The sequence below is a fragment of the Pseudomonas sp. B40(2017) genome, assembly GCF_002112855.1.
In the GTDB taxonomy this organism is placed as follows: Bacteria; Pseudomonadota; Gammaproteobacteria; order Pseudomonadales; family Pseudomonadaceae; genus Aquipseudomonas; species Aquipseudomonas pharyngis.
Genome location: NZ_NEIT01000004.1, coordinates 282,997 through 339,612 on the forward strand (window position 1 = coordinate 282,997; position 56,616 = coordinate 339,612).

General features: G+C 59.4%; 49 protein-coding genes, 5 tRNA genes, 2 pseudogenes and 1 riboswitch (1 of these 57 only partly in view). Of the genes and pseudogenes, 33 read left to right on the plus strand and 23 right to left on the minus strand.

Translation table 11 applies throughout. The features are described 5' to 3' along the window. Positions 1–422 precede the first annotated feature (422 nt). Both CAF76_RS29035 and CAF76_RS12025 read left to right on the plus strand, forming a co-directional pair. A complete protein-coding gene (locus CAF76_RS29035; protein WP_371857930.1) occupies positions 423–1,031 on the plus strand; it encodes a methyl-accepting chemotaxis protein in 609 nt (202 codons plus the stop codon). 112 nt (positions 1,032–1,143) lie between these two features. Next, positions 1,144–1,587, plus strand: a complete 444-nt coding sequence (locus CAF76_RS12025; RefSeq protein ID WP_085647341.1) for a hypothetical protein — start codon at positions 1,144–1,146, stop codon at positions 1,585–1,587. 278 nt (positions 1,588–1,865) lie between these two features. Here CAF76_RS12025 and CAF76_RS12030 read toward each other — a convergent pair whose 3' ends face one another. Both CAF76_RS12030 and CAF76_RS12035 read right to left on the minus strand, forming a co-directional pair. After that, on the minus strand, positions 1,866–2,171 hold the full coding sequence (locus tag CAF76_RS12030) for a PepSY domain-containing protein (protein ID WP_007963131.1): 306 nt from the start codon (positions 2,169–2,171) through the stop codon (positions 1,866–1,868). A 138-nt stretch (positions 2,172–2,309) separates the two neighbouring features. Beyond that, on the minus strand, positions 2,310–3,437 hold the full coding sequence (locus CAF76_RS12035) for a glycerophosphodiester phosphodiesterase (RefSeq protein ID WP_085647342.1): 1,128 nt from the start codon (positions 3,435–3,437) through the stop codon (positions 2,310–2,312). A 218-nt stretch (positions 3,438–3,655) separates the two neighbouring features. Between CAF76_RS12035 and CAF76_RS12040 the strand changes: the two genes are divergently transcribed. Further along, entirely contained in the window at positions 3,656–3,982 is a 327-nt protein-coding gene (locus CAF76_RS12040; protein WP_007951085.1) for a DUF2025 family protein, read from the plus strand. 127 nt (positions 3,983–4,109) lie between these two features. Here CAF76_RS12040 and CAF76_RS12045 read toward each other — a convergent pair whose 3' ends face one another. Together CAF76_RS12045 and CAF76_RS12050 are read right to left on the minus strand one after the other, a co-directional pair. Then, positions 4,110–4,424: an antibiotic biosynthesis monooxygenase gene (locus CAF76_RS12045; protein ID WP_085647343.1), complete on the minus strand. Its 315-nt coding sequence runs from the start codon at positions 4,422–4,424 to the stop codon at positions 4,110–4,112. After that, positions 4,421–5,128, minus strand: a complete 708-nt coding sequence (locus CAF76_RS12050) for a CTP synthase (protein WP_085647344.1) — start codon at positions 5,126–5,128, stop codon at positions 4,421–4,423. The genes CAF76_RS12045 and CAF76_RS12050 overlap by 4 nt, the downstream gene beginning before the upstream one ends. A 93-nt stretch (positions 5,129–5,221) precedes the next feature. On the opposite strand from CAF76_RS12050, the gene CAF76_RS12055 reads away from it, so the two are divergent. Further along, positions 5,222–6,085 (plus strand): LysR family transcriptional regulator, encoded by an 864-nt coding sequence (locus CAF76_RS12055; protein ID WP_256579607.1) that lies wholly within the window; start codon positions 5,222–5,224, stop codon positions 6,083–6,085. Between the two features lie 6 nt (positions 6,086–6,091). On the opposite strand, the gene CAF76_RS29040 is transcribed toward CAF76_RS12055, so the two are convergent. The 4 genes and pseudogenes from CAF76_RS29040 to CAF76_RS12070 form a co-directional block, all read right to left on the minus strand. Then, complete coding sequence (locus CAF76_RS29040; protein WP_371857932.1) at positions 6,092–6,652, minus strand: methyl-accepting chemotaxis protein; 561 nt, start codon at positions 6,650–6,652, stop codon at positions 6,092–6,094. After that, positions 6,638–7,417 (minus strand): annotated as a pseudogene (locus tag CAF76_RS29045) (PAS domain-containing protein); the annotation flags it as partial. The gene CAF76_RS29040 and the pseudogene CAF76_RS29045, both read right to left, overlap by 15 nt. Before the next feature lie 170 nt (positions 7,418–7,587). Beyond that, positions 7,588–8,640: pseudogene (locus CAF76_RS12065) on the minus strand (diguanylate cyclase). Positions 8,641–8,786: 146 nt separating this feature from the next. Next, positions 8,787–9,395 carry a TetR/AcrR family transcriptional regulator gene (locus tag CAF76_RS12070; protein ID WP_085647346.1) on the minus strand — a complete coding sequence of 203 codons (609 nt, stop codon included), beginning with the start codon at positions 9,393–9,395 and terminating at the stop codon, positions 8,787–8,789. A gap of 215 nt (positions 9,396–9,610) precedes the next feature. Between CAF76_RS12070 and CAF76_RS12075 the strand changes: the two genes are divergently transcribed. After that, positions 9,611–10,663 carry an MBL fold metallo-hydrolase gene (locus CAF76_RS12075; RefSeq protein WP_085647347.1) on the plus strand — a complete coding sequence of 351 codons (1,053 nt, stop codon included), beginning with the start codon at positions 9,611–9,613 and terminating at the stop codon, positions 10,661–10,663. 43 nt (positions 10,664–10,706) lie between these two features. Here the strand turns inward: CAF76_RS12075 and CAF76_RS12080 are convergent, their stop codons facing one another. From CAF76_RS12080 to CAF76_RS12090, 3 genes are all read right to left on the minus strand, one after another. After that, positions 10,707–10,967: an XRE family transcriptional regulator gene (locus CAF76_RS12080; RefSeq protein ID WP_085647348.1), complete on the minus strand. Its 261-nt coding sequence runs from the start codon at positions 10,965–10,967 to the stop codon at positions 10,707–10,709. Positions 10,968–10,978: 11 nt separating this feature from the next. Further along, a complete protein-coding gene (locus CAF76_RS12085) occupies positions 10,979–11,296 on the minus strand; it encodes a hypothetical protein (protein WP_085647349.1) in 318 nt (105 codons plus the stop codon). Positions 11,297–11,389: 93 nt separating this feature from the next. Then, positions 11,390–12,157 (minus strand): helix-turn-helix transcriptional regulator, encoded by a 768-nt coding sequence (locus CAF76_RS12090; protein ID WP_085647350.1) that lies wholly within the window; start codon positions 12,155–12,157, stop codon positions 11,390–11,392. Between the two features lie 112 nt (positions 12,158–12,269). Here CAF76_RS12090 and CAF76_RS12095 point away from each other — a divergent pair, with 112 nt between their 5' ends. The 3 genes from CAF76_RS12095 (at position 12,270) to CAF76_RS12105 (ending at position 15,143) form a co-directional block, all read left to right on the plus strand. Continuing rightward, the gene (locus CAF76_RS12095; RefSeq protein ID WP_085647351.1) at positions 12,270–13,085 is read left to right on the plus strand and encodes a sulfite exporter TauE/SafE family protein; all 816 of its coding nucleotides are present in this window, start codon (positions 12,270–12,272) and stop codon (positions 13,083–13,085) included. Positions 13,086–13,140: 55 nt separating this feature from the next. Further along, positions 13,141–13,860, plus strand: coding sequence for a hypothetical protein (locus CAF76_RS12100; RefSeq protein ID WP_085647352.1), 720 nt, complete (start codon positions 13,141–13,143; stop codon positions 13,858–13,860). A gap of 86 nt (positions 13,861–13,946) precedes the next feature. Then, positions 13,947–15,143 (plus strand): hypothetical protein, encoded by a 1,197-nt coding sequence (locus CAF76_RS12105; RefSeq protein ID WP_085647353.1) that lies wholly within the window; start codon positions 13,947–13,949, stop codon positions 15,141–15,143. A 3-nt stretch (positions 15,144–15,146) separates the two neighbouring features. Here CAF76_RS12105 and CAF76_RS12110 read toward each other — a convergent pair whose 3' ends face one another. The 5 genes from CAF76_RS12110 to CAF76_RS12130 all read right to left on the minus strand — a co-directional run bounded on the left by CAF76_RS12110 (position 15,147) and on the right by CAF76_RS12130 (position 20,074). Beyond that, positions 15,147–16,133, minus strand: coding sequence for a hypothetical protein (locus CAF76_RS12110; RefSeq protein ID WP_085647354.1), 987 nt, complete (start codon positions 16,131–16,133; stop codon positions 15,147–15,149). 169 nt (positions 16,134–16,302) lie between these two features. Next, on the minus strand, positions 16,303–17,016 hold the full coding sequence (locus CAF76_RS12115; protein ID WP_085647355.1) for an HNH endonuclease signature motif containing protein: 714 nt from the start codon (positions 17,014–17,016) through the stop codon (positions 16,303–16,305). Between the two features lie 114 nt (positions 17,017–17,130). After that, positions 17,131–17,661 (minus strand): Bro-N domain-containing protein, encoded by a 531-nt coding sequence (locus CAF76_RS12120; RefSeq protein ID WP_085647616.1) that lies wholly within the window; start codon positions 17,659–17,661, stop codon positions 17,131–17,133. A 347-nt stretch (positions 17,662–18,008) separates the two neighbouring features. Beyond that, positions 18,009–19,259 carry a ribonucleotide-diphosphate reductase subunit beta gene (locus CAF76_RS12125; protein ID WP_007951068.1) on the minus strand — a complete coding sequence of 417 codons (1,251 nt, stop codon included), beginning with the start codon at positions 19,257–19,259 and terminating at the stop codon, positions 18,009–18,011. 554 nt (positions 19,260–19,813) lie between these two features. After that, entirely contained in the window at positions 19,814–20,074 is a 261-nt protein-coding gene (locus tag CAF76_RS12130; protein ID WP_011335542.1) for a DUF2790 domain-containing protein, read from the minus strand. A gap of 453 nt (positions 20,075–20,527) precedes the next feature. On the opposite strand from CAF76_RS12130, the gene acs reads away from it, so the two are divergent. The 7 genes from acs (at position 20,528) to argR (ending at position 28,470) form a co-directional block, all read left to right on the plus strand. Continuing rightward, positions 20,528–22,483, plus strand: a complete 1,956-nt coding sequence (gene acs, locus CAF76_RS12135; RefSeq protein WP_007951065.1) for an acetate--CoA ligase — start codon at positions 20,528–20,530, stop codon at positions 22,481–22,483. A gap of 743 nt (positions 22,484–23,226) precedes the next feature. Next, positions 23,227–24,000, plus strand: a complete 774-nt coding sequence (locus CAF76_RS12140) for an ABC transporter substrate-binding protein (RefSeq protein ID WP_007951064.1) — start codon at positions 23,227–23,229, stop codon at positions 23,998–24,000. Between the two features lie 91 nt (positions 24,001–24,091). Continuing rightward, positions 24,092–24,781, plus strand: a complete 690-nt coding sequence (locus tag CAF76_RS12145) for an ABC transporter permease (RefSeq protein WP_007951063.1) — start codon at positions 24,092–24,094, stop codon at positions 24,779–24,781. Then, positions 24,778–25,476 carry an ABC transporter permease gene (locus CAF76_RS12150; RefSeq protein WP_007951062.1) on the plus strand — a complete coding sequence of 233 codons (699 nt, stop codon included), beginning with the start codon at positions 24,778–24,780 and terminating at the stop codon, positions 25,474–25,476. The genes CAF76_RS12145 and CAF76_RS12150 overlap by 4 nt, the downstream gene beginning before the upstream one ends. A gap of 1 nt (position 25,477) precedes the next feature. Continuing rightward, a complete protein-coding gene (locus CAF76_RS12155; RefSeq protein WP_085647356.1) occupies positions 25,478–26,590 on the plus strand; it encodes a succinylglutamate desuccinylase/aspartoacylase family protein in 1,113 nt (370 codons plus the stop codon). Between the two features lie 23 nt (positions 26,591–26,613). Beyond that, positions 26,614–27,378: an ABC transporter ATP-binding protein gene (locus CAF76_RS12160; protein ID WP_003227281.1), complete on the plus strand. Its 765-nt coding sequence runs from the start codon at positions 26,614–26,616 to the stop codon at positions 27,376–27,378. 111 nt (positions 27,379–27,489) lie between these two features. Beyond that, a complete protein-coding gene (argR, locus tag CAF76_RS12165) occupies positions 27,490–28,470 on the plus strand; it encodes a transcriptional regulator ArgR (RefSeq protein WP_085647357.1) in 981 nt (326 codons plus the stop codon). Positions 28,471–28,515: 45 nt separating this feature from the next. On the opposite strand, the gene CAF76_RS12170 is transcribed toward argR, so the two are convergent. Continuing rightward, positions 28,516–36,024 carry a dermonecrotic toxin domain-containing protein gene (locus CAF76_RS12170; RefSeq protein ID WP_256579608.1) on the minus strand — a complete coding sequence of 2,503 codons (7,509 nt, stop codon included), beginning with the start codon at positions 36,022–36,024 and terminating at the stop codon, positions 28,516–28,518. A 537-nt stretch (positions 36,025–36,561) separates the two neighbouring features. On the opposite strand from CAF76_RS12170, the gene CAF76_RS12175 reads away from it, so the two are divergent. From CAF76_RS12175 to astE, 7 genes are all read left to right on the plus strand, one after another. Next, on the plus strand, positions 36,562–37,782 hold the full coding sequence (locus CAF76_RS12175; RefSeq protein ID WP_064598809.1) for an aspartate aminotransferase family protein: 1,221 nt from the start codon (positions 36,562–36,564) through the stop codon (positions 37,780–37,782). Between the two features lie 131 nt (positions 37,783–37,913). Next, the gene (aruF, locus tag CAF76_RS12180; protein ID WP_064598807.1) at positions 37,914–38,933 is read left to right on the plus strand and encodes an arginine/ornithine succinyltransferase subunit alpha; all 1,020 of its coding nucleotides are present in this window, start codon (positions 37,914–37,916) and stop codon (positions 38,931–38,933) included. A gap of 51 nt (positions 38,934–38,984) precedes the next feature. Then, positions 38,985–40,010 carry an arginine N-succinyltransferase gene (gene astA / locus CAF76_RS12185; RefSeq protein WP_064598805.1) on the plus strand — a complete coding sequence of 342 codons (1,026 nt, stop codon included), beginning with the start codon at positions 38,985–38,987 and terminating at the stop codon, positions 40,008–40,010. Continuing rightward, positions 40,007–41,476 (plus strand): succinylglutamate-semialdehyde dehydrogenase, encoded by a 1,470-nt coding sequence (gene astD, locus CAF76_RS12190; RefSeq protein WP_178076176.1) that lies wholly within the window; start codon positions 40,007–40,009, stop codon positions 41,474–41,476. The genes astA and astD overlap by 4 nt, the downstream gene beginning before the upstream one ends. 137 nt (positions 41,477–41,613) lie before the next feature. Then, the gene (gene astB / locus CAF76_RS12195) at positions 41,614–42,960 is read left to right on the plus strand and encodes an N-succinylarginine dihydrolase (protein ID WP_064598800.1); all 1,347 of its coding nucleotides are present in this window, start codon (positions 41,614–41,616) and stop codon (positions 42,958–42,960) included. A 63-nt stretch (positions 42,961–43,023) separates the two neighbouring features. Further along, entirely contained in the window at positions 43,024–43,314 is a 291-nt protein-coding gene (locus CAF76_RS12200; protein ID WP_064598799.1) for a hypothetical protein, read from the plus strand. A 12-nt stretch (positions 43,315–43,326) separates the two neighbouring features. Further along, entirely contained in the window at positions 43,327–44,337 is a 1,011-nt protein-coding gene (gene astE / locus CAF76_RS12205) for a succinylglutamate desuccinylase (protein WP_007951052.1), read from the plus strand. A gap of 45 nt (positions 44,338–44,382) precedes the next feature. Here astE and CAF76_RS12210 read toward each other — a convergent pair whose 3' ends face one another. Further along, positions 44,383–44,892 (minus strand): 6,7-dimethyl-8-ribityllumazine synthase, encoded by a 510-nt coding sequence (locus CAF76_RS12210; protein WP_011335530.1) that lies wholly within the window; start codon positions 44,890–44,892, stop codon positions 44,383–44,385. A gap of 102 nt (positions 44,893–44,994) precedes the next feature. Beyond that, positions 44,995–45,166, minus strand: a riboswitch (FMN riboswitch). 197 nt (positions 45,167–45,363) lie between these two features. Here CAF76_RS12210 and ltaE point away from each other — a divergent pair. From ltaE to CAF76_RS12250, 8 genes are all read left to right on the plus strand, one after another. Further along, entirely contained in the window at positions 45,364–46,368 is a 1,005-nt protein-coding gene (ltaE, locus tag CAF76_RS12215) for a low-specificity L-threonine aldolase (RefSeq protein WP_085647360.1), read from the plus strand. A 146-nt stretch (positions 46,369–46,514) separates the two neighbouring features. After that, positions 46,515–49,139 carry an alanine--tRNA ligase gene (gene alaS / locus CAF76_RS12220; protein WP_085647361.1) on the plus strand — a complete coding sequence of 875 codons (2,625 nt, stop codon included), beginning with the start codon at positions 46,515–46,517 and terminating at the stop codon, positions 49,137–49,139. Between the two features lie 90 nt (positions 49,140–49,229). Further along, positions 49,230–50,471, plus strand: a complete 1,242-nt coding sequence (locus CAF76_RS12225; protein WP_007951048.1) for an aspartate kinase — start codon at positions 49,230–49,232, stop codon at positions 50,469–50,471. 187 nt (positions 50,472–50,658) lie between these two features. Beyond that, entirely contained in the window at positions 50,659–50,847 is a 189-nt protein-coding gene (gene csrA / locus CAF76_RS12230) for a carbon storage regulator CsrA (protein ID WP_002554426.1), read from the plus strand. Between the two features lie 62 nt (positions 50,848–50,909). Then, positions 50,910–51,000, plus strand: a tRNA-Ser gene (locus CAF76_RS12235). 107 nt (positions 51,001–51,107) lie between these two features. Beyond that, positions 51,108–51,184, plus strand: a tRNA-Arg gene (locus tag CAF76_RS12240). Between the two features lie 72 nt (positions 51,185–51,256). Further along, positions 51,257–51,333, plus strand: a tRNA-Arg gene (locus tag CAF76_RS12245). A gap of 72 nt (positions 51,334–51,405) precedes the next feature. Next, a tRNA-Arg gene (locus CAF76_RS12250) sits at positions 51,406–51,482 on the plus strand. Between the two features lie 19 nt (positions 51,483–51,501). On the opposite strand, the gene CAF76_RS12255 is transcribed toward CAF76_RS12250, so the two are convergent. Next, a complete protein-coding gene (locus tag CAF76_RS12255) occupies positions 51,502–52,020 on the minus strand; it encodes a cell envelope protein SmpA (RefSeq protein ID WP_085647362.1) in 519 nt (172 codons plus the stop codon). Between the two features lie 320 nt (positions 52,021–52,340). Between CAF76_RS12255 and mgtE the strand changes: the two genes are divergently transcribed. Then, positions 52,341–53,783, plus strand: coding sequence for a magnesium transporter (mgtE, locus tag CAF76_RS12260; RefSeq protein ID WP_007960287.1), 1,443 nt, complete (start codon positions 52,341–52,343; stop codon positions 53,781–53,783). A 116-nt stretch (positions 53,784–53,899) separates the two neighbouring features. Here the strand turns inward: mgtE and CAF76_RS12265 are convergent, their stop codons facing one another. Further along, on the minus strand, positions 53,900–54,226 hold the full coding sequence (locus CAF76_RS12265; RefSeq protein WP_003178899.1) for an Arc family DNA-binding protein: 327 nt from the start codon (positions 54,224–54,226) through the stop codon (positions 53,900–53,902). A 388-nt stretch (positions 54,227–54,614) separates the two neighbouring features. Between CAF76_RS12265 and phnN the strand changes: the two genes are divergently transcribed. After that, positions 54,615–55,184, plus strand: a complete 570-nt coding sequence (phnN, locus tag CAF76_RS12270) for a phosphonate metabolism protein/1,5-bisphosphokinase (PRPP-forming) PhnN (RefSeq protein WP_085647363.1) — start codon at positions 54,615–54,617, stop codon at positions 55,182–55,184. On the opposite strand, the gene CAF76_RS12275 is transcribed toward phnN, so the two are convergent. Then, entirely contained in the window at positions 55,159–55,338 is a 180-nt protein-coding gene (locus CAF76_RS12275; RefSeq protein ID WP_007960291.1) for a PA3371 family protein, read from the minus strand. The two genes, phnN and CAF76_RS12275, sit on opposite strands and share 26 nt — an antisense overlap. Positions 55,339–55,358: 20 nt before the next feature. Further along, a complete protein-coding gene (locus CAF76_RS12280) occupies positions 55,359–55,586 on the minus strand; it encodes a hypothetical protein (protein ID WP_064598789.1) in 228 nt (75 codons plus the stop codon). 284 nt (positions 55,587–55,870) lie between these two features. On the opposite strand from CAF76_RS12280, the gene CAF76_RS12285 reads away from it, so the two are divergent. Then, positions 55,871–55,947: transfer RNA gene (locus tag CAF76_RS12285), tRNA-Arg, on the plus strand. A gap of 55 nt (positions 55,948–56,002) precedes the next feature. On the opposite strand, the gene CAF76_RS12290 is transcribed toward CAF76_RS12285, so the two are convergent. Next, positions 56,003–56,616, minus strand: partial view of a methyl-accepting chemotaxis protein gene (locus CAF76_RS12290; RefSeq protein WP_085647364.1) — the final stretch only. The gene runs 1,027 nt beyond the window's last position; the window shows 614 of its 1,641 coding nt (coding positions 1,028–1,641); its start codon lies off the right edge, out of view — the gene reads right to left on this strand; its stop codon occupies positions 56,003–56,005.

The window sequence follows — 56,616 nt, forward strand, 5'->3', positions numbered from 1 at the left end:
GTTTGCTGATTGGTTTGCTGAGCCTGTGGCTGGTCAACCGCAACCTGGTCGAGCCGATCCGCAAGCTCATCGACTATGTCACCCAGTTGAGCAGGGGCCGTCTGGTCGAGCGCGTGGTCAGCGACCGTCAGGACGAACTGGGCAACTTGGCGGCTGCCGCCAACACCCTGCGCGATTTCCTCGCCGAAACCTTCAATCATCTGCAACGCAGCGCCAAGGATCTGGACAACGCCAGCGGCGAGTTGAATGCCATCGCCACGCTGATGGCCGGCGGCACCAACGAACAGTTCAACCGCACCGATCAGGTGGCCACCGCGATGAACGAAATGTCCGCCACTGCCCAGGAAGTCGCCCGTCATGCGGCCGACGCCGCTCGTGCTGCCGACGATGCCGACCAGTCCGCGCAACAGGGCGAGAAGGTCATGCAGAGCACCATCCACAGCATCACCCAGATGCGCGGCGAAATCGCCAACACCGCCACGGTCATCCGCCGTCTGGAAGCCGATAGCGGTCGCATCGGCAAGGTGCTGGAAGTGATCCGCGGAATCGCCGAGCAGACCAACCTGCTGGCGCTCAACGCCGCCATCGAAGCGGCCCGGGCCGGTGAAGCCGGGCGTGGTTTTGCGGTGGTCGCCGACGAGGTTCGCAACCTCGCGCAGCGTACGGCGGAGTCGATCATCGAGATCAACCAGATCATCCACAGCGTGCAGACCGGCGCGGTGGATGCGGCCCACGCCATCGACAGCGGCCAGACCCGCAGCGATGAAAGCGTCGAGCAAGTGACCCAGGCCGGCGCCATGCTCGAGCGCATCACCCACGCGGTGGAAGCAATCCGCGACATGAACCGTCAGATCGCCACGGCAGCCGAAGAGCAGACCTCGGTGGCCGAAGACATCTCGCGCAACCTGACCGAGATCACCTCGATCGCCAGCACCAACCTCGACAACGTGCAGCGCACCGAAAGCGCCAGCCAGAACCTGCATGGCCTGTCCGGCCAACTGAACGACGTCACCGCTCGCCTGAGCGTCTGACCGGCCAGGGACTGTGTACCGGTTCGGATACCGAGTCGGTACACAGTCGATCTCAATTCGTGCAGACCGCCGCCGATGCCCGGTTATCTATCACCGGCATTGGAGATTCCCCATGGTCAGCATCACGTCTGTTTCGATCAATCAGACCGTCACTACGTCTACCAGCAAAACCTCGATTGCCGACACGGGCGACGACACCTCGACCACTGCGGCGGCCAGCACTGGCGTGAAGGCAGACACCAGCAAAGTCGCAGCAGGCGGCGGTGCGGCGCCGGCGGGCGACAGCAGTTCCAGCAGCGATGAATCGGATACGGTGAAGGAACTGCGCAAGCAGATTGCCGAGCTGCAGAAGCAGTTGCAGGAAGAGCAGCAGGCGTTGCAAGCGGCTCAGGCCAAGCAGGAAAGTCAGGATGCGAAGGCTGCGGATGTGGCGGCTGCGCAATCGCAGATCGCGACGACGTCGGCTTCGTTGCAGACGGCGACGGCGGCGTTGTTGGCGGCGTTGCAGGATTCGGACAGCGGTACTTCCGGTTCGTTGGTCAGTACGACCGCGTGAAGCCTTTCCCCCTCACCCTAGCCCTCTCCCAAAGGGAGAGGGGACTGACGGATTTGAATGTTCGAGTTACGCCGACCTGACAGTTCTGAGTCGAACTCAGGTTTGAACAGCATGAAGATCGGCTCCCTTTCCCCCTCGCCCCCTTGGGGGCGGTCCGACGTTTCGGGAGGGCTGGGGTGAGGGGATGGTTCTCACAGGCGAAACCGGAGTTTCGTCAAACGCCAGACACAAAAAAGCCGCACAACCCAAAAGTCGTGCGGCTTTGTTTTATCAGCCAATCAAGTATCTTGCTTGTTGCTCAGCACCTTGCCGGTGGTGGCATCGAAGTCCACATCGAATTCTTTCCCATCGGCAGTTTTGAGTTCAACTTCGTACTCATAACCATTGAAGTGGTTATCCAGGTCAGTGTCAGTAATGGTCGCACCCGGATGCAGTTTCAGCGCTTCTGCGTTCATCGACTCCAGCGATTTGATCTTGCCTTCCTTGACCAGTTGCGGGATCTGGTCAACGCGAACGTCAGCCTGGGCCAGGCCAGCGGTGAGGGTCAGGGCGGCAGCGGTAAACAGGGCAGTCAAAGTTTTCATCGGTTATTCCTTTGGGTGATTCGTTTAAGTGAGTTCAGGTTAATCACCGCAACTTAATTCACCCTTAAAACGCAGCGAGCAGGCCGGACTCCCCGAGGGAGCGAGCCTGCTCGCGATACTGACGCCCGAATTTGCAGATCAGAAGCCGTTGTTCTTCAACACCTGATCCACACTGGCGGCGGCCGGGCGTTTGTAGAATTTCAGCAGTTCGCTGGCGCGGTTGGTGAAGATGCCGTCGACGCCGGCGGCCATGACTTTCTCGAAGTCCACCGGCTCATCCACGGTGTAGACGTGCACCAGCAGGCCCTGATCGTGGGTGTACTGGTTCATCCAGGGCTGCACCAGATCCGAATAGCTCTGATCGCCACCGTGGGTCAGCTTCGCCGAAGGGCCGGTGCCGATTGCACCCTGGGCCTTGGCGTAGTCGATCCACTGCTTGAACTCGGCTTCGGATTTCGGCTCCTGCTTGCCGTAGAACGCGTTCTTGTCCTTCTCGCCGGATTCGGCGAAGGTCACTTTGGATTTCGGCTCGATGCTGCCTTCGCCCACCCACAGCAACAGGATTTTCGGCACCTGCGGCATTTCCTTCTGCAGCATTTCCAGGCTGCTCTTCTCGAACGTCTGCAGGATCACCTTGCCTTTGCCCTGACCGACGCCGAGGGCGCTTTTCGCCAGTTTCGAACCGGCCGGACTCAACCAGCCGCGATCCTGGAGTTTTTCCTTCAGGTCATGCTCGATCCCCGGGAACAGCTTCGGCTCCTTGGTTTCGATGTACAGGCCGGGTTTGTGCTTTGGGTTGGCCTGGGCGATGTCGATGATTTCGTCGAGGGTCAGAATCTTCAGACCGACATAGGACGGGCGGGCGCGATCCGGGTACTTGGCGTTGTACCAGCTGCCGGCGTCGAGGGTTTTCAGTTCGGCCATGGTGAAGGCATTGGCCGGGCTGTCCTTGCGCTCCGGGAATTTGCTGGCGACATCGGTGGTGCGTTGCAGGTTGTCGTCGTGCAGGGCGAACAGCACGCCGTCCTTGCTGCGCTGCAAATCCATTTCCAGGTAATCGGCGCCCAGGTCGCGGGCCAGTTTGTAGGACGCAGCGGTGGATTCCGGGGCATCGAAGGAGGCGCCACGGTGGGCGATCACCGCCGGGTGCGGAATGCCTTGAGTGGCGGCCAGTGCGACGGGGCTCGACTGGTTGGCGGCGTGGGCCTGACCGAGGCCGAGCATCAGGCTCAGCAGCAGTGCGCTTTTGGTGAAAGTGGCGGGCATTATCGAGTTCCTTTCGCAGGCATTTTCAAAGATGTACCTTTTAGCAACTCAAACGAAAACCTGCTATCGCGAGACCGACATAAACGTACTGAAAGCGAAAATTTGCGCACTTTTGTGCGTTCGTTTGCAGTACGCTTGGCCACGGCAACCGCCCCGGCAGAGGGCGCGCCACCCATTGCCCTGCGTGTAAACCTTCGATCACTTTTGTGAGGTTTACCATGCGCATCACATCGCAACTCATCTGCCAGGCCGCCGACGACCTCAAGGGCTTTGTCGGCCTCAACCGCAAGACCGGTCAGTACATCGTGCGCTTCAGTGAGGATTCGTTCGGCATGGACGTGGCCGATGACGGCATCATTCCGTGCAGCGAATTCGTCTGGGCACCGACCACCGAACAGACCATGACTCTCAAGCGTGAGCTGATCCAGTTATTGCTGGATCAAAATATTGATGACCGGATCAACATTACCGAGCCGTTGCGCGTTTACATGAACAAGCGCGAGGTGCCGGAGATCGAGGCGGTGCGTAGTCTGGTGAAGGGCTGATCACCCGAATCGATTCATTTGCCACCATCGCCAGCAGGCTGGCTCCCACAATGGATCTATGGCGTCCACAAATCTCCCTGTGGGAGCGAGCCTGCTCGCGATGAGGCCAGTGAGCATACTCCGAGACTCACATCCCGAACCGATACTCCCGCTCCACCCGACACACCCGCGTATGAAACGCCGAATACCACTCGGCCCGTCCACGCGCCTGAATCACCCGGTGCTCCGGATGCTCGCGCCACGCCAGAATTGCCGCCTCACTCTCCCAGTACGAAACCGTAATCCCCAGCCCGTCTGCCCCCCGAATCGAATCGATGCCGAGAAAACCCGGTTGCTCGGCAACCAATTGCATCATGCGCTCGGAGGCCTCGGCATAGCCGTTATCGCCCTCGGTGCGGGTCGAAGTGAAGATCACGGCGAAACACGCAGTGTTCGGATTCATCGACAGTGCTCCGAGCAGGCTTCGACAAACGCCCGCACCAGCGGTGGCAAGTTCCCCTTTAGCGCTGCACGTTCCGGCTGGAACAGTGTGGCGACAAAGAACACATGGCTTTGCAGTTCGATGGCGCGCAGATCGCCTGCCGAATCGTGACCTACGGCGTGTAGTTCACGGGTCAGCAACTCCCGTTCGAACTGCGGATTCACACCGTAGCGGCAGCGATAGCCTTCGCGAATTTCCGACGTTTCGTACGCCCTGGCGATCAACGAACCGGGCACCAGATGAATGCTGTCCACTGCTTCCACCAGCGAGCAGGTCAGCGGTGTGAGCACTGCGCGGCTCGAGTCAGGCGAAGTTTCGCCATGTTCGGCGTCAGCCCAGCCCAGCACGTTGCGGGAAAACTCCAGCACCGCATGCTGAAAACCGCCGCAGGTGCCGAGGAACGGTCGCTGTTGCTCGCGGGCAAAACGGATGGCTTGCAGAGCACCCACTTCGCTTTTGTAGGGGCTGGCCGGCACACACCAGAAACCGTCGAATGGTTCCAGCGGCGTCTCGGGCAGGATTCGGTCGGTGGCCAACCATTGGAAATCGACCGGACGGCGAAGGTGTTCCGCCGCCAGTCCGAGGGCGACCGGGATGGCCTGATGGGCGGTGACTTGCGGATCGTAATCACCGATCAGGGCGATGCGCAGGGCTCTGGATTCCATGAGGACTCGCTGTGCTTGTTGAGGGACGAAGCTCACTATAGATTGGCGTTCACGCACTCGAAATTGGCGTTTGCCCAAGTGATCAATGCAGCCATGCAATACCAACTGGATTTCCCGGATCTGGCCCTGATTCTCGCCTTAGTGCGCGGCGGCTCTCTGGCCCGGGCCGCGCAGTTGTTGAAGGTCGATGTGTCGACGGTGTTTCGCGCCGTGCGCCGACTGGAAACGTCACTCGGCCAGCAATTGTTCGAAAAAAGCCGCGCCGGTTATTTGCCCACCAGCCTCGCGCAAACCCTGGCCGAGCAGGCCGAGCGTGCCGAGCAAGCACTGGAAGCGGCGCGAATCGGCGTCGAGCAGGGCGGGCAAGTAGTCAGCGGCACGGTGCGCCTGACCTGTACCGATTCGGTGTTGCAAGGTTTGCTGCTGCCGGCGCTGGCGCAGTTCATGCCGAACTATCCGGCACTGACCATCGAGCTGAGCACCTCCAACGATTTCGCCAACCTCAGCCGCCGCGATGCCGACATCGCCCTGCGCCTGACGCGTACACCGCCGGAGCATCTGGTCGGACGTGAGCTGGCGAAGATTTCCTACCGGGTCTGCGCCAGTCAGCGTTATCTACAAAAGGTTGAAGCGGCTGATCTGGCGGCGCTGACCTGGATCGCCCCGGACGATTTTCTGCCTGATCACCCGACCGTCACCTGGCGCCGTCAGCAGTTGCCCGGTGTGACGCCGAGCTATCGCTGCAACAGCATGTTGTCCGTGACAGAACTGGTACGCGCCGGACTGGGCGTGGCGGCGTTGCCGGACTTTCTGATCGGTGATGATCTGCAAGCGCTGAGCGAACCCTTGCACGGTTACGACACCGCGCTGTGGTTGCTCACCCGCCCGGACTGCCGCGCACTGCGCTCGGTGGTCACGCTGTTCGATGAACTGGGGCGGGCGCTGCGGTTGCCGTGATCGCGTTTAACCCGGCGCCCGGTCATTGGCGAACATGCTCACGGCTTCCACCGCTTCGCTGGCGCCGTCACGAATCTGCAAAATCACCGTACCGGCCTGATCCGCCAGTTCGACACCCTGCGCCGCGCGACCACGGGTGCCGTCCATGCTCTTGATCGCCTGACGGGTTTCGGTCTGGATCAGACCGATCATGTTGGAAATTTCCGCTGTCGAGCCGCTGGTGCGTGCCGCCAGTTGCCGAACTTCATCGGCTACAACGGCAAAGCCACGACCCTGCTCGCCGGCACGGGCGGCTTCGATGGCGGCGTTCAGAGCCAAAAGGTTGGTCTGATCGGCAATCGCGCGGATGGTGTTGACGATGGCGGTGATCTGCTCGGAGCGCTCGCCGAGCTGCGCGATCAAGGTTGAAGACTCGGCGATGTCGTCGGCAATTTCGCGCATTTCACTGGCCGCTTGCTGAATCACTTGCGTACCTTGCTCGGCGACTTTTCGGGTGGCCACCGAGATGTGATAGGCGGCGCTGGCACTGCGCGCATCCTGCTCGTGCTGCTCGACCCGGGCGGTCACGTCCGACGCGAACTTCACCACTTTGCACAAGCGGCCGGCGGCGTCGTAGACCGGGTTGTAATTGGCTTCAAGCCACACGGTCTGCCCGCGTTTGTCGACGCGTTCGAACTGGCCCTGAAACAGTTCGCCCTGATTCAGCCGGCGCCAGAAATCCTGGTAGGCGCTGCTGTTGACCAGCTGCGCGGGGCAGAACAAACGGTGATGTTTGCCTTTGAGTTCGGCGAGGGTGTAGCCCATGCGCGTCAGAAAATTCTGATTGGCGGTGAGGATATTGCCGTCGAGATCGAATTCGATCACCGCCATGGCGCGGTCGATCGCCTGCAATTTCGCATTGGCTTCGCTTTCCTGCTGCACTTTGGCGGTGACATCCATGGCGTACTTGACCACTTTCACCACGCGACCCGAGTCATCCTTGATCGGGTTATAGCTGGCTTCGAGCCAGATCGGTCGGCCCTGGCTGTCGATGCGTTCAAAGGTGCCGGACTGGAATTGGCCGCTTTTCAATCGCGACCACAACTCGCTGTACTGATTGCCACGGGCAAACTCGGGAGAACAGAAATGGCGATGGGGCTGGCCGACTACCTGTTCGCGGGTGTAACCCATGGTTTTCAGGAAGTTGTCGTTGGCGCGCAGAACCACACCGTCGACATCGAATTCGATCACTGCCATGGAGCGGTTGATCGCTTCCAACAGGCCGGCTTGTTGGTTGATGGTGTTTTGGAGATCGACGAGGGCAGTCTTGTGGCGGTTGAAAATCATGTTCATGGCACTCTGGAAATAGGACTGAAGGTGGGGTCCCTGTTTCCGCGTCAGCCAGCCAGATATATCGATGGCTGGAAGCAGTGTGCCAGCATCCCGGCTGGCGGATTAACTTATACAAAACTTTATAAACTTGTACAAGAAATCGATTTTTCTCAATTTTGTACAAGTTTTTTTCAGGCGGGTGATCGGCTCAACGCTACGCTGATTGTGTTACGTCCCGTGTGCTTGGCCGTGTACAGCGCCTTGTCGGAATCTTCGAACCACTCAAGGGCATCGGCGTACGAGGTTTGATAGCGAGCAAGCCCGATACTCAGGCTGACTCGCAGCTCGGGGACGTCGGGATGGCGGTAACGATCCATTCCCTGACGCAGTTGCTTCATCAGCGCTTCGGCCTTGCTCAGGGGCAGGTTAGGCAGGATCACGCAGAATTCGTCGCCGCCGTATCGTCCGGCCAGCTCGCTTCCGTCGAGCACGAACTTCAGCTCGTGACTCAATTGCCGCAGCACCGCATCGCCGACGATGTGTCCGTAACTGTCGTTGATCGACTTGAAATGATCGATGTCGATCAGCGCCAGAATCGCTTGGGAATCGTGCTGTCGGCACTGCTGAAACTTGAGATGCAGCAGGTCTTTCCAGGCGCCGTGGTTGAGCAGGCCGGTCAGGCTGTCGGTGCGGCTCAGGGCGCTTAGAGTGCGTTTGTGTTCGGCGAGTTTGATCGCCAACCGGTAGCAAACCATTCCCAAAGCCAGCGGATAAAGCGTCAGCATCGGCAGGCAGGCCCAGACTTGAGTCTGCGTGGCCGTCAGAGTGAACTTGACCCCGAACATTGACCAGCCCAGCAGCACGCCGATCACCTGGGCGAGCGCGCCGAGCCAGAACAGGCGCACGCCACCGGCGGCCACGTTGTTCATGGTCATCATCGACAGAATGGTCACGGTGGTCAGTGGGTTGAACTGGAAACAGGCGGTCCAGAAACCGCCGAACACCGAGTCATAGAGCAGGTTGCGGCGTTCGGCGCGATAGGGAAAGGCCGAGCGGGTCGACCATTGATAGGCCACATGCGGCCAGAGAAAACCGTTAAACAGCTACAAGGCCCAGACCCAGCCCGGCATGTTCAACGGATACATCGCGGCGCCCACGCTGAAGAAGCCGATGCCCAGCCCGATGGCTCGCGGCAGGTAAATGCGTCTGGCGAATGACAAGCCTTTGCCGCGTTGGTTTTCCATGGTGTTCTGCGCCAGATTCATTCTGAAACACTTTGCAGTGTAATTCTTCAGCGTGACCGTTCATCGGCCAATGGCAGGCATTGTCATTTATTCCAGCGGGAAAATTCAGTGTCCTTGTGAGCCATTTACTGTGGCGCAGGCCTGATCTAGAGCTGATAGCAGGCCAGGAACATGTCGATTGCAGAATCGACCACGGCATTTTGCATCGTGCTCTCGAGCGAGGGCTGGCCCAGGGAGATCTGCGGCCAGAAGGCAAAGGTTTTCAGCAGCCCCTGCACTTGATGGGCGGCGAACTCTGGATCGACCGGTTTCAATCGACCATCCGCCTGTGCGGCACGAATCCACACGGTCACGCTTTCCTCACGTTCGCCCATGCGCGCCACCATGTTCTGCGCGCGTTCCGGCGAGTGGATCGCAGCCGCGATGGCGACACGGGCCAGATTCATGAAGTTGTCGTCCGCCATCATTTGCAACTTGGCCAACAGCATCGTTCGCAACTGATCCCGCAAGGGCTGATCGGGCTGATACGACACGGCCTGCTCGGTGCTGATCCGTGCCCACAACTGATTGAGAATTTCGGCGAAAAGCTCTTCCTTGCTGGGGAAATGGTTGTACACCGTGCGCTTCGACACCCCGGCGCTCGCCGCGATTTTGTCCATGCTGGTGACCTCGAAACCGTTGGCCCGGAACTCGGCAATGGCCGCGAGGATGATGGCTTCGCGTTTGCGGTCGGTGAGGCGCGTTGGAGCTGTCATAAATTGGATTCGGCAGGAAAAAGGAGAGAATTACACTCGGCAGTTTACTTGGCATCCGGTTTGATGCAACCTAGAAACTACACCGATCAGTGTAATGTTGCCTTAATCGGTGCACCCTAAAACCAGATGTCCGGCTGATGCGTGCGTGCCTTGGCCCTCTATCGTCCCACCGTGGAAAACCGTGAATTGTGCGGTTTTCCTGGAGTCTTTCAGTCATGGCCAAATCAATTTCTTCCGCGGTTAGTCCAGCACCTGAAGCTTCGCGCCAGGCCGAAGGGACTTTCCGTAACCACGCGCCGGTGCAGCGCGAAGGTTTGCGCAAGATGCTGCGGATCATGTGGAACATGATCTTCCACAAACCACGCAACACCCGGCCGACGGCAGCCATCCCGGTGCAGCCACTGACCCGCGCCGACCTGATCGCCGCTCCCAACCAGAGTGTCTACCGCCTCGGTCACTCGACCTTGCTGTTGAAACTGCAAGACAAGTTCTGGATCACCGACCCGGTGTTTGCCGAGCGCGCCTCGCCTGTGCAATGGGCCGGGCCGAAACGTTTTCACCAGCCGCCGATCAGCATTGACGAGTTGCCGCCGATCGAAGCCGTGATCCTGTCGCACAACCATTACGACCACCTCGACTACGAGGCCGTATTGAAACTGGCGGACAAGGTCAACGTGTTCCTGACCCCGCTGGGCGTCGGTGACACCCTGATCAAATGGGGCATCGATGCCGGCAAGGTTCGCCAGTTCGACTGGTGGCAAGGCACCGAAGTCGCCGGCATCCGCTTCATCGCCACCCCGTCGCAGCATTTCTCCGGCCGTGGCCTGTTCGATGGCAACCAGACCCTGTGGGCTTCGTGGGTGATCATCGATGGCGACACGCGAATTTTCTTCAGCGGTGACAGCGGTTATTTCGACGGCTTTAAACGCATTGGGGAACAGTACGGCCCGTTCGACGTGACCCTGATGGAAACCGGTGCCTACAACGTCGAATGGCCCCACGTGCACATGCAGCCGGAAGAAACCCTGCAAGCCCACATTGATCTCAAGGGCCGCTGGCTGTTCCCGATCCACAACGGCACGTTCGACCTGGCGATGCATGCCTGGCATGAGCCGTTCGACCGCATTCTGGCGCTGGCCTGGGAACGCAGTGTGTCCATCACCACGCCGAAAATGGGCGAGGTGTTTAACCTGGCACAACCGCAACGGGGGAATGCGTGGTGGTTGGCGGTTGAAGGGGAGAGTGAGGCGGTGGTGCAAGGGGCCTGACGAGTTTCTCAGGTTCGCTCCCCCACGGGAGCGAACCGCTCTTTCAGGCTTCGTTTACCGATATCTGATTCATGTATTTTGAAATTGCGGCGGATGGAACGTCGCGGAACCGCCCACGGAGAATTTCCTCTAGTTTCTCCAGCGATATCTCAAGTTTGTCCGCCGCTTCACTTCCGCTCAACTGCGCAGTTTCCATCAGTGCAGCCAACTTCATCACCGCTTCAGATTTGGTCTGCATCTCGCATGCATCACCAACCCCTAGGTCTTGATAAACGTTACCTGTGCTTTCCTCAATTTCGATCAAGTCCTGAGTCCTCAGTCTGCCATCGCATAATTCCCACGTTCCACCGACTCGACCGTGGTCCCTTTGATGCTTGTCGAACGCCCCGGCGCAAACCCCGGAAAGAACACCAACCCCTGCGCCTCGAACCGATAGGTCAACGCCAGCCGCGCCGAATCCGCCACGTCCTGTTGCGCTTCGAACCGCTGAATGTCGTCTACTGAAACCTTGGCCTCTCGCGACAACTGTTCAATGCTCCAGCCCAACATCCCTCGGGCCTGGGCGCAATGCGTCGGGGTGAACTGGAAAAGGGCGATACGTTCGAGGATGAGGTTCATCGCTGAAGAGGCCATGGTGTGCTCCGGGCTCGAGAGTGCTGATGGAAAATGTACTGTGTTTTTGTACAGTTGTTTTCGGCCGGGATCAAACGCATTTTTTGATTTGCCCTAGTTCGCCGCCTCCAACCAGACGGACGGTGCCTGACCGAGGGTCCGGCGGAACATCGTCGAGAACGCCGCCGGGCTGTCATAACCGAAATCCAGGGCAATCCGCGTCACTGCTTCACCCGCCGCCAGCCGTGCCAGCGCCAGTACCACGCAGGCGCGCTGGCGCCATTGACTGAAACTCAGGCCGGTCTGCTGACGAAACAGTCTGTTGAAGGTGCGTAAGCTTACGTGCAGCTGATCGGCCCAATGCTGGGGTGATTGGTGGGCATTCGGCTGATGCAGAAAGGTCTTACACAGCTCGAGCAGTCGTCCGTCAGACGGCAGCGGGATATGCAACGGCAACGGTGCACTGCGCACCAATTCATGCAGCAACAAGTCGATCAGCACGCCGTCACGCCCGGTCAGGTCATACGTCAGCGGCAACTCCACGGCTTCCATCAGCAAGTGCCGCATCAATGGCGACACACTGATCACCTGACAACGCTCGCCCAGATCCACCGCCCCCGGCTCGATATACAAACTGCGCGTGCTGACCCCTAGCATCAACACCTCATGCGCCACCCCCGGCGGAATCCACACCGCCCGCTGCGGCGGCACCACCCAGTTGCCGTCATGCGTGCTGACCTGCATCACCCCGGTCGCGCCGTACAACAATTGCGCCCGCCGATGCGTATGACGTGGCAACAGATAGCCGTGGGAATAATCCGTACCGATCGCCACCACCGGGCGTGGCGTGTCATCCAGCAGATTGATCGAAACATTGCGCATCGAGCGGCACCCGGCAGTTGGCGTAAGCGCGAACATTATTGGCTGACTTGCTGAAGCAGGCCAAGCACCGACGCTCTATCGTCGACCGCTCCCCAACCACGGACGACGCGCCATGTTCTACCTCTTGCTGACACTCTTCGGCTGCCTGACCGGCGTCACCGCCGTGCTCTTCGGCTTCGGCGGCGGCTTCGTCGTCGTGCCGCTGCTGTACCGCATGCTCACCGCGAGCCACGGCGCCGACGACCCGATCAGCCAATCCGCCATGCACATCGCCGTCGCCACCTCGACCTGCGTCATGATCGTCAACGCCCTGGTCGCCACCGATAAACACCGCCGTGCCGGCAACCTCATCCGTGATTACCTGTGGCCCTTAGGCGGGTTCATCGGATTGGGCGCAGTCGTCGGCGCAATCGCCGCGGTGTGGGTCAGCGGCGAAATCATTCGTTATGCCTTCATAGCCTACCTCGGCGTGACGATTGTCGATTGCCTGCTGCGACGCGGATTTCTTACGCAGTCCGAAGGCGCCATCCCACGGCGATTGGGAACACTGGAAACGTCCGGCGGCAGTGTAGGCATTGGCGCCATCGCAACCTTTCTTGGTGTAGGAGGAAGCGTCATGACCGTGCCGTTATTGCGGCGTTGCGGGTTGAGCATGTCGCAGGCGACGTCGATGGCCAATCCGTTGAGCGTGCCAGTGGCGCTGGCGGGAACGCTGACGTACATGCTGTTGGCGGGGTTCAGCGAGACAGAACTAGGGCCATGGTTTATCGGGTATGTGGATCTGCTGGCGTTTGCGGTGCTGACGCTTGGCTCGATGTTGGGGATTCGACTGGCCACACGATGGATCGGGCGGATACCGGATCGGGTGCATGCTTGGGTTTATATTGGATTGTTGGTTATTGTGATGTTGGGAATGTCGGTGAAGTAGTCGTGAGTCGACAGTCCCATGTTTGATCCTCCCGATTATTTATTAGAGATCAAGGATGCTGATCTTCAATTGCACCGAAGCTGCCAGCAAGTTCTTCAGTCGTGTCCACCAGGGAAAAAAGATCACCCCGGTGGATTTCGCCCCGCCATCGTCAACTATCGAAGATGATGAGATGGACAGTGCTGTCGAGCAGTGGTTGGTGCATGCGATCACTGTGCAACGAAAGCATGTGCTGTTCGCCATGCACATCAAGACTCGCTATTGCATGGTTTTCGCCGACATGAAAAAGGCCGATCTGGATGCATTTGTGGGGCAACTCGCTGATCGCTGGTTCAACGGTGTCATGCTTCATGCAACCCATCACGGGCTCTCCGAGTGGATTGATATTGAACCGTTGATTGAGCGATTCCAGTGGATGTGTCGACCGCAGCAGTTCTATCGCCGCAGCCATCGCAGCGCACAAAAACACATCGATGAAATTGCCTGGGTCTTCCAGGACAAGGCCGCAGGGGCCGGTTGTTTACCGCCTGATGAAGTCGCAGCCATGGTGTTCGACGCGCAGATGAACGACACCCCGAGAAACAGCAAGGGCGCCAAGGGTTACTACTACCCGGATGAGGAGATGACCGTTCATTGGCTTCGTCGTTATTGCGCGCTGGATGAGGACGAAGTTCAAGCGGCAAAGACGCGCCGCATGCAAGTGTATCGGGAGATAGCAGCAGTCGAGCGCGAAGCCTGGCTGGAAGAGTACAACCGACAAAACTCGATTACTTAAGCCACCCCCGCCATAATCCGCCCCGCATTCACTAGCGCCGGCACTCACGTCCCGGCGCGACCTCCGACTCATTCAGGGATCGATCCATGCTCAAGGGACTGTTGCGCCTGGCGCCATATGCCGCCGCGTTGTTTTCACTGCTTTCCACCGCTCAGGCTGACGACGGCAGACGTGTGTTCACCGGCACGCTGGGCAAGACACCGATTGTGGTTGAGCTCAACACCCAGCAGCAGGATGAAGTGACCGGCCGTTACTTCTACGAGAAGTATCACCGCGATCTGCCTCTCAGTGGCGCGTTGCAGGACAGCACGCTGACGCTGGTCGAGGGCAATAATCGCTACGGCGACGACAAGCCGCTGCCAACCCTCAAGCTGGAAGAAACCGCCAACGGCTGGCAGGGCGAATGGCAAAGTCCTCAGGGCAAAAAGCTTACGGTGCAACTCTCTGAGGCCAAACTTGCGGCGCCGGCCTCCACCACTTTGCCCTTCATCGCCACGCTGCCCGCCAGCGAACCGTACGAATATCTGCGGCTACAGGGGCTCAAGCTCAAGGCCACGAAAAAAGAAGATTTCATGGGCTACACCCTGCAATGGTGGACGGAGCCCGAGTCGAAGATCGCGTTGTTTACCGTGGAATCCGGCCTGACGAAAGATGACCTGCAGCGGGTCAACCAACAGTTGCTCGGGCGCTTGTGGAGCAAAGTCATCAGCTATCACGGCTGCCAGTTGCAGGGCGGGGAAAACGTCGAGTTCATGCAGCAGGCACAACCGCAACTGATCTCGCCAGCCGTGGTCAGCCTGAATATCTCGACCAGCTATTACTGCGGCGGCGCGCATCCGGACTTCGGCGATTCGCCGCTCAACATCGACGTGAACACCGGCCATCCGTTGTCGCTGGAAGATGTGTTGTGGGTAGGCGAGGGCAAACCACTGCTGCACGCCGAGCGCGATAGTCTGGGCGATCAGCCGCTGAGCGAAAAAGAAAGTGCAGCGCGCTCGACTTACCAGCGCGAAGTGCTGGTGCCGTGGCTGATCAAACAACTCACCACGCTCTACCCCGAGGAAATGAAGAAACCGGCGGAGGGCGATGAGGACAGTTGCGACTACACCGATGAAAGCATCTGGGGTTATCCGTCCTGGCACTTCACCCCGAAAGGTCTGTACCTGGGCGCCTACTTCGCCCGCGTCGCCCGCGCCTGCGATGCGCCGGAGTGGTCGATCCTGCCGTACTCCCTCATCAAACAACACCCCGGCGCCGTCCAACTGCAACTGCCCAAGGGCTAACCATCACGCCAAACCCGGCGCTTCACGAATGATGAAGTGATCCAGGTTCTCGATATTGGCATTAAAGACCTCGAAAGGCTTTTCGGGGTTCTTCTTGCCCGGCACCTGCTTCAACTCCGGCGTCACACCATAAAAGAAGCAGAACAACTCCTTATCACTTTCGATCGCGTGCTTGATCTCTTCGAGAAACGCCTTGCGCTTGCGGTAGTTGTCGATCAGCTTTTTGTTGAGATAGACACTGACCGGATAAGGCTTCTTCTTGCTGTCATCCGGCTTCTTGAACCAGACCTTGTCCTCGAAATCGATCCGGAAACTGGCGCTGTGAAAGTCCTCGATCTTCTTGATCCGACCCCAATAAATCAGCCCCTTGTTGTCCATCAAGTACTCGATCTTCTTGAAGAACGAGCTGTACGGCGCCGTATGCTCGCCAATCTTCAACGGCATGCGCTTGAGCAAATCCTTGTCCGCGAAGTTCGACACAAAACACTCCACGGGGTGAGCGAAGACACTGGTCTTGTCCGGCGCCGTCTCCCGACTCGGCGATTCTTTTGAGGGGGAGATCGCCACCCGCACCGGATCATCCCGCAACACATCCGCCGCCCCCGTAGGCGCGGCAGGCTTGCGCACATACTCACAACGCGTCAGCAACAACTCCGACGGAAAATGCTCCTCCCGCCCGTCATCCGACTCCCCATCCGCCGCCTCAACCCCCGACGCCGACGTCTTCAAACTCACATACGGACAACCCGCCACATGCTGCGTACCGGGCAGATTCTTGAAGTGCGGCGTGCGCACGTAATTCACGTTCTTGGCGTTGAACGTACCCAACTCGTTGGAAGCATCGAACGCCGCACGACAGGCGTCGTTGGGGCACTGGAAGTGTTCCTTCGCGGAATCGAACGCCACCGTCTCATCGAAATTGAGATCGCGAACGTCATAGATCGACAACTTGTCGTCGAGGCTGAGGCAGTAGGCGAGGTCGAATTTCATGGTGGGGCTCGGGTCCTTGAGTGGGGGGAGGGGTATTAATAGCGGGTGGTGGGGTGGGTTGCACTGATTGTTTTCGGGGTGATGCAAAATCTGTATGAGTGAGCCTGCTCCCGCTGGGCTGAGAAGCAGCCCAGAAATCAGCAAACGCGATTAGTCAGATAAACCGCGATTATTCCCTTTCGAGTCTTCCAACGTTGTCATACAGCCAAGCAGTGAAAGCCTCTCTGTCATCCGAATGGTGGCAACGTTGGTGACAGTTGGGACACAGCGCCACGACATTCGAAGGCTGGTCCGATCCTTCTTGCGACATATGCTTTACGTGATGAACTTCAAGAAACGGTTTTCCATTTTTCTTAAATGGCGCTTCTTCGCCACAACCTTCGCACTTCCCATTGGCTTCCTGACGAACCCAGCCCCTCAATTCGGGATCACGAAAGTAAACTTTTCTGGTGGACGTCGTTTGAAGAGGTGTCTTTATACCTTTGGGGACGTAATCAAATTGCGTTCGCTCAAATTTGTCTGCGCGTTGTTCCAGTAACGCTTCGTCCGCAGTTGGATCAGAATCTTCAAGCGTCAGAACGGTGGAATCATCAAGTGCTTTACGGATGCTACGCGCTACATTCGCACCAACATTCTTGGCAGGTTTGTAGCCTTCAATTCGCTTTCGACCCATTTCTACCAACACGGTAGAAATGTTCTGCATCCGAAATTCGACAGAACCCTTCGTCCGGCCGGCGAGTGGGCCTTCACGCAGAATGCGATTTTCCTCAGTCTTGACGAATTTCTGGCCGCTCTGCTCACGCGCCAGCATCTTGAGGTAGGCATCGACCGCAGCCTGAATCTCTACGTCACTCCAATCGCTATTAGTTTTTTCCGTATCCATACAATCGCCGAGGGTTGAAAACCCTCGGACGATACTGAGTGGCCATTACCGATGTCTACGAAAATTCCTACAGAAAATAACGACGGATCTCGCGAAGTCCTACAACCACCATCACTAGCCCATGGAATGCCTCGAAGACTGAAACACCTGCGCAACCTTTCTCCACCACGGCTTGCCCGATGTCCGTCGTTGCGTCTGATCGCTCAGCAGATAAGGCATATCCCGTAGCCGAATCCAGCCTTCATCCTGCCAATGCAGCAGGCTCAATGACATCTCCGGCCAATCCAACAAACTCAACGTCGGTCGTTCTGAATGTCCTGAGTGCTCTGCATCGCGCAAGGCCGGCACCACCTGCAGAGTCAACCACTCCCGCAACAACCGGTTCCCCGGGACGTAGTGGTACACCAGCAGCGCATACACACCGGACTCACTTAGCATCAGCTGCTTTTCGGGTTGCCGAAAATACTCAATCCACAAAACGCGACGTTGATCCTTGTCTAGCTTGTTGACCATTCGTTCGCACAGATGGAAACCCATCAAGCGGCCGACATCGCGAGCGCAGAACCACGTTTGGTTTTCGAGTAGAAGGGCATGTAGAGCGAGGTTGTGACGCGAGAAGACAGTTACAGAAAAAGGATCGGGCATATCCATTACCTCTACGTTTAGATTTTTGGAGGGCCAGACCCCAACGTAGAGTGGACTTAAGAAATCCCAACGAGCGAGGCAGCTCCACCGACGGCATACGCGTCTGTGTGACTGACCGAACTTTCTACGTTGGGTGTTTCTTAGGCACCTGCAACGGAGCTTAGAGGTGCTTGTGGTTGGCTTCAATGCGAAGCGGCTGTAAGTGCTGTAGGAGATTGAGCGCTGCAACGTAGGGATGGAAAAAGACAATCAGCCGCCCATTAAAAAGCCCCGATCAAATCGGGGCTTTTTACTTTCTCAACTCGACGACTCAAGCAGCAATCGTCAAATCTTGTCTCACGAGACGATTAGTCCCAGCTCAACGCACCACCAGTCTGATATTCAATCACACGAGTCTCAAAGAAATTCTTCTCTTTCTTCAAGTCCATAATCTCGCTCATCCAAGGGAACGGGTTAGTGGTCCCTGGGTACTCTTCCTTCAAACCGATCTGCGACAGACGACGGTTAGCGATGAACTTCAGGTAGTCCTCCATCATCGCCGCGTTCATGCCCAGTACGCCGCGAGGCATGGTGTCACGCGCGTATTCGATTTCCAGCTGGGTGCCTTGCAGGATCATCTGCGAGGCTTCTTCCTTCATTTCGGCATCCCACAGGTGTGGGTTTTCGATTTTGATCTGGTTGATCACGTCGATGCCGAAGTTCAGGTGCATGGATTCGTCGCGCAGGATGTACTGGAACTGCTCGGCGACGCCGGTCATTTTGTTGCGGCGGCCCATGGAGAGGATCTGGGTGAAGCCGCAGTAGAAGAAGATGCCTTCCAGAACGCAGTAGTAGGCGATCAGGTTGCGCAGCAGTTCCTTGTCGGTTTCGACGGTGCCGGTGTTGAATTCCGGGTCGGAGATGGCGCGGGTGTATTTCAGGCCCCAGGCGGCTTTTTTCGCGACCGACGGGATCTCGTGGTACATGTTGAAGATCTCGCCTTCATCCATGCCCAGCGATTCGATGCAGTACTGGTAGGCGTGGGTGTGGATCGCCTCTTCGAACGCTTGGCGCAGGATGTACTGGCGGCATTCCGGGTTGGTGATCAGGCGGTACACGGCCAGGGCCAGGTTGTTGGCAACCAGGGAGTCGGCGGTGGAGAAGAAGCCGAGGTTGCGCATCACGATGCGGCGCTCGTCGTCGGTCAGGCCTTCCGGGTTTTTCCAGAGGGCGATGTCGGCGGTCATGTTGACTTCTTGCGGCATCCAGTGGTTTGCGCAGCCGTCCAGGTATTTCTGCCAGGCCCAGTCGTACTTGAATGGCACGAGCTGGTTGAGGTCGGCGCGGCAGTTGATCATGCGCTTTTCGTCAACGGCGACACGGGCGGCGGAGCCTTCGAGTTCGGCGAGGCCTTCGGCGACGTCGAGGGAATCCAGTGCAGCCTTGGCGCGGGCCACGGCGGCCGAGTCTTCGGCGGTCACGGCGCGGGCTTCGAGGGCGGCGGCACCGCCGGCGCTGTCGAGGCGGTCCATGTTGGCTTCGCTAGCGTGGCCGGCATTGGCGCCTTTCACTGCTGCTACTTCACTGTCTTCTTTGTCGAATTCGTCCCAGCTCAGCATGACGTGTCGTCTCCTGCGTGAGGGCCTGTGCCCGTGTGAAAACTGATTGTTGGTTTTTCACACGGCCGTACAGGCCGCGTTGGATGTCGTTTTTTGCAGCGGTGCTACGCAGGCAATAAACAGAAAATTTTTACGGGTTTCCGAGAGCCTCTGACGGGCGCAGGCCAGCGTTGTCGCTGCTGCGGGGCTTCAGAATGGCTTTGATCCCTGTAAGGGAATATTGCTGACCCGATTAGGGCGGCATTATAGGGAAAAAAACACGGGCGTGGGGGAGGGCGAAACAGCGCAGGGCGGTCGAGCGCGCGGGTGATTTCGATCGGAGCGAGGGTTTACAGGGCTTTCGCCGGGATTGGCCCCGGAGAAAATTTTTTCATTAATTTTTTGGCGTGTGATTGATTGCTCAAAAAACGAGCAAAAAACCGCGGTTTTCACTATATCTTGTGTTTTGCAACCCTTTTGCGCCGCTTCAAACACAACTGAGCCCGACCGAAGCCGGGCTGGAATCGACCCTCGATGTAGCGCTGAGTGATCCGATTCGGTGCAGTCTCAACGCATCAATTGGTGCAGCCGTTGCCCATGATGCTGTAACGCAGGATGTGACGCTGACCCTTGGAGTCGTCGTATTCCATTTTCGCCGGAACAACTTCGCAGACATTCGGAACTTCGCTCATGGAAACAACTTTGGCGATGTCCAGGTGAGTGGAGTAAGTGTATTCCTCGATGGCTGGTTGTTGCTGTGCGACATCAGTCGGAACCTCGTCTGCCATGGCGGTTGCGCACAGACTGCTGAGGGCCAGAACCAATAAAGCTTTCATTTGAAATTTACCTTCTTGAGGTCGAGTGGGGTCACGCAACCTTTTTTGGGGTTGCGTGTGGAACTTCATCGTTTTGCTTTGTTACTTCAGAACTGGATTAACGGCCTTCGTGGGGGCTGTAACCTTGTTAATCGCTTTGCCTTGTCGGCGAGGTGAATTTTAGGGAGGCGGGGCAGGGGTAAACAGACCCGGTTTTGATAAACACCTTTGGCAGATTTGGTAACAATCCTTGGAGAGGGTGTTACCAGCGCTGCGGTTTTCTCGGGAAACCGGGTCGTCTGAATCGCTGGCACGCCAGCTCCCACAAGGGTTGCGGGGTTTGCTTCAGGAGTGTCTGTGGCATTTCTGGATGTTTTGTAGGGGCTTGTTACTACCATCGTCGAATGGTTCTATACGGGCGCCCCGGCTACAACAGGGTCATACAAAAACAACTATTACACCGAGGTAGGAAAGATGAGTGCGGCTTCCCTGTATCCCGTTCGTCCCGAGGTTCTGGCCAATACGCTGACCGACGAGGCGACCTACAAAGCCATGTACCAACAGTCGGTCGTCAACCCTGACGGCTTCTGGCGCGAACAAGCCAAGCGTCTCGACTGGATCAAGCCTTTCACCACGGTGAAACAGACTTCGTTCGACGATCACCATGTCGACATCAAGTGGTTTGCCGACGGCACCCTGAACGTTTCCTACAACTGCCTCGACCGTCATCTGGCCGAGCGCGGCGACCAGGTCGCCATCATTTGGGAAGGCGACGATCCTTCCGAAAGCCGCAACATCACCTACCGCGAACTGCACGAACAAGTGTGCAAACTCGCCAACGCCCTGCGTGGCCAGGACGTGCACCGCGGCGACGTGGTGACCATTTATATGCCGATGATTCCCGAAGCCGTGGTCGCCATGCTGGCCTGTACCCGGATCGGCGCGATTCACTCGGTGGTGTTCGGCGGTTTCTCGCCGGAAGCCCTGGCCGGCCGCATCATCGACTGCCGCTCGAAAGTGGTGATCACCGCGGATGAAGGCATCCGCGCCGGCAAGAAGATCTCCCTCAAGGCCAACGTCGACGACGCGCTGACCAACCCGGAAACCAGCAGCATCCAGAAAGTCATCGTGTGCAAGCGCACCGGCGGCGACATCAAGTGGAACCAGCATCGCGACATCTGGTACGAAGACCTGATGAAAGTGGCGGGCACTGTCTGCGCGCCGAAAGAGATGGGTGCCGAAGAAGCGCTGTTCATCCTTTATACCTCCGGCTCCACCGGCAAGCCGAAGGGCGTGCAGCACACCACCGGCGGTTACCTGTTGTACGCGGCGATGACTCACGAGCGCGTGTTCGACTACCGTCCGGGCGAAATTTACTGGTGCACCGCTGACGTGGGCTGGGTCACCGGTCACTCCTACATTGTCTACGGCCCGCTGGCCAACGGCGCGACCACGCTACTGTTCGAAGGCGTGCCGAACTACCCGGACATCACCCGGGTGGCGAAGATTGTCGACAAGCACAAGGTCAACATCCTCTACACCGCACCGACCGCGATCCGCGCGATGATGGCCTCCGGCACCGCCGCTGTTGAAGGTGCGGACGGCAGCAGCCTGCGCCTGCTGGGTTCGGTGGGCGAGCCGATCAACCCGGAAGCCTGGGACTGGTACTACAAAAATGTCGGCAAATCCCGTTGCCCGATCGTCGACACCTGGTGGCAGACTGAAACCGGCGGCAACATGATGAGCCCGCTGCCGGGCGCTCATGCGCTGAAGCCGGGTTCGGCGGCGCGTCCGTTCTTCGGTGTGGTGCCGGCGCTGGTGGACAACCTCGGCAACATCATCGAGGGCGAGGCCGAAGGCAATCTGGTGATTCTCGATTCGTGGCCAGGTCAGGCGCGCACCCTGTACGGCGATCACGATCGTTTCGTTGACACCTACTTCAAGACCTTCCGTGGCATGTACTTCACCGGTGACGGCGCGCGCCGTGATGCCGATGGTTACTACTGGATCACCGGTCGCGTGGACGACGTGCTCAACGTCTCCGGCCACCGCATGGGCACTGCCGAGATCGAAAGTGCGATGGTTGCTCACCCGAAAGTCGCCGAAGCGGCGGTGGTCGGTGTGCCGCACGACATTAAGGGGCAGGGCATTTATGTCTACGTCACCCTGAAAAATGGCGAAGAGCCGAGCGAGCAACTGCGCCTGGAGCTGAAGAACTGGGTGCGCAAGGAGATCGGCCCGATTGCTTCGCCGGACGTGATCCAGTGGGCGCCGGGGCTGCCGAAGACCCGTTCGGGCAAGATCATGCGCCGTATCCTGCGCAAGATCGCTACGGCTGAATACGAAGGGTTGGGCGACATCTCCACCCTGGCCGATCCGGGTGTGGTGCAGCATCTGATCGACACGCACAAGACCATGAACGTCGCGTAAGCGGCGGGTCTGAAGGCTGAAAAGCCCCGTCCGGCATCGCGCCGGACGGGGCTTTTTGTTGTCTGGAGTTTATGGGTTGTTAGTGCTGGCCCCTTCGCTGGCAAGTCGAATCGTCGCACCGCAGCTCCCGTTTTTTGGTGTGTTGGAGGTTACGTGAGCAGCGTAGATCCTTGTGGGAGCTGGCTTGCCAGCGAAAGCGGTTTGTCATGCAAAGGTGCAATTCTTTGATGTAACACAAAACCCGCAGCCAATAATTATCGAATTGTTCCGTCAGCCCATTGCCACTGTTACCTGTCAGTCTTCAAGTAACCGAATGTGTAACCGCCCGCCCCGCAACGGGGCAATGAGAAACGCATCGCCCCGTTTTAGAGCCTCAAAACCGCCGGTGAAAAATAAGACATAACCCCGCGCTTGCCGGATTAGAAGGGTTTGCGAATAATAGGCCCGCAATTTGCAGCATAGATCGGTTCACTGTCTTTCGCTCTTGCATGAAATTGCAGGGCTGTCAATGTGCTCAAGCGGGTTTCTCGGTGCATCTGTAATTAGTTGTCGCATTGAAGAAATATCGGCTTCGGGCCTGTCGTTAGAATGCCGATCACTCGCTCGTCGTGGCTTGCGTTGAAGCCGTCGCGGTTTTGACTGGAACTGTCCCACGCACGCAGCAACCGATTTCGTTACACCCATTCGCATATTGGGCTGTCGCTCACTCTGCCGTTTTTGCCCTTTACCGATGGAGTCCCAAGATGAAGAAACTTGTGCTGCTTGGCGCCCTGGCACTGTCCGTGCTGTCCCTGCCGACGTTCGCCGATGAAAAGCCTCTGAAAATCGGTATCGAAGCGGCTTACCCTCCATTCGCATCCAAAGCCCCGGACGGCAGCATCGTCGGTTTCGACTACGACATCGGCAACGCGCTGTGCGAAGAAATGAAGGTCAAGTGCCAGTGGGTCGAGCAAGAGTTCGACGGTCTGATCCCGGCACTGAAAGTGCGCAAGATCGACGCGATCCTGTCGTCCATGTCGATCACTGACGACCGCAAGAAGTCCGTGGACTTCACCAACAAGTATTACAACACTCCGGCCCGCCTCGTGATGAAGGAAGGCACCGCTGTCAGCGAAGGCCTGACCGAGCTGAAAGGCAAGAACATCGGCGTACAACGGGGTTCGATCCACGAGCGTTTCGCCCGCGAAGTCCTGGCCCCGCTGGGTGCCGAGATCAAGCCGTACGGCTCGCAGAACGAAATCTACCTCGACGTGGCCGCCGGCCGCCTCGACGGCACCGTGGCGGACGCTACGCTGTTGAATGACGGCTTCCTGAAAACCGACGCCGGCAAAGGCTTCGCGTTCGTCGGCCCGGCGTTCACCGACGTCAAATACTTCGGCGACGGCGTAGGCATCGCGGTACGCAAGGGCGACGCCCTGAAAGACAAGATCAACACCGCCATCGCGGCCATCCGCGAGAACGGCAAGTACAAGGCAATCCAGGACAAATACTTCGACTTCGACATTTACGGCAAGTAAAGACGTCGCTCGACCCGTCCGAAATGGCGCAAGCAACAGGATCTCTGCGGTTTGCGCCATTTTTTCATCCCAACTTTCGAGGACCTGAATCATGTTGAAAGGCTACGGGGCTGTCATCCTCGATGGCGCTTGGCTGACGCTTCAGCTCGCCTTGTCGTCCATGGCCCTGGCCATCGTTCTCGGGCTGATCGGCGTCGCGTTGCGCCTGTCGCCGGTGCGCTGGCTGGCGTGGCTGGGCGATCTGTATTCCACGGTGATTCGCGGGATTCCCGACCTGGTGCTGATCCTGCTGATCTTCTACGGCGGTCAGGACCTGCTCAACCGCGTCGCGCCAATGCTCGGCTATGACGACTACATCGACCTGAATCCGCTGGCCGCCGGTATCGGCACCCTCGGTTTCATCTTCGGTGCGTACCTGTCGGAAACCTTCCGCGGCGCGTTCATGGCAATCCCCAAAGGTCAGGCCGAAGCCGGCATGGCGTACGGCATGAGCAGCTTCCAGGTGTTCTTCCGGGTGCTGGTGCCGCAGATGATCCGTCTGGCGATTCCGGGCTTCACCAACAATTGGTTGGTCTTGACCAAGGCCACCGCGCTGATTTCCGTGGTCGGTCTGCAAGACATGATGTTCAAGGCCAAGCAGGCGGCCGACGCCACCCGCGAGCCTTTCACCTTCTTCCTCGCAGTGGCGGCGATGTACCTGGTGATCACCAGTGTCTCGTTGCTGGCGCTGCGTCACCTTGAGAAGCGCTACTCGGTAGGCGTAAGGGCGGCTGATCTATGATCTTCGACTACAACGTCATTTGGGAGGCCCTGCCGCTGTACCTCGGCGGTCTGGTCACGACCCTCAAGTTGCTCGCGCTGTCGCTGTTCTTCGGCCTGCTCGCGGCCCTGCCGCTGGGGCTGATGCGTGTGTCCAAGAACGCCGTGGTCAACGGCGCGGCCTGGCTGTACACCTACGTGATTCGCGGCACGCCGATGCTGGTGCAACTGTTCCTGATCTACTACGGTTTGGCCCAGTTCGAAGCGGTGCGTGAAAGCTTCTTGTGGCCGTGGCTGTCCAGCGCAACGTTCTGTGCCTGCCTGGCGTTCGCGATCAACACCAGCGCCTACACCGCCGAAATCATTGCCGGCAGCCTGAAGGCCACGCCGAACGGCGAGATCGAAGCGGCCAAGGCCATGGGCATGTCGCGCTTCAAGATGTACAAGCGCATCCTGCTGCCATCGGCCCTGCGCCGGGCGCTGCCGCAGTACAGCAACGAAGTGATCATGATGCTGCAGACCACCAGTCTGGCCTCCATCGTGACCCTGATCGACATCACCGGCGCGGCCCGTACCGTGAATGCGCAGTTCTACCTGCCGTTCGAAGCGTACATCACCGCCGGCGTGTTCTACCTGTGCCTGACTTTCATTCTGGTGCGCCTGTTCAAGCTGGCCGAGCGTCGCTGGCTGAGCTACTTGGCCCCGAGGAAGCACTGATATGGAACGTATCGACCACGTTCTGCCGTGGAGCCACCTGGGCAGCGAGCGCCGGATTTCGGTTTTTCGTTTCGGCAGCGGCGAGCGCAAGGCCTACATCCAGGCCAGCCTCCACGCTGACGAACTGCCCGGCATGCGCACCGCCTGGGAATTGAAAAAACGCCTCGGCGAACTCGAAGCCAGGGGCCTGCTCAACGGCGTCATCGAACTGGTGCCGGTGGCCAACCCGCTGGGCCTTGGCCAGTTGTTGCAAGGCAACCATCAGGGCCGCTTCGAGGCCGGCAGCGGCAAGAATTTCAACCGAGATTTCGTCGAGCTCAGCGCCCCCGTGGCCGCTAGGCTGGAAGGACAACTCGGTGATGATCCGCACGCCAACATCCGTCTGATCCGTCAGGCAATGGCCGATCACCTGGCCGCATTGCCCGAGGCCAGCAGCCAGTTGCAAGGCATGCAGCGCATCCTGCTGCAACATGCCGCCACCGCCGATGTGGTGCTGGACCTGCATTGCGACTGCGAAGCCGCGCTGCACATGTACGCCTTGCCGCAACACTGGCCGCAGTGGCGTTCGCTCGCCGCGCACCTGGACGTGAAGGTCGGTTTGCTGGCGGAAGACTCCGGCGGCAGCTCGTTCGACGAGGCCTGTTCGCTGCCGTGGCTGCGCCTGTCGCGGCTGTTCCCGGACGCGCAGATTCCACTGGCGTGCCTGGCGACCACCGTTGAACTCGGCGGTCAGGCTGACACCACGCCGGCGCAGGCCGAAGCCTGGGCCGAAGGCATTCTGGCGTTCCTCGCCGAGCAGGGCCTGATCCGTGGCGAGTGGCCGAGCGCGGCGCACGAACCGTGCGAAGGCATGCCGTTCGAGGGCACTGAATTGCTCCTGCCGCCGCATCCGGGGGTGGTGAGTTTTCTGCGCAAGCCCGGCGAGTGGGTTGAAGCCGGTGACAAGATTTTCGAAGTGATCGATCCGCTGTCGGATCGGGTCAGCACGGTGTGTGCTGGTACGTCCGGGGTGCTGTTTGCCATTGAGCGGCTGCGTTACGCCCAACCCGGTTTCTGGCTGGCCAAAGTGGCGGGGCGCGATGCGCTGCGCGACGGCCCTTTGCTCAACGACTGACTGTTTTTGTGAGAACCGACCGCATGTACAAACTTGAAGTCCAAGACCTGCATAAACGCTATGGCAGTCACGAAGTGCTCAAGGGCGTTTCCCTGAAAGCGGCCGCCGGCGATGTGATCAGCATCATCGGCTCCAGTGGCTCCGGCAAAAGTACTTTCCTGCGTTGCATCAACCTGCTCGAGCAGCCGCACGCGGGCAAGATCCTGCTCAACAACGAAGAGCTGAAACTGGTGGCCAACAAGGACGGCGCGCTGAAAGCCGCTGATCCGAAGCAGCTGCAACGCATGCGTTCGCGTCTGTCGATGGTGTTCCAGCACTTCAACCTGTGGTCGCACATGACCGCGCTGGAAAACATCATGGAGGCGCCGGTTCACGTGCTGGGCGTGTCCAAGGCCGAAGCCCGCGAAAAAGCCGAGCACTACCTGAACAAGGTTGGCGTGGCTCACCGTAAGGATGCGTTCCCGGGGCATATGTCCGGTGGCGAGCAGCAGCGTGTGGCAATCGCCCGTGCGCTGGCGATGGAACCGGAAGTGATGCTGTTCGACGAACCGACTTCGGCCCTCGACCCGGAACTGGTCGGCGACGTGCTGAAAGTCATGCAGGCCCTCGCTCAGGAAGGCCGCACCATGGTGGTGGTGACCCACGAAATGGGCTTCGCCCGTGAAGTGTCGAACCAGTTGGTGTTCCTGCACAAAGGCGTCGTCGAAGAAAGCGGCAACCCACGTGAAGTGCTGGTCAATCCGCAATCGGAACGTTTGCAACAATTCCTCTCGGGCAGCCTCAAGTAATCGCTCCCGTTATGCACCAGATTAGGTCATGCTGCGCAGCGCGCCAGATGGTCTAATTTGGTTGCAGCCGATTTCGGTTTTTCCCTCTGTTTACGTTTCGGATCGCCCGCCATGACTGCCCATCGAATTGGTTTCCTGATTTGGCCCAGCACTAAAGCTCTGACTTTGGCGCTGGCGGAGGAGGCCTTGCGTGTTGCCCAGCGTGTGCATCCGGATGTGGTTTACGAATTGTCGTTCCTGCAGGCCGAAGCACCGACCGAAGGTGAGTGGCAACTGCCCGGCGAACCCTGGGCCGGCAAACTCGAAAACTTCCAGAAACTGTTCCTGCTCGCCGATGAGCCACCGACAGCTTTGGCGCCGGCACTCAGCAGCGCGCTCAAGCAACTGGTACGCGCCGGTTGTGTGATCGGTGGTTTGTCGGCTGGCGTGTATCCGCTGGCGCACCTCGGTCTGCTCGACGGTTACCGCGCAGCGGTGCACTGGCGCTGGCAGGACGATTTCGCCGAGCGCTTCCCGAAAGTCATCGCCACCAGCCATCTGTTCGACTGGGATCGCGATCGGCTGACGGCGTGCGGCGGCATGTCGGTGCTCGATCTGTTACTGGCAGTCCTGGCCCGCGATCATGGTGCGGAACTGGCCGGTGCGGTCTCTGAAGAACTGGTGGTCGAACGCATCCGCGAAGGCGGCGAGCGTCAGCGCATTCCATTGCAGAACCGCCTCGGCTCCAGCCATCCGAAGCTCACCCAGGCGGTGCTGCTGATGGAAGCCAACATCGAAGAGCCGCTGACCACCGACGAAATCGCCCAGCATGTGTGCGTGTCCCGTCGCCAGCTGGAGCGGATCTTCAAGCAATACCTCAACCGCGTGCCGAGCCAGTACTACCTGGAACTGCGCCTGAACAAGGCCCGGCAGATGTTGATGCAGACCAGCAAGTCGATCATCCAGATCGGCCTGTCGTGCGGTTTCTCCTCGGGGCCGCATTTCTCCAGCGCCTATCGCAACTTCTTCGGCGCCACGCCGCGGGAAGACCGCAACCAGCGGCGCAGCAGCAGCCCGTTCGAGCTGTCCTCGGTGCCGCCCGAGCGCGGTTGATTCCGGGTATCGGCGCCTCGAGGGCGCTGATACTCCAGGTCTTGCTCAGTCTTCGATATTGACGACGGGCCGTATGACCTGGGGCGGATGATCGAGAATGCCGTCGACGTTCAGGGTGTTGCCCGTCTCCTGGAAATAGGCTCGGATGCGGTTCATCGCACGCATGGAAAAGGGGTTGCCACGTAAATCGTAGCGATCACCGACATAGGCCGGTACCTCCATCAGTTCGTCCGGCATTTCGCTGATTTCATTACCTGACAGATCGATTTCCATCCAGTTGAAGTTGCCAAGCGCACCCTTGGGAATTTCGCGGATGCCGGTCGTGCTCAAGTCCAGATCGGTCAGTGCCTGCAGGTTGCTCAGGTCGGGAGCCAGTCCAAGCGGGTTGTCCTGCAGGTGCAAGAGCTCGAGAGTGTGCAGCCCCGCCAGGCCGTTCACATCTTTTGGCGTCAGGGTGATGTTGCATTCCGGCAGGCTCAGCGACGTCAGACGCCCCATCCTGAAGATGGCTGCGGGGACGGTTCTCAGGTCGTAGCCTCGGATATCGAGGCTATCAAGACTGGGGAACGCCTCCAGGAAACGGCCGATGCGCGGCGAGTGATCGCTGACACTGAGCAGGTACAGATCCGATACGTGGCCGAATTGCGCCGTCAGTGTCGGCAGTTCACCTCGTAGCGGCAGGCTCGACGCGAAGCGGTGATCTTCGATATCCGCGCCTTCCAGCGGTGTCTTGCGCCAGCAGGTCAGCAATTCCTCCTTGAAACGCGCACGGTTTCGCTCTTCTTTCAGGCGCTCCGCGGCGTCGAGTGGCTGGCCGCTGATGTCATTGACCGGCAGGTCGGCCTCCCATGCCGCAAGATCACCCAGCAATGTTGCCAGTTCGGTTTCAAGACGTGTCAGTTCGCTCCGCCCATCCGCCAGCGAGCCGTTCAGTCGGTAGACGAAGGCGCTCGCCTGTTCGTCGTCGAGGGCGGGGTACAGGGTCTGGACTCGGATCAGGTCTGTCATTTCGGCCATGACCCCAAGGTCTTCGCCGTTACGGCGATAGTAAATCTTGATCCGGTCACGGGTGGCGGCATTCAAGGGATTGTCGCCGAAGTCATAGCCATTGCCGACGGCTGCCGGCAAGGCGAAGACATCTTCGGGAAGCTCGGTGATGCGGTTGTTGTTGAGTACAACCGTTTCAAGCGCGGGGTGGTTCAACAGCCCCGCGGGAAGTTCGGTGATGGCCGTCGCCGACAGGTCGAGGTACTCCAGTGCTCGCAGGTTGCGCAAGTCAGGCACCATGCCCAGTGGATTGCGATACAGATCCAGGCTTTTGAGTCGGGTCAGCATTCCAAGAACGGTGTGGCCTTCGCTGTCCAGCACCACGTCGCAGTCGCTCAATGCCAGCTCCTCGAGTGCAGGCATGCGGGTGATCGATTGTGGAATGCGTCCGAGCGCCAGTTCGCGCAGCTCCAGGGTTTCGAGGCCGGGAAAACAGTGCAGAAAGTTGTCATTGATCCGCAGTTGTGAATTGCCATGAAGCGACAGCGCCGTGACGTGGCTGAAGTCAGTGCTCAAGGTGGGCATGTCGCCGATGAACGCAAGATTGAGGCTCAGCGTCACAGCTCGTGTTTCCGGATTCTCCTCCAGTCGCTCGCGCCAGAACGCCTCGAGTTCCAGGCGAAAGGCCTCGCGTTCGGCACGCTCGGTATCGCGTTCGATTTGACTGAGTACTTCATCGGTAGCGGGGAAACGCTCGGGAATATCGCCCACCCAGCGGTGCAGGGCTTCGACCAGTTGCTGCAATTCCGATTCCCAGCGGGCAATCTGCGCACGCCCTTGCTCGATGGTTCCAGGCAGCAGGTACAAGACGCGTTCGGCATCCTCGCGATCCACTGACGGGAACAGTTCTATGAGCCGGTCCAGGTCTTCGTTGGGCATGGAGACGCCGAAGTTTTGCCGGTGCTCCTGGAAGCAGACTTTGACCCGATCGCGAGTGGCCGGGGTCAGCGGGTTGTCGGCGAAGGTGAATTGTCGGGGGGTGTTCATCGGAATATCGAACAGGTCTTCGGGCAGTTCGCTGATCCGGTTGCGATCGAAGATTGCGACAGTCAGGCGCGGGTGTGTGAGCAGGCCGTCCGGCACGCTGGTCAGTTGGGTATCGACCAGACGCAAATGAATCAGTGCCGGCAGGCTGTCGAGAGGCGGAGGCGTACCCAGCGGGTTGCGACTCAGATTCAGATACTGCAGGGCATTCAAAGAGGAAAGGATGGTCTGGCCAGGCGAAGTCAGTGACAACCTGCAGTTTTCCAGGATCAGGCGTTGCAGCGAAGGCATTCGTGCGCAGGCTCGCGGGATCTCTGCGAGGTTGAAATCATGCAGTTCCAGATGATGTAAGCCGGTGAAAGACCCCAGAAAGGCGTCGGTGGCGCTCAGGGTCGTACTTCCATGCACTGACAACTCTGCAATATGGCTGAAGTCCGCCGACAACCGAGGTAGCTCGCCGATGAACGTAAGCGTCGTTATCAGGGTGTCGTGCCGCTGCCTGGGGTTGTCCGAAGACCGCATGTGCCACAACCGCTCCAGTTGGTCGGCAAAGGCTGTTCTCCTGGTGTGCTCGACGAACATCTCTGTCGGGCTCAACGGTTGACCGCTGACCGGATGAGAGGCGGGAATCGCGGTCTTCCATTGTTCGAGGTCCGCGACCAGTTGTTCGATTTCCGCCTTCCAGTGCCTGAGCAGGATGCGGCCCTGTTCCAGGTCGCCGGGCAAGCCATAGAAGACGTCGCTGGCTTCCTCGGTGTCCAGGGCGGGGAACAGGGCTTTGGTGGCTGCGATATCTGCTTTATCGGCAGGTACGCCGAAATCCGGACCGATTTCCCGAGAGTAGGTCTTGATGCGTTCCCGGGTCTCAGCGCTCAGCGGGTTGCCGGAAAAATCAAATCCTTCGCTGACGGTGGCCGGCAGTTGAAAAAAATCCTCGGGAAATTCGCTGATCCGATTGTCACTGACGATGGCCGTTTTGAGGTTCGGATGGCGAGTCATGCCGACTGGCGCTTCGTTGATTCCCGTGCTGGAAAGATCGAGGTAGTTGAGTTGGCTCAAGGCGCCGACATCGGGTGAATCGCCCAATGGGTTGCCGGGCAACTCAAGGGAGTCCAGCGCGGGCATGGCGGCCAGTGCCGCTTGCGCTTCGGCACTGAAGGTCACGCCGCAATTTTTCAGGACCAGCGCTTCGAGAGCTGGAAGGCGGGCGAGCGTTTGCGCAGTCCGGTCAAGGGTGAAATCGCGCAGAACCAGCGTAGTCAACCGCGGGAAACCGGCGAGGAATGAGGATGCGGAGGTGATCGATTTGTTGCCACTCAAGGACAACGTGCGGATGTGACTGAAATCCGCGCTCAGCACGGGCATGTCGCCCATGAAGGTTGCCTGCGCATTCAAGGTTTCGGCCCGTACCAGCGGCTGAGTCGTGGAACGGTGGCGCCATAGCCGTTCGAGGCGCCCGGCGAACGTTTCCCTGGCAAAGAGTTCTTCGAGTCGTTCATTGAGGGTCAGTGTCTCGCCACTGAGTGGATTGCGGTCTGGAATGTCCCGGACCCATCTGGCCAGATCTGCGGTCAGACGGGTTATTTCGGCTTCCCATCGTTCCAGCTGAAGCCGGCCTTGGGCGAGAGAGCCTGGAAGTCGGTAAATCAGCTCGCTGGCCTGGCGATCGTTGAGGTCGGTGAACAGCATTTTGGTCCGGTCGATCTCGGGTTGCTCTGGCCGCACGCCCATGTAATTGCCGGTGCGGTTGAAATAGACTTTCACCTGTTCACGCGTAGCACTGGAAAGTGGATTGCCGGCGAAATCGAATGTCGCCCCGGTGCTGGGCGACAGCTCGAACAGCACACCGGGCAGCGAAGTGATCTGATTGCCGGCCAGCCAGGCGCTTCTGAGGCGCGGATGATCCAGCAGCCCGGCAGGCAGTGCGGAAATGCCGGTATCGATGAGATTGAGATAGGTCAGCGCAGAAAGGCCGTTGACGTCCATCGTGATACCCAACGGGTTACCTTGCAGATCGAGCGCCGTCAGTTCGTTGAGTGACGACAGCAGCAGCTGGTTTTGTGGGGTGAGAGCGACGCCACATTGGCGCAGTCTCAGTTGTCGCAGCGAGCGCATCGTCTGGAGACTTTGCGGCAGGTCGTCCAGGTCGAAATGGTTCAGGGCCAGGCGTTGCAAGTTTGGAAAACGCTGGAGAAATGCATCGACGCCGCCGGGATTGTCTGTGCCGGTCAGTTCCAGGTTTGTGATGTGATCGAAACTGGCGCTCAGGACGGGCAAGTCTCCCGGCAGTGGCTCTGAAAACAACAGACGGAAACCGGTCGCTTCCGGGGTTTCTCTGCGCCAGCATTTACGCAGAAGATGGGCGAACAGTTGGCGGTCGCGCAGGCTGGCCATCTGCCGGGCGAGGGACGCAGAGCCCCCTGTCTCCGGATTGTTGGGAACAGCGGCGTGCATCCACTGATTCAGGTCGCTGTCGAGCTGGGCGTATTCGAGGCTGAGCCGCGACAGTTCTGCATTCGCCCCGTGAGGGTGGGCTTGCAGTCGCGCGACCATGTCCTGCAAGTCGCCCTGCAACAGGCTCGGGTACACCTGCCTGATGCGGTTTTCCAGAGTGCGCGGGGTGTGCGGCGTTTCTCGGGCGTAACCTTGTGCCCCGGTCAGGCGCAGAGTCTCGATGGCCGGCGGGGAAGGGGGTTCGTTGACAATCGTCAGGCGCAGATCACTGCGTGGCAGCGGATTGTCACGCAGGGCCTGCCTGAGCTTTTCACCTTCACCGATGTGCAGGTTCAATGCCTGGCGCTGGGCGTCCGGCAAGGCTTGCAGAACACAGGTGTAGAAATCGGCGGTCCCCTGCAACTCCAGACCGTGCTGGTCATACGGCTTCCATCGACCGTTGGCGTCGAGTACCAGTACCCTCCTGATGGCGGCCGATTCGGGACCCGTGCTGTCGAGCAGTAGTCCTTGCGGGGATCCGGAGCGTACCTCCAGACGCACGTCGCCAGACCAGCCCGGTAATCGCTGGAGGCTGTGCAGCGCCAGGGTGTCGGAGTCGGGGTTGCGCACCGAATCCAGCTCCAGCCCTTCGTAGGCGCGAGTCACCCGCAGTTCAAACCGGGCCTCTTGCGCCAGTTCCTGTTGCCGAGCGGGCCAGTTTCCGGCTTCGATCTCCAACAGTTCTGAACCCGTGGCAGTATTGAGCAGCGCTTCGCTGATTTTTGCGGGCAGGCGAGGTTCGTGCAGGGCCACGGTTCTTGCCAGCGGTTCATCGCGGTGTTGAAGCGCCTGATAGCGCGTCTCGAACAAGGCCGTGCGTTCAGTTGTCGCGATCTGCGTCAGACGGGCACGCAGGTTTCGGGTGCGTACTTCAAGGGCGATCACCTGGCCGAATTCCTCTTCAAGCAGCGTATTGATTTCGTGGTTGTCGAGTGTCTGCAGCAGAGTCTTGAGCAAGTCGCCGTCGGTCAGTCTGTTCTCATGGATGTCCGTCAGCGGCAACTGTTGATCGGTGGAGGATTGCCAGACGACGTCGCCCTGTTCGCTGAACAGGCGCAGTCGTCTGCCGGAGGGCCACAGGTGCTGATCCTTGAGAAGCTGGAGTTGAATCAGCGGATCGGCGGTGAGGTAATCCTCGGCCTTGCTGCTGCCGATCCGGTCGATGAAATCCTGCAAGTCCCGATCAATCAGAAAACGCTGGAGACTGTCGGCCAGCAAGGGCGGCATGGGCTCGCGGTTCATGTGCATCCTGCGCAGGACGTCTTCGTCGCAACCGCTGACCTGGAGCAGCCGTTCGCGTCGCGCCGGGGGCAGCGATTCAACATTTGGACCCAGGCGCTGCAATACCGTCGCTCTGTCCCATTCCAGCGGGCGCTCGAGTTCGGTATGGAAGGCGCCTTCACCGTTATGGAAAACGGTCGGGCGATACGCGTCCGGTCGGCTCGGATGTTCGATGTATAACTTGTCCGGCTGTCCCGAATGGCTGACGGCGTAGTGCCCCTGTTCGGCCGGCAGCCATTTGCGTCCTTGATACTCATGCAGGCCGGACGGGCCCGGCACGCTGCCATCGGGCGGCAGGGCCTGCTGTTCGTAGGGCTTCAGGTCCGGCTTCCAATACAGCGTTCTGCCGTTGCGCAACTTGACGGGCCGGAAACGATCGATGAAGGCCACGACGGGGGCCGGCAGAACCCTGGGAAGTTCGGCCAGGGCGATACTGCCGCCAATGCCGAAAGCGCCGAGTTGCACCAGGGATTCCAGCGCGGCGAAGAGCTGCTCGCCGGCCTCGCTGGCCAATCCTTGAGCCCAATCGACAATGCCCTCGAATACCTCGTCGAGAAACTGATAGGCCATGTAAGCCATCATCATTTCACCCAGGAACGGCACGAAGGGCAGCACGACAAACGCGGCAATCTGGAGAATCGACGTCGCCACGCTGACAAAGGAATCCCATCGTGCCCAGCGGGCATTGCGGTCGACGGCCGCGGTCGGGACGGCAAGGGTGGCGGCGTCGTTGAGTATCTTGTTCAGCTTGCGTTGATAAAGGTGTTCCGACAGGTCGCCAGCGATGGCGCTGATCGCCAGTTGCAACTTGGGGTGCTCAATGGGGGTATCGCGCCAGGTGGGCTGAGGGTTGCCGGGTTCGGGGGCGTGCCATTTCACTTGGCTCAGGCGCCGGTTCAGCTCGGAGAAGAATTGCCCCCGCTGGGCAAGGGCGACGAATCCGCTGAAAAATTGCTGGTACTGCGGGGAGCGCAACTGACGGGTGAGTTCCTTCTCCAGTTCGGCGGTCGAGGCATAGTATTTGACCGGGTGCTCAGGGTCGCCTGGCACGTAGGCCACCACGCCTGACGGTGTGCCTGCCTGTTCCAGGTCTGGCGCAAAAATCACGATACCTGCCAGCTCCGCCGACATCATCGTCAGATCGTGACAGCGCAGGGTCTGGCCGTTCACCCGCATGCCCTGCAAACCGTCGCTCAGGCCGCCGATCAGGCGATACCAGCGTTCGTCGATATCCCGGTTGAGGCGCGCCAGCTCAAGCGCGGCTTTGAGACCTGCGATCTGGGTCGCCTTGACCTTCGGGGTCAATTCAGCGGCCATGGCAGGATCGGAGATACCGAGGCTGGTTTCAAGGTAGCGCTTGTAGCCGGCACCGATATCCAGCTCCCGGCACAGGCCCGTGAAAGCAGGTATGCCGATTTGTGCGCCGAGCGCCGGCCGTGTCTCGAACTGTCCTGTGGCCGACGGTTTGCTGATGAAGCAGGAGTCGCTGTCGTAGGCGTCGGCTCGTGTTTCATGTTCTTCGAAGTTGTGCAGCGCCGCGTCCAGCAAGGAAACCGTCCAGACCCGTACGCCGGTGCGGATGGAAAGGCCGGGCGGCGTGATCGGAATATAGAGGCGCAGGAAAGTTGCCCTCACGTCCAGCTCAAGTCCGTAGCGTGATTTCAACCCGGTTTTCAGCAAGGGTTCGGCAAAAGTGTGGGCGTCCTGCACGCCTTCCAGCAACTGATCGACACTGTTTTGCACCTGCATGTGATCTGCGATGGCGGCGCGTAGCGCGAGGTGTTGTGCCCGTGGTGCCAACTTGAATGTGTCGGGAATTGTTCTGCGCGCATTTTTCAGTGCGTCGCGCCTGGTCTGCGAAGACTTGCCCAGCCATTCAGGGATGCCATTGAGAAGGGGTTGATAGTGTGGCGGCGAATGAAGCGGGGCGTACTCGGAAGCCAGAGGAGGCACGGGTGGTTTTTCGGTCGGTGATTGCATGGTGATTGCGCCTTGGCGTCTGGAAAAGTGCCAAGCGAATCAAAATGCGCACGATGAAGTGCGGTACATAGTTATCGCAGCGACAAGCTGTGGAATTGATATCCTCGCAGGCCTGCTGCAATTGTCGTCGACGGTTTAAACTGCGCCTTTGCGACGGTATATGTCGCATTGCCGTAAACCCGGGAAAATCCGTGGTTTGCGCTATAAGAAGTTGTCGCTTGGCGGCAAGGCCGGGCTGAAAACTGTCCTTACAATCCCCCCATCGCTCGCCAGTTTCAGGCGGGTGGCCCTCATCAGGAGACTCCGATGTCCGTTGAGCACGCTGCGGTACAACGCGCCGATTTCGACCAGGTTATGGTTCCCAACTACGCGCCTGCCGCTTTCATTCCGGTGCGTGGCGCCGGTTCCCGCGTCTGGGATCAGGCCGGCCGCGAGCTGATCGACTTCGCCGGCGGTATCGCCGTCAACGTATTGGGTCACGCGCATCCGGCGCTGGTCGGTGCCTTGACCGAGCAAGCGAACAAGCTGTGGCACGTGTCCAACGTGTTCACCAACGAGCCGGCCCTGCGTCTGGCGCACAAGCTGATCGACGCCACCTTTGCCGAGCGCGTGTTCTTCTGCAACTCCGGCGCCGAAGCCAACGAGGCCGCCTTCAAGCTGGCCCGCCGCGTCGCGTTCGACCGTTTCGGCACCGAAAAGTACGAAATCATCGCCGCGCTCAACAGCTTCCACGGCCGCACCCTGTTCACCGTGAACGTCGGTGGCCAGTCGAAGTACTCCGACGGTTTCGGCCCGAAAATCACCGGCATCACCCACGTGCCGTACAACGATCTGGCAGCGCTGAAAGCCGCTGTTTCCGACAAGACCTGCGCGGTCGTTCTGGAGCCGATCCAGGGTGAAGGCGGCGTGCTGCCGGCCGAGCTGGCTTACCTGCAAGGCGCCCGTGAACTGTGCGACGCCAACAACGCGCTGCTGGTGTTCGACGAAGTGCAGACCGGCATGGGCCGCACCGGCAACCTGTTCGCCTACCAGCATTTCGGTGTGGTTCCGGACATCCTGACCAGCGCCAAGAGCCTGGGCGGCGGTTTCCCGATCGCCGCGATGCTGACCACCGAAGCGCTGGCCAAGCATCTGGTCGTCGGCACTCACGGCACCACTTACGGCGGCAACCCGCTGGCGTGCGCCGTGGCTGAGGCAGTGATTGACGTGATCAACACCCCTGAGGTGCTGAACGGCGTCAACGCCAAGCACGACAAGTTCAAGACCCGCCTGCAGCAGATCGGCGAGAAGTACGGCCTGTTCACCCAGGTGCGCGGTCTCGGTCTGCTGATCGGTTGCGTGCTGAGCGATGCCTGGAAAGGCAAGGCCAAGGACATCTTCAACGCCGCCGAACAAGAAGGCCTGATGATTCTGCAGGCTGGCCCGGACGTGATCCGTTTCGCCCCGAGCCTGGTGGTTGAAGACGCGGACATCGACGCCGGTCTGGACCGCTTCGAACGTGCTGCGGCGAAACTGACGCAAGCCTGATTCATGCAAGACCGCCCGGCGTCTGTCGTCATCGACAGGCGCCGGGACCATTTTCCTGTGCCGGGCCTGCCCGGCATTTTTTTCCCGAGTCGGCGCTTTCGCCGACCTGAAGTAGAGAAAGGAGTGACACCATGCTGGTGATGCGCCCCGCGCAAATGGCTGATCTGGGCGAGGTACAGCGTCTGGCTGCGGACAGCCCGATTGGTGTCACTTCCTTGCCGGATGACGTTGAACGCCTGAGCGACAAGATCGCCGCGAGCGAAGCCTCGTTTGCCGCCGAGGTGAGCTTCAACGGCGAGGAGAGTTATTTCTTCGTCCTCGAAGACACTGCCACCGGCAAACTGGTGGGCTGCTCGGCAATCGTTGCTTCGGCCGGTTACTCCGAGCCGTTCTACAGCTTTCGCAACGAGACCTTCGTGCATGCTTCCCGCGAGCTGAAGATCCACAACAAGATCCACGTGCTCTCGCAATGCCACGACCTGACCGGTAACAGCTTGCTGACCAGTTTCTACGTGCAGCGCGAGCTGGTGGGTTCGCCTTGGGCCGAGCTCAACTCCCGTGGCCGTCTGCTGTTCGTCGCCAGCCACCCTGAGCGGTTCGCCGATTCGGTGGTGACCGAGATCGTCGGTTACAGCGACGAGAACGGCGACTCGCCATTCTGGGATGCCATTGGTCGCAACTTCTTCGACCTGAACTACGCCGAGGCCGAGCGCCTGTGTGGCCTGAAAAGCCGTACGTTCCTCGCCGAGCTGATGCCGCATTACCCGATCTACGTGCCGCTGCTGCCGGACTCCGCTCAGGAAGCGATGGGCCAGGTACACCCGCGTGCGCAGATCACCTTCGACATCCTGATGCGCGAAGGCTTCGAGACCGATCACTACATCGACATCTTTGACGGTGGCCCGACCCTGCATGCGCGTGTTTCGGGGATCCGTTCGATCGCCCAGAGCCGTGTGGTGCCGGTGAAGCTCGGCGAGCCGGTCAAAGGTGCCGGTCGCCAGTATCTGGTGGCCAATGCCCAGTTGCAGGATTACCGCGCGGTGTTGCTTGAGCTGGATTACGCGCCGGGCAAACCGGTGACCCTGGATCTGGAAGCGGCCGAAGCCCTGGGCGTCGGTGAAGGTGCCAGCGTGCGCCTGGTGGCGGTTTAACGCCTTAGCGAGTTTCACGGGTGGCCACGGCGGCCCGTTTGAGGAGATAGCATGATTGTTCGTCCCGTACGCAGCAGCGATTTGTCCGCTCTGATCGACCTGGCCCGCAGCACCGGCACCGGCCTGACTACCTTGCCGGCCAACGAAGAGCGCCTGACCCACCGGGTCGGCTGGGCCGAGAAGACCTTTCGCGGTGAAGCCGGCCGTGGTGACGCGGACTACCTGTTCGTGCTCGAAGACGACAACGGTCGCGTGGTGGGGATTTCCGCCATCGCCGGCGCCGTCGGTCTGCGCGAGCCTTGGTACAACTTCCGCGTCGGCCTGACCGTCAGCGCCTCGCAGGAGCTGAACATCTATCGCGAGATCCCGACGCTGTTCCTGGCCAACGACCTGACCGGCAACTCCGAGCTGTGCTCGCTGTTCCTGCACGCCGATTACCGCACCGGCCTCAACGGCCGCATGTTGTCCAAGGCGCGGATGCTGTTCATCGCCGAATTCCCGCAACTGTTCGGCAACAAGATAATCGCCGAGATGCGCGGCGTGTCGGATGACGCCGGTCGTTCGCCGTTCTGGGAAAGCCTGGGCCGGCACTTCTTCAAGATGGAGTTCAGCCAGGCCGATTACCTGACCGGTGTCGGCAACAAGGCGTTCATCGCCGAACTGATGCCGAAATTCCCGCTGTACACCTGCTTCCTGTCGCCGGACGCGCGTAACGTCATTGGTCAGGTGCACCCGGACACCGAGCCGGCGCTGGCAATGCTCAAGAGCGAAGGCTTCAGCTATCAGGGTTACGTCGACATCTTCGACGCCGGCCCGGCCATCGAGTGCGAGACCAGCAAGATCCGTGCGGTGCGTGACAGCGAAGCGCTGGTGCTGGCCATCGGCACGCCGGGCGACGACGCCACGCCGTTCATCATCCATAACCGCAAACGCGAAGATTGCCGCATCACGGCTGCGCCGGCCCGTCTGGCCGCCGGCACCCTGGTGGTCGATCCGCTGACCGCCAAACGTCTTCAACTCAACGCTGGCGATCAGGTGCGCGCCGTGGCGTTGTCTGCTGCCCGGGAGTCGAAATAATGAATTCGCTATACATCGCAGGTGAGTGGCTGGCCGGTCAGGGCGAGGCCTTTCAATCGTTGAACCCGGTGACCCAGCAAGTGCTGTGGTCGGGGGAGGGCGCCACCGCCGCTCAGGTCGAGTCGGCCGTGCAGGCTGCGCGTCAGGCATTCCCAAGTTGGGCCCGTCGTACCCTGGAAGATCGCATCAGCGTGCTCGAAGCGTTTGCCGCTGCACTGAAAAATCACGCCGACGAACTGGCCCGCACCATCGGTGAGGAAACCGGCAAACCGCTGTGGGAAGCCGCGACCGAAGTCACCAGCATGGTCAACAAGATCGCGATCTCGGTGCAGAGCTACCGCGAACGTACCGGCGAGAAGAGCGGCCCGTTGGGCGACGCCACCGCCGTGTTGCGCCACAAGCCCCACGGCGTGGTCGCGGTGTTCGGCCCTTACAACTTCCCTGGTCATTTGCCGAACGGCCACATCGTGCCGGCGCTGCTGGCCGGTAACAGCGTGTTGTTCAAGCCAAGCGAGCTGACCCCGAAAGTCGCCGAGCTGACGGTCAAGTGCTGGATCGAAGCCGGTCTGCCGGCCGGTGTCCTGAACCTGCTGCAAGGCGCCCGCGAAACCGGTATCGCACTGGCGGCGAACCCGGGCATCGACGGTCTGTTCTTCACCGGTTCCAGCCGTACCGGCAATCACCTGCATCAGCAATTCGCCGGTCGTCCGGACAAGATTCTTGCGCTGGAAATGGGCGGCAACAACCCGTTGGTGGTCGATCAGGTCGCTGATCTTGATGCGGCGGTTTACACGATCATTCAGTCGGCGTTCATTTCCGCCGGTCAGCGTTGCACCTGCGCCCGTCGTCTGCTGGTGCCGCAAGGCGCGTGGGGCGACAGCCTGCTCAAGCGTCTGGTGGAAGTCAGCTCGACCATTGAGGTCGGCGCGTTCGACCAGCAGCCGGCGCCATTCATGGGCTCGGTGGTTTCCCTTGGCGCGGCGAAAGCGTTGATGGATGCCCAGGCGCATCTGCTGGCCAATGGCGCAGTGTCGCTGCTGGCGATGACTCAACCGCAGGCGCAGTCGGCACTGCTGACTCCGGGCATCGTTGATGTGACGGCGGTTGCCGATCGTTCCGACGAAGAACTGTTCGGTCCGCTGCTGCAAGTAATTCGCTACAGCGATTTCGAAGCCGCGATTGCCGAAGCCAACGACACCGCATTTGGTCTGGCCGCTGGCCTGCTGTCGGATTCCGAAGAGCGCTATCAGCAGTTCTGGCTGGAAAGCCGCGCCGGGATCGTCAACTGGAACAAGCAACTGACGGGGGCTGCGAGCAGCGCACCGTTCGGCGGTGTCGGCGCTTCGGGCAACCATCGCGCCAGCGCCTACTACGCGGCGGATTACTGCGCGTACCCGGTGGCCTCGCTGGAAACCCCGAGCCTGGTGTTGCCGGCGGCCCTGACGCCTGGCGTGAAGATGGCGTGATGCTAATCGCTGGCAAGCCAGCTCCCACAAGGGCGATGAGATCCCTGTGGGAACTGGCTTGCCAGCGATGGCCGCGCCGCGGTCTCAAAGAATAGTTACTGAAGCCTATAACAACAGATTCTCGTGGAGCCTCGCTGATGAAATCCTATGAAGTCAATTTTGACGGTCTAGTGGGGCCGACCCATAACTACGGTGGTCTGTCCTACGGCAACGTTGCGTCCCAGAGCAACAGCCAGCAATCCTCGAACCCCAAGGAAGCGGCGCTGCAAGGCCTGGCGAAAATGAAAGCGCTGATGGAAATGGGCTTTCAGCAAGGCGTGCTCGCACCGCAGGAACGTCCGGATGTGGCTGCCTTGCGCCGTCTGGGTTTCAGCGGCACCGACGCTCAAGTGATCGAGCGCGCCGCCAAAGAAGCGATGCCGCTGCTGGTCGCCAGTTGCTCGGCGTCGAGCATGTGGGTAGCCAACGCCGCCACGGTCAGCCCGAGTGCCGACACTGCTGACGGTCGCGTGCATTTCACCGCCGCCAACCTGAACTGCAAATACCACCGCAGCATCGAACACCCGACCACCAGTCGCGTGCTGGGCGCAATGTTCGCCAACCAGCAACACTTCGCTCACCACGCCGCATTGCCGGCGGTGGCGCAGTTCGGCGACGAAGGCGCAGCGAACCACACCCGTTTCTGCCGTGAGTACGGCGAGGCTGGTGTCGAGTTCTTCGTGTTCGGTCGCAGTGCGTTCGACACTCGCTACCCGGCACCGCAGAAATACCCGGCGCGCCAGACCCTCGAAGCGTCGCAGGCGGTTGCCCGTCTGCACGGCCTGCGTGATGACGGCGTGGTCTACGCGCAGCAGAATCCGGCCGTTATCGACCAGGGCGTGTTCCACAACGACGTGATCGCGGTGGGCAACGGCGAGGTGCTGTTCTATCACGAGGACGCGTTCCTCGACACCGATCAGATGCTGGCCGAACTGCAAGCCAAACTGGCCAAGGTCGGCGGCAAGTTCCAGTCGGTCTGTGTGCCGCGTTCGGCGGTCACCGTGGACGACGCCGTGCGTTCCTACCTGTTCAACAGCCAGCTGCTGTCGCGCCCTGATGGTTCGATGCTGCTGATCGTGCCGGAAGAATGCCGTGGCAACGAGCGCGTGTGGAATTACCTGCAAGGCCTGACCAGCTCCGGCGGCCTGATCCGTGAAGTGAAAGTCTTCGACCTCAAGCAAAGCATGCAGAACGGCGGTGGCCCGGCGTGCCTGCGACTGCGCGTCGCGCTCAACGAAACCGAGCTGGCGGCCGTCAACCCAGGGGTTATCATGACCGCCCCGTTGTACGGTTCGTTGACCGCATGGGTTGAAAAGCACTACCGCGACCGCCTGACCGAAAGCGATCTGGCGGATCCGCAGTTGCTGCTTGAATGCCGGACGGCACTGGATGAACTGACGCAAATCCTTAAACTGGGCGCGGTTTATCCATTCCAGATCAATTGATGGCCGGCGCGCCGCCTGAACGCGGCGCGCGGCTTTTCTCCCCCAACAGAGCGTAAAAAAGACATGAGCGATTCCCTGCGGCTGATCCTTGAAGACACCGACGGCAAGCAACTGGAAACTTCCTGCACCCGCGTCGCGGTCATGTGGCAAGGCAAAGAGCTGTGGATCCAGCAGGACGGCCGTGGCCAACTGCTGATCGGCGTGGACGTCGAAGAGGGCGACGAAGAGTACGCCAACCTGCTGTTGCGCCCATTGGCGACTAATCTGGTAAGTCTGCAACTGGAGATGGAACCGGCTGACCTCGGCGACGACGACGGCCACGTGCACGGCCCGGATTGCAACCACGACCACTAAGGAAACCGCTCTATGCTCGCCCTCGGCAAACTGCTTGAACTGACCCTCGCCGGCCGCGAACCGGCGGAGAAGACTCAACTGACTGTCGAAGGCGTGCGCATGCGCTGGTTGAGCGAGGGGGCGCTGGAAGTCCGGCCACCCGAAGCGCGCGATAACGGCTTGGACCTGCTGCTGTCGGCAGGCATCCACGGTAATGAAACGGCACCGATCGAATTGCTCGACCGGCTGCTGCATGACATCGCTCGCGGCGACCTGAAGCCGCGTGCACGTATTCTGTTTCTGTTCGGCAACCCGGAAGCGATTCGCAAGGGCGAGCGCTTCGTCGAGCAGGACGTCAATCGGCTGTTCAATGGCCGTCACGAACAAAGCAGCGGTTCCGAAGCCCTGCGTGCCTGCGAACTGGAACGGCTGGCGGCGAGTTTCTTCAGCCTTCCTGACCGTCAGCGCCTGCACTACGACCTGCACACGGCGATTCGCGGTTCGAAGATCGAGCAGTTCGCGTTGTATCCGTGGAAGGAAGGTCGCCAGCATTCCCGTCTTGAACTGGCCCGTCTGCGCGCCGCCGGCATGGAAGCGGTGCTGTTGCAGAACAAGCCGTCGATCGTGTTCAGCTCCTACACCTACGACAAGCTGGGGGCCGAGTCCTTCACGCTGGAACTGGGCAAGGCGCGGCCATTCGGGCAGAACGCCGGGGTCAATGTGTCGCTGCTGGAAACCCGTCTGAAGCAGATCATCGAAGGCACCGAGCCGGAGATGGCCGAGCAGGGCCTGGACGGTCTGCAACTGTTCAGCGTGGCCCGGGAAATCATCAAGCACAGCGATGCGTTCCGCCTGAACTTGCCAGCGGACATCGAAAACTTTTCGGAACTGGATGTGGGTTATGTGCTGGCCGAAGACCTGGCCAATACCCGCTGGATCATCGAAGAGCAGGGCGCGCGGATCATTTTCCCCAATCCCAAGGTCAAGAACGGCCTGCGAGCGGGCATTCTGATTGTGCCGACCACTGACGAAAATCTTGCCTGAAACTGAATCTCCCCCGCGCAGCGCGCGGGGGAGATCGTTATTTCATCAGACCGCTACAGCACGCGGCTCGGTGCGGCGCAACGCACGCACTTTCTGCAACGTATCGGCGCAGGTCTTCGCCGCTTCCTGACCCTTGTGCACGAAATGCTCAAAGAAGAACTTCTGGTGCTCTTCGCCGGCATGGAAGTGGTGCGGGGTCAGCGACACCGAGAACACCGGCACTTCGGTTTCCAGCTGCACCTGCATCAGGCCGCTGACCACCGACTGGGCGACGAACTCGTGACGGTAGATCCCGCCGTCCACCACCAGCGCCGCCGCGACGATACCGGCATAACGACCGGTCTTGGCCAGCAGCTTGGCGTGCAGAGGCATTTCAAAGGCGCCGCCGACTTCGAAGAAATCGATGTCCGATTCCTGATAACCCTGAGCGATCATTTCGGCGAGGAAACCTTTACGGCTCTGGTCGACGATTTCCTTGTGCCAGCAGGCCTGGATGAACGCGACGCGCTCGCCGTGGGTGTGTTTGCTTTTGCTGTCGATAGCGGTGGGTTGCATGTTCTGACTCCTGTTTGTGTGAAAAACAGGGCGTTATGAATCGAAAGGGATTCAAGGGTACGCACGCTCGCGCATACACGGCGGACGGCCCTTTGGCGTCAATCCCGTTCTCTCTTCATCCGGACTGTGACCGTCGGCCCCGGAATCACACCGGGTCTGCTGACCTTGCCGCCGCTCACGGCTTTTGCCGTGCTCGTCACCAAGCGCTCGCGGGCTATGCGCATTGCGCGCAATTACCGCCGGTGGGGAATTACACCCCGCCCTGAGAACGTTTCGCAGCCCTTTATCGGGCGGCGCAGCGTTTTTAACACAGATTGCCAGGCCGTGCATTGCGCCTTTGTGATGATTGCCATCGGATTATTCGAAGCGTGAAAACGACTTTTCCTTGCGCAAGGGTTGATTAATCCGCGCCATGCCCGCAGTAATTCTTCTTCGAAAAGGGATTTTCCCTGCTGACTTGAGGCCAGGTTCATGAGCGTTATCGATCTTCGCAGCGACACCGTCACTCAACCGACCCCCGCCATGCTCGACGCGATGACCCGCGCCGACACCGGCGATGACGTGTATGGCGAAGATCCGACGGTCAATCGTCTGGAAGCCGAATTGGCAAAACGGCTGGGTTTTGATGCGGCGCTGTTCGTCCCGACCGGCACCATGAGCAATTTGCTGGGCTTGATGGCGCACTGCGAGCGCGGTGACGAGTACATCGTCGGCCAGCAGGCGCACACCTATAAGTACGAGGGTGGCGGCGCAGCGGTGCTCGGCTCGATCCAGCCACAGCCCCTGGAAGTGCAGGCCGATGGTTCGCTGGACCTGGATCAGGTGGCAGCGGCGATCAAGCCTGATGATTTCCACTTCGCCCGCACCCGCCTGCTGGCGCTGGAAAACACCATGCAGGGCAAAGTGCTGCCGCTGGACTATCTGGCCCGGGCCCGCCAGTTCACTCAGAACAATGGCCTTCAGCTGCATCTGGACGGCGCGCGGCTGTATAACGCGGCGGTCAAGCTCGGAGTCGATGCACGGGAAATCACCCAGTATTTCGATTCGGTCTCGGTGTGCCTGTCCAAAGGCCTCGGCGCGCCGGTCGGTTCGGTGCTGTGCGGTTCGTCGGCGTTGATTGCAAAGGCCCGGCGCCTGCGCAAAATGGTCGGTGGCGGCATGCGTCAGGCCGGACTGTTGGCGGCGGCGGGGCTGTATGCGCTGGATCACAACGTGGAGCGTCTGGCCGATGACCATGCCAACGCACAGTTGCTGGCTGAAGGCTTGCGCGAGGCCGGTTTCAGTGTCGAGCCGGTGCAGACCAACATGGTTTACGTGCAGATGGGCGACCGTGCCGAGGCGATCAAGGCATTTGCCGCCGAGCGCGGGATCAAGTTGAGCGCTGCCGCCCGGCTGCGGATGGTCACGCACATGGACGTCAATCGCTCGCAAATCGAGCAAGTGATCGCGACATTCGTCGAGTTTTCGCGCAAGTGACAGGGTTAGCGGCCCAATTGACCGTTTCTATCGTATAAACACGCTGTACCCCGCGCGCAGGGCCGATATAATGCGGCCCTTTGCCGTCGTTTCGTCTGTTGACGTTTCGTACAGGCCTTTGGCCGCAGCCTCCGTGGAAGAACCTAATGAAAAGCGCAGAAATCCGTGAAGCCTTCCTTCGCTTCTTCGAAGAGCAAGGCCACACCCGTGTAGCCTCCAGCTCTTTGATTCCGGGCAACGACCCCACCCTGCTGTTCACCAACGCGGGGATGAACCAGTTCAAGGACTGCTTCCTGGGCCAGGAAAAGCGCGCGTACACCCGCGCCGTCTCCAGCCAGAAATGCGTGCGCGCCGGCGGCAAGCACAACGACCTGGAAAACGTCGGTTACACCGCCCGTCACCACACCTTCTTCGAAATGCTGGGTAACTTCAGCTTCGGCGACTACTTCAAGCGTGATGCCATCACCTACGCCTGGAACTTCCTGACCTCCGAGAAGTGGCTGAACCTGCCGAAGGAAAAGCTGTGGGTCACCGTCTACGCCAGCGATGACGAGGCCTACGACATCTGGACCAAGGAAGTCGGTGTGCCGGCCGAGCGCATGGTGCGCATCGGCGACAACAAAGGCGCGCCTTACGCGTCCGACAACTTCTGGACCATGGGCGATACCGGCCCGTGCGGTCCTTGCACCGAGATTTTCTACGATCACGGCGCCGACATCTGGGGTGGCCCACCGGGCTCGCCGGAAGAAGACGGCGACCGTTACATCGAAATCTGGAACAACGTGTTCATGCAGTTCAACCGCACCGCCGATGGCGTGTTGCACCCGCTGCCAGCGCCGTCGGTGGACACCGGCATGGGTCTTGAGCGGATCAGTGCCGTGCTGCAGCACGTTCACTCGAACTATGAAATCGACCTGTTCCAGAGCCTGCTGGCCGCATCGGCCAGGGCTATCGGCTGCAGCAACGACAATCAGGCGTCGCTGAAAGTCGTGGCGGACCACATCCGTTCCTGCGGCTTCCTGATTGCCGACGGCGTGCTGCCGTCCAACGAAGGTCGCGGTTACGTGCTGCGCCGGATCATCCGTCGCGCCTGCCGTCACGGCAACAAGCTGGGCGCCAAGGGCAGCTTCTTCTACCAGATCGTTGCCGCACTCGTGGCCGAGATGGGCGAAGCGTTCCCGGAGCTGAAATCTCAGCAGGCGCATATCGAGCGCGTACTGAAGGCCGAAGAAGAGCAGTTCGCCAAGACCCTGGAGCAGGGCCTGAAAATCCTCGAGCAGGATCTGGCCGAGCTCAAAGGCGACGTGGTGCCGGGCGACGTGGTGTTCAAGCTCTACGACACCTACGGTTTCCCGATGGACCTGACTGCGGACATCGCCCGCGAGCGCAGCCTGACCATCGACGAAGCCGGTTTCGAGCGTGAAATGGAAGCCCAGCGCGTCCGTGCACGTTCTGCCAGCTCGTTCGGTCTGGACTACAACAGCCTGGTCAAGGTTGACGTCGACACCGAGTTCACCGGTTATCACGCCACCAGCGGTTCGGCGAAAGTCGTTGCTCTCTATAAAGATGGCCAGTCAGTGGACGTCTTGAGTGAAGGGCAGGAAGGCGTTGTGGTTCTGAACCAGACCCCTTTCTACGCCGAATCCGGCGGCCAGGTCGGCGATTGCGGTTACCTGCAGGCCGGCAACAGCCGTTTCGACGTGCGCGACACCACCAAGACCGGCGGCGCGTTCCTGCACCACGGTGTACTGGCGTCGGGCAGCCTGATCGTTGGCGCACCGGTGGAAACCCACGTCGAAGCCGACGTGCGTCACGCCACTTCGCTGAACCACTCGGCCACTCACTTGCTGCACGCTGCGCTGCGCAAAGTGCTGGGCGACCACGTTCAACAGAAGGGCTCGCTGGTCGACAGTCAGCGCCTGCGTTTCGACTTCAGTCACTTCGAAGCGATCAAGCCTGAGCAGATCAAGGCGCTGGAAGACATCGTCAACGCCGAGATCCGCAAGAATTCCGCCGTTGAAACCGAAGAAACCGACATCGAAACCGCCAAGCAGAAAGGCGCGATGGCGCTGTTCGGCGAGAAGTATGGCGACAACGTGCGCGTGCTGAGCATGGGCGGTGATTTCTCCGTCGAACTGTGCGGCGGTATCCACGCCAACCGTACCGGCGACATCGGCCTGCTGAAAATCATCAGCGAAGGCGGTGTGGCATCGGGCGTGCGTCGTATCGAAGCGGTCACTGGCGCTGCGGCGCTGGCTTACTTGAACGCTGCTGAAGAACAACTCAAGGAAGCGGCCAGCCTGGTCAAGGGCAGCCGCGACAACCTGATCGACAAGCTGTCGGCGGTGCTGGAGCGCAACCGTGCGCTTGAAAAGCAGCTCGAGCAGTTGCAGGCCAAGGCCGCTGCCGCTGCCGGCGACGATCTGTCGGCTTCGGCTGTGGACGTCAAGGGCGTGAAAGTGCTGGCCGTGCGTCTGGATGGTCAGGACGGCAAGGCGCTGCTGGCGCTGGTCGATCAGCTGAAAAACAAACTCGGCCGCGCAGTGATCCTGCTCGGCAGTGTCCATGAGGAAAAGGTCGTACTGGTCGCAGGCGTGACCAAGGACCTGACTGGCCAACTCAAAGCCGGTGATTTGATGAAACAGGCTGCTGCGGCAGTGGGCGGGAAGGGCGGTGGTCGTCCGGACATGGCGCAGGGCGGCGGTGTCGACGCCGGCGCACTGGATGGCGCACTGGCGCTGACCGTTCCATTCGTCGAGCAGGGTTTATAAGACGGCCCGTCGGGCCCGCAGTCTAGTGGCGGGCCCGACGGCTGTTCGAGTGATTATTGGGCGCCCTTCATGGGCAGAGGCGGCTTTGAAATGGCTTTGATCGTACAGAAATTTGGAGGCACCTCGGTCGGCACTGTCGAGAGAATCGAGCAGGTCGCCGACAAGGTTAAGAAATTCCGCGATGCCGGCGATGACCTGGTGGTTGTGCTGTCTGCAATGAGCGGCGAGACCAACCGTCTGATCGATCTGGCCAAGCAAATCAGTGGCGAAGATCAACCGGTTCCGCGCGAACTGGATGTGATCGTTTCCACAGGTGAGCAGGTGACGATCGCCCTGTTGGCCATGGCGCTGATCAAGCGCGGTGTGCCGGCGGTGTCGTACACCGGCAACCAGGTGCGGATCCTGACGGACAGTGCGCACAATAAAGCGCGTATCTTGCAGATCGATGACCAGAAGATTCGCGGTGACCTGAAAGCAGGTCGCGTGGTGGTGGTCGCCGGTTTCCAGGGCGTCGACGAGCACGGCAACATCACGACCCTGGGTCGTGGCGGTTCCGACACCACCGGCGTGGCGCTGGCCGCTGCGCTGAAGGCTGATGAGTGCCAGATCTACACCGACGTCGATGGTGTCTATACCACTGACCCGCGCGTGGTATCGGTTGCTCAGCGTCTGGACAAGATCACCTTCGAAGAGATGCTGGAAATGGCCAGCCTCGGTTCCAAGGTGTTGCAGATCCGCGCGGTGGAGTTCGCCGGCAAGTACAACGTTCCGCTGCGCGTACTGCACAGCTTCAAGGAGGGTCCGGGCACCCTCATTACTATTGATGAAGAGGAAACCATGGAACAGCCGATCATTTCCGGCATCGCTTTCAATCGCGATGAAGCCAAGCTGACCATCCGTGGCGTGCCAGACACCCCGGGCGTGGCGTTCAAGATTCTCGGCCCGATCAGTGCCGCGAACATCGAAGTCGACATGATCGTGCAGAACGTCGCGCACGATAACACTACCGACTTCACCTTCACCGTGCACCGCAACGACTACCAGTCCGCGCAAACCGTGCTGGAAAACACCGCTCGCGAGATCGGTGCCCGTGAAGTGGTTGGCGACACCAAGATTGCCAAGGTCTCGATCGTCGGCGTCGGCATGCGTTCCCACGCAGGCGTGGCCAGCCGCATGTTTGAATCCCTGGCAAAGGAAAGCATCAACATCCAGATGATCTCGACCTCGGAAATCAAGGTTTCCGTGGTGATCGAAGAGAAGTACCTGGAACTGGCCGTGCGCGCCCTGCACACGGCTTTCGAGCTCGACGCTCCGGCCCGTCAGGGCGAGTGATGCGTTGTCTGAAGGGCGCGGTCTGACCGCGCCCTTTATTTTTTGAATGGCGCGAGCCCCCGAACTGTTCTTTTGCTCGCGCTGGTCAATACTCAGGCATGTAGGGCTACGATCGCTCCGGTTGTAGGTCGGGTGCCTTTTTTTTGCAGACTGTTGTCCCTGAAATGATTCGCGTGAGGAGAAAGGTATGCTGATTCTGACTCGTCGGTGCGCAGAAAGCCTGATTATCGGTGATGGCGAAATCACCGTGACCGTGCTCGGCGTTAAAGGAAATCAAGTGCGTATCGGCGTCAACGCCCCGAAAGAGGTGGCCGTGCACCGTGAAGAAATCTATCTGCGTATAAAGAAAGAGAAGGACGAAGAACCAAGCCATTAATTTTTATCGATTTTTATGTTTGCAAACGGGGAAGAAGGTGGTTAATATACGCCCCGTGTTGCGGAGAGCTGGCCGAGTGGCCGAAGGCGCTCCCCTGCTAAGGGAGTACACCTCAAAAGGGTGTCGGGGGTTCGAATCCCCCGTTCTCCGCCATTATTTGCTTAGTACGTTGTAATCTGGCTTTTTCTGTAAGTTGTTGAATTTATTAGAAAAAGTGGTTGGAATAGAGATTAGACGGGCTATAATGCGGCGCAACAAATGCACTCGTAGCTCAGCTGGATAGAGTACTCGGCTACGAACCGAGCGGTCACAGGTTCGAATCCTGTCGAGTGCACCATTTAAGAGTCAATTGCAGCGATGTAAATGACTCGGTTTCAACCAGTTGTGATCTGGTCTAAAAACACAAAATGCACTCGTAGCTCAGCTGGATAGAGTACTCGGCTACGAACCGAGCGGTCACAGGTTCGAATCCTGTCGAGTGCACCATTTAAGAGTCAGTTGCAGCGATGCGGATGACTTGGTTACAGCCAGTTGTGGTCTGGTCTAAAAACACAAATTGCACTCGTAGCTCAGCTGGATAGAGTACTCGGCTACGAACCGAGCGGTCACAGGTTCGAATCCTGTCGAGTGCACCATATACCGAAAAGCCCGCGTTTAACGCGGGCTTTTTGCTGTCCTGGATTTGGCTTTTCCTGTCACGCATCCTTTCTCATCAAAATCGATTTGAGCACTGCGCCCTCGCTTGAGGTCGTAACGATAACTCGTTGCCGAATTGCGGATGCTCACCTTGTCGGGTTTGCCCAAAGCGCTTTCAACATCCTGTTGGCTCATGCCGGCGATGATTCGTTGATTGATGATCGCCTCGCGTTTCTGTCGTGCGTCGATCAAGTCTCCGCATTTGTCCTGGGTGCGCCCGACGACGGCCATTTCTCGCTTTCTGATATTCATACCGGATATTTCTTCATGCCGGGCTTCGGGTATCAGTGTCACGGTCGAGCCGGGTGAGTAGGGGTGCACTTCCTGCAATGAAAGGTGCTCATCATTCGCGCAGCTCATTGTGGTGAATGTAACGCTACCATCAGAAGCTTCGCAGCGATGAAGTGTCGTTGCGTTCCCGATGGCGGGCAGGCAGAGCAGGGTGGTCAGCATGAATCGGGATGTTTTCGATGGCATTCGGCGTCCTCCGTGACGATCCTCCTCAAGCGTAGCTGGCAGTTTTTTCAGCGCCGGTGTGTTTTCTTTTCAGGATGAGTCGTCGCACTGTGAAGGATCAGGACAGCGCTCAGCTTTGTCTCGCAAGCGCTTGTTTCAGCCACTATTTTTTAACGTTTAAAACCGTCAGGCGGTGTATCATTGCGCCCGTCAGCCCCGCCGGGGCTTATGGAAAACCTCCATGGACTTACCCAGTAGTTATTCAGTAACCCGTTTCACCAATCATGAATTGACTGATTGATCCTTCCGGCGTGCCCCGCTGCTGGGAGTGGAGTTCGCCTATGTCCGAAATCGAAGTAAAGAAAACACAGGAAAGCCTGCAGGATCGCCTGGCTCAGGTCGTCGAGCTGCTGCAGCGCCAGCGGGTCGTCGAAGACCTGACTCATCGCCAGGAAGGCCCGCATCATGACCGGGTCGAGAACCTGGTCCATCGGCAAAACCTCGTCGAGTTGCAACGCAAGCTCGACGATCTGCACTCCGCCGACGTCGCCTACATTCTTGAAGCCCTGCCGCTGGACGATCGTCTGACGCTCTGGCAACTGGTCAAGGCCGATCGCGACGGCGATATTCTTCTCGAAGTATCCGATTCCGTCCGTGAAACGCTGATCGCCGACATGGACGATCACGAGCTCCTGGCTGCCGCCAAGGACATGGATGCCGACGAGCTTGCTGACCTGGCCTCCGAGCTGCCGCGAGACGTCGTCCATGAGCTGATGGAGACTCTGGACCAGCAGCAACGCGAACGTGTGCGTTCTGCTCTCTCCTACGACGAGGAGCAGGTCGGTGCGCTGATGGACTTCGAGATGGTGACCATCCGTGAGGATGTCAGTCTCGAAGTGGTTCTGCGTTACCTGCGCCGCCTCAAAGAGCTGCCGGGCCATACCGACAAACTGTTCGTGGTCGACTACGACGGCGTGCTCAAGGGCGTGCTGCCAATCAAGCGTTTGCTGGTTAATGACCCGGAGAAGCAGGTTTCCGAAGTCATGGCCAGTGACCCGGTGAGTTTTCACCCGGATGAAGACGCCTACGACGCCGCTCAGGCGTTCGAACGTTACGACTTGATCTCGGCCCCGGTGGTCGACAAGAACGGCAAGCTGATCGGCCGTCTGACCATCGACGAAATGGTCGACCTGATTCGTGAGGAGAGCGAAAGCGAAGTCCTCAACATGGCGGGTCTGCGTGAAGAGGAAGATATTTTCGCTTCGGTCTGGAAATCTCTGCGCAACCGTTGGGCGTGGCTGGCGATCAACCTGATCACGGCATTCGTCGCATCGCGGGTGATCGGTCTGTTCGAAGGTTCGATCGAGAAGCTGGTGGCCCTGGCGGCGCTGATGCCGATCGTGGCGGGCATCGGCGGTAACTCCGGCAACCAGACGATCACCATGATCGTTCGCGCCATGGCCCTCGATCAGGTCAGCACCGGCAATACCTCGCGCCTGATGCGCAAGGAGCTCGCCGTGGCGTTGATCAACGGCCTGGTCTGGGGTGGTGTGATCGGCGTGGTTGCTTACTTGCTCTACGGAAGCTGGTCACTAGGCGTCGTGATGACGGCTGCCATGACATTGAACTTGCTACTCGCAGCGTTGATGGGGGTGTTGATCCCTATGACCCTGGCGAAGATGGGTCGCGATCCGGCGATGGGCGCCAGCGTGATGATCACGGCCATGACCGACAGTGGTGGCTTCTTCATCTTCCTGGGGTTGGCGACGATCTTTTTGCTCTGACCGACTGCATAAAAAAACAGCCCGCCGATTTGCGGGCTTTTTTTCGTCCTTGGAAAGCTCAAATTGCAGGCAAAAAAAAGCCAGCATTCATGCTGGCTTGAGATGTTCGGTTTGGCTCAGGATGCGTCTGCGGCCATTTCGGCGTCGTGGGCGATCAGAGAAACCAGTGCGTTCTGCTGGCGATGGGAGAGTTGGCGGAAGCGTTGCAGCAACTCGCGTTCGTGCAGCGACAGCTCCGGGCTGTCCAGGCGCATGCTCAGCTCTTCGCCCAGTGCACCTTCCTGAATAAGACTCTGCTCAAGACGCGCAATGATCTCGGAGTTCATGCTGCGGTGATGATTGCGAGCCACCTCGGCAATGCGTTCACGCATTCCGTCTGGCAGACGTACGACGAACTTGTCAGCCGTACGGCTGGAATAAATTGCCTGTTTCAATGGGCGCATATATTTAACCGGTTAGTTCAGGGGAGCGGTTCTCGGGATTGGCCGCAGGATGTGTGGTAGGACAAGCATCCGCGCCAAATGGTTCAACCTGAATTGTTAAGAGGCGCGCATCATGCCTCAAAATTGCCAGATCATTGGCGTCAATTCTGTGACAAATATTGATCCGGGTAAAGGCGTAATGCCAGCACCAATTATCAGAAATGCGGACTGGTTTGAAAAGAATGCATCGGCCCGTATCGCTGACCGCGTCCTGAAGCACGTCGACTGATGCCCAAAGGCTTCAGAACGTGCATGCTATGCGGCTTGATCGTTGTTCCTTACCTTGTACAGGATAGTGGCAAATGGCCGATTTACTAGGGGCAAATGCCCGCCGGAGGGCGTTTTCAGGATGGATGGCAGGCTGATTTACCTCATGGGACCTTCCGGCTCCGGCAAGGACAGTCTGATCGAGGCAGCGCGTGAGCCTTTAAGGGCGCTGAACTGCGAAATCATCAGGCGAGTGATCACCCGTTCGGCCGAATCCGTGGGTGAGGATGCAATCGGTGTGGCGCCGCAGGAGTTCGAGCGACGTCAGCGTGCCGGCGAGTTTTCACTGGCGTGGCAGGCTAACGGTCTCGCCTACGGGATACCGGTGGAAATGGACCAATGGTTGAAAGCCGGTAAACACGTCCTGGTGAACGGTTCTCGGGCGAACCTCAGGCAAGCGCTGGAACGCTATCCGACGCTGGTGCCGGTGTTGCTGACGGTGCGAGACGACGTCTTGCGTGAGCGCCTGCTTCGGCGTGGGCGGGAGACGCTGGAACAGATCGATGCGAGGCTGGCCCGCAACACGCTGTTCAAGGACAGGCGTTCAACCGACAGCCCTGTGCACCTGATCGACAACTCGGGCGACCTGGCCGTTGCCGTCAATCATCTGCTGGAGCTGGTCAGGTTCAGCGCAATACCGGATCAAACTTGATCTTGCGCCCGGCCACCAGTGCCAATACGAACAGCGCCGAAAAGACGCCGCAACCGATCAGGGGCAGGGATATTTCGGTTTCCTCGAACAGCGAAAAATGCCCGAGGCCACTCAATAAGGCGAGGATCAGAAATCCTGCAGCTGACTTGGACATGCTGTACTCCTGAAGATATTTCAAAAAACCAGACGTTCAGTCGAATGCGTCGGCAACGCCTGTTCAGACTCGCTGACTGCTTGCGGGGCAAAGCTCTTATCGCTCAACACCGCCCATTGCGGCGCCTTCTGCACTTGCAGGTAGTGCGGCATGCGTCCGGCCACTTTTTCGTTATCCGCGGGGGCGAAGTGAAAGCCGACCAGAACGGCCAATGCGATTGCATTTGCGAACACGAGGGCGCTGTTCATGAGACGAGTCTCCGATTGTTCTTGTATAAGAACCGGTAAAGCAGCCGTCGTGCCAATAGTCTAACCGCTGTTAAGTCCTTTAAAAACAAGCATTTAACAGGGTTTTTCGGAGGTGGAGCATTGCATTTTGCAATGGTGGCTTTTTGCGGCGATGCAAATTGCACGGTAAAACGTCGGGCACCCTTGCAAGGCGCCTGCCTACACTTAAAAAGCCCTGCGGACGACATGACAAAACAGGGCCCGGCCGTTAACATGCACGCCGTCTGTCGCACCGACAGATTTGTGTCCCAGTAGCTCAATTGGATAGAGCATCCCCCTCCTAAGGGGAAGGTTGGCAGTTCGAACCTGCCCTGGGACACCATCTATTGAAAAAGCCCCGCGCAGAGTGATCTGGCGGGGCTTTTTTTGTCGCGAGTTTACAAGCGGAAGCGACTGACCAGGGTGTTGAACGATGCCGCCAGGTTGGACAGTTCCTGGGTCGAGGCGCTGGTCTGATGCGCGCCTGCCGCCGTCTGGGTGGAGAGATCCTGGATGTTGACCAGATTTCGGTCCACTTCCCGAGCTACGTGTGCCTGTTCTTCCGAGGCTGTGGCGATGACGAGGTTGCGATCATTGATCTGCGAGATGCCGTCGGCAATCAGCTCCAATGCCTGGCCGGTCGCTTGCGCCAGTGACTGGGTTTCGCTGACCAGCGCCTGGCTTTTCCCCATGGCGCCGACGGCTTCGTCTGCACTGTTGCGAACGTCGTTGATCATGCCTTCGATTTCCCCCGTCGAAGCCTGGGTTCTTGCCGCCAGGGCTCGTACCTCGTCGGCGACCACGGCAAAACCTCGACCTTGCTCACCCGCGCGCGCAGCCTCGATGGCAGCGTTAAGCGCCAGCAGATTGGTTTGCTCGGCAATCCCCCGGATCACATCCAGAACCTTGCCGATGTCTCGAACTTTCTCCGCCAGATCCTTGACCATGGTGGTGGAGGTGGCGATTTCCGTGGTTGCATGGTTGATCGCGGCAACGGCGTTTCGCGCTTGAT

Excerpts from the sequence above, each read along its gene's own strand:
- CAF76_RS12105 (WP_085647353.1), top strand. The coding sequence starts at position 13,947 with ATGCTCAAGGGACTGTTGCGCCTGGCGCCATATGCCGCCGCGTTGTTT.
- CAF76_RS12145 (WP_007951063.1), top strand. The coding sequence starts at position 24,092 with ATGTTGAAAGGCTACGGGGCTGTCATCCTCGATGGCGCTTGGCTGACG.
- CAF76_RS12170 (WP_256579608.1), bottom strand. The coding sequence starts at position 36,024 with ATGCAGGTGCAAAACAGTGTCGATCAGTTGCTGGAAGGCGTGCAGGAC.
- astE (WP_007951052.1), top strand. The coding sequence starts at position 43,327 with ATGCTCGCCCTCGGCAAACTGCTTGAACTGACCCTCGCCGGCCGCGAA.
- CAF76_RS12225 (WP_007951048.1), top strand. The coding sequence starts at position 49,230 with ATGGCTTTGATCGTACAGAAATTTGGAGGCACCTCGGTCGGCACTGTC.
- CAF76_RS12025 (WP_085647341.1), top strand. The coding sequence starts at position 1,144 with ATGGTCAGCATCACGTCTGTTTCGATCAATCAGACCGTCACTACGTCT.
- CAF76_RS12035 (WP_085647342.1), bottom strand. The coding sequence starts at position 3,437 with ATGCCCGCCACTTTCACCAAAAGCGCACTGCTGCTGAGCCTGATGCTC.
- CAF76_RS12100 (WP_085647352.1), top strand. The coding sequence starts at position 13,141 with ATGCTGATCTTCAATTGCACCGAAGCTGCCAGCAAGTTCTTCAGTCGT.
- CAF76_RS12265 (WP_003178899.1), bottom strand. The coding sequence starts at position 54,226 with ATGCGCCCATTGAAACAGGCAATTTATTCCAGCCGTACGGCTGACAAG.
- mgtE (WP_007960287.1), top strand. The coding sequence starts at position 52,341 with ATGTCCGAAATCGAAGTAAAGAAAACACAGGAAAGCCTGCAGGATCGC.
- astB (WP_064598800.1), top strand. The coding sequence starts at position 41,614 with ATGAAATCCTATGAAGTCAATTTTGACGGTCTAGTGGGGCCGACCCAT.
- CAF76_RS12055 (WP_256579607.1), top strand. The coding sequence starts at position 5,222 with ATGCAATACCAACTGGATTTCCCGGATCTGGCCCTGATTCTCGCCTTA.
- CAF76_RS12040 (WP_007951085.1), top strand. The coding sequence starts at position 3,656 with ATGCGCATCACATCGCAACTCATCTGCCAGGCCGCCGACGACCTCAAG.
- CAF76_RS12210 (WP_011335530.1), bottom strand. The coding sequence starts at position 44,892 with ATGCAACCCACCGCTATCGACAGCAAAAGCAAACACACCCACGGCGAG.
- alaS (WP_085647361.1), top strand. The coding sequence starts at position 46,515 with ATGAAAAGCGCAGAAATCCGTGAAGCCTTCCTTCGCTTCTTCGAAGAG.
- CAF76_RS12255 (WP_085647362.1), bottom strand. The coding sequence starts at position 52,020 with ATGCCATCGAAAACATCCCGATTCATGCTGACCACCCTGCTCTGCCTG.
- CAF76_RS12175 (WP_064598809.1), top strand. The coding sequence starts at position 36,562 with ATGTCCGTTGAGCACGCTGCGGTACAACGCGCCGATTTCGACCAGGTT.
- CAF76_RS12120 (WP_085647616.1), bottom strand. The coding sequence starts at position 17,661 with ATGCCCGATCCTTTTTCTGTAACTGTCTTCTCGCGTCACAACCTCGCT.
- CAF76_RS12155 (WP_085647356.1), top strand. The coding sequence starts at position 25,478 with ATGGAACGTATCGACCACGTTCTGCCGTGGAGCCACCTGGGCAGCGAG.
- CAF76_RS12200 (WP_064598799.1), top strand. The coding sequence starts at position 43,024 with ATGAGCGATTCCCTGCGGCTGATCCTTGAAGACACCGACGGCAAGCAA.
- phnN (WP_085647363.1), top strand. The coding sequence starts at position 54,615 with ATGGATGGCAGGCTGATTTACCTCATGGGACCTTCCGGCTCCGGCAAG.
- CAF76_RS12075 (WP_085647347.1), top strand. The coding sequence starts at position 9,611 with ATGGCCAAATCAATTTCTTCCGCGGTTAGTCCAGCACCTGAAGCTTCG.
- CAF76_RS12095 (WP_085647351.1), top strand. The coding sequence starts at position 12,270 with ATGTTCTACCTCTTGCTGACACTCTTCGGCTGCCTGACCGGCGTCACC.
- CAF76_RS12085 (WP_085647349.1), bottom strand. The coding sequence starts at position 11,296 with ATGGCCTCTTCAGCGATGAACCTCATCCTCGAACGTATCGCCCTTTTC.
- CAF76_RS29035 (WP_371857930.1), top strand. The coding sequence starts at position 423 with ATGCAGAGCACCATCCACAGCATCACCCAGATGCGCGGCGAAATCGCC.
- acs (WP_007951065.1), top strand. The coding sequence starts at position 20,528 with ATGAGTGCGGCTTCCCTGTATCCCGTTCGTCCCGAGGTTCTGGCCAAT.
- CAF76_RS12110 (WP_085647354.1), bottom strand. The coding sequence starts at position 16,133 with ATGAAATTCGACCTCGCCTACTGCCTCAGCCTCGACGACAAGTTGTCG.
- CAF76_RS12050 (WP_085647344.1), bottom strand. The coding sequence starts at position 5,128 with ATGGAATCCAGAGCCCTGCGCATCGCCCTGATCGGTGATTACGATCCG.
- CAF76_RS12130 (WP_011335542.1), bottom strand. The coding sequence starts at position 20,074 with ATGAAAGCTTTATTGGTTCTGGCCCTCAGCAGTCTGTGCGCAACCGCC.
- CAF76_RS12160 (WP_003227281.1), top strand. The coding sequence starts at position 26,614 with ATGTACAAACTTGAAGTCCAAGACCTGCATAAACGCTATGGCAGTCAC.
- CAF76_RS12090 (WP_085647350.1), bottom strand. The coding sequence starts at position 12,157 with ATGCGCAATGTTTCGATCAATCTGCTGGATGACACGCCACGCCCGGTG.
- CAF76_RS12030 (WP_007963131.1), bottom strand. The coding sequence starts at position 2,171 with ATGAAAACTTTGACTGCCCTGTTTACCGCTGCCGCCCTGACCCTCACC.
- CAF76_RS12070 (WP_085647346.1), bottom strand. The coding sequence starts at position 9,395 with ATGACAGCTCCAACGCGCCTCACCGACCGCAAACGCGAAGCCATCATC.
- CAF76_RS12115 (WP_085647355.1), bottom strand. The coding sequence starts at position 17,016 with ATGGATACGGAAAAAACTAATAGCGATTGGAGTGACGTAGAGATTCAG.
- CAF76_RS12150 (WP_007951062.1), top strand. The coding sequence starts at position 24,778 with ATGATCTTCGACTACAACGTCATTTGGGAGGCCCTGCCGCTGTACCTC.
- astA (WP_064598805.1), top strand. The coding sequence starts at position 38,985 with ATGATTGTTCGTCCCGTACGCAGCAGCGATTTGTCCGCTCTGATCGAC.
- CAF76_RS12280 (WP_064598789.1), bottom strand. The coding sequence starts at position 55,586 with ATGAACAGCGCCCTCGTGTTCGCAAATGCAATCGCATTGGCCGTTCTG.
- CAF76_RS12125 (WP_007951068.1), bottom strand. The coding sequence starts at position 19,259 with ATGCTGAGCTGGGACGAATTCGACAAAGAAGACAGTGAAGTAGCAGCA.
- csrA (WP_002554426.1), top strand. The coding sequence starts at position 50,659 with ATGCTGATTCTGACTCGTCGGTGCGCAGAAAGCCTGATTATCGGTGAT.
- CAF76_RS12140 (WP_007951064.1), top strand. The coding sequence starts at position 23,227 with ATGAAGAAACTTGTGCTGCTTGGCGCCCTGGCACTGTCCGTGCTGTCC.
- ltaE (WP_085647360.1), top strand. The coding sequence starts at position 45,364 with ATGAGCGTTATCGATCTTCGCAGCGACACCGTCACTCAACCGACCCCC.
- argR (WP_085647357.1), top strand. The coding sequence starts at position 27,490 with ATGACTGCCCATCGAATTGGTTTCCTGATTTGGCCCAGCACTAAAGCT.
- CAF76_RS12275 (WP_007960291.1), bottom strand. The coding sequence starts at position 55,338 with ATGTCCAAGTCAGCTGCAGGATTTCTGATCCTCGCCTTATTGAGTGGC.
- CAF76_RS12045 (WP_085647343.1), bottom strand. The coding sequence starts at position 4,424 with ATGAATCCGAACACTGCGTGTTTCGCCGTGATCTTCACTTCGACCCGC.
- aruF (WP_064598807.1), top strand. The coding sequence starts at position 37,914 with ATGCTGGTGATGCGCCCCGCGCAAATGGCTGATCTGGGCGAGGTACAG.